The sequence below is a fragment of the Bradyrhizobium sp. CCBAU 11430 genome (assembly GCF_028128855.1).
Classification (GTDB): Bacteria; Pseudomonadota; Alphaproteobacteria; order Rhizobiales; family Xanthobacteraceae; genus Bradyrhizobium; species Bradyrhizobium ottawaense.
The window spans coordinates 55,277-112,431 of the sequence record NZ_LBJV01000069.1 but is presented as its reverse complement, the minus strand read 5'-3'; the positions used below and the strand labels follow the sequence as shown (position 1 = coordinate 112,431).

At 64.5% G+C, this 57,155-nt stretch carries 49 protein-coding genes, 1 tRNA gene, 2 pseudogenes and 1 riboswitch (1 of these 53 cut by a window edge); of the genes and pseudogenes, 19 read left to right on the top strand and 33 right to left on the bottom strand.

Annotation, left to right across the window (positions count from 1 at the left end; genetic code table 11):
- On the bottom strand, positions 1-1,126 hold the 5' portion of the coding sequence (gene leuS, locus XI04_RS28905) for a leucine--tRNA ligase (protein ID WP_271610588.1). 1,499 nt of this gene lie to the left of the window's left edge; only the first 1,126 of its 2,625 coding nucleotides appear in the window; the start codon lies at positions 1,124-1,126; its stop codon lies off the left edge, out of view.
- A gap of 191 nt (positions 1,127-1,317) precedes the next feature.
- Between leuS and XI04_RS28900 the strand changes: the two genes are divergently transcribed.
- Positions 1,318-2,364, top strand: coding sequence for a GGDEF domain-containing protein (locus tag XI04_RS28900; protein WP_179879877.1), 1,047 nt, complete (start codon positions 1,318-1,320; stop codon positions 2,362-2,364).
- Positions 2,365-2,407: 43 nt separating this feature from the next.
- Here XI04_RS28900 and XI04_RS28895 read toward each other — a convergent pair whose 3' ends face one another.
- Positions 2,408-4,105 (bottom strand): diguanylate cyclase domain-containing protein, encoded by a 1,698-nt coding sequence (locus tag XI04_RS28895; RefSeq protein ID WP_271610589.1) that lies wholly within the window; start codon positions 4,103-4,105, stop codon positions 2,408-2,410.
- A 108-nt stretch (positions 4,106-4,213) separates the two neighbouring features.
- Here XI04_RS28895 and XI04_RS28890 point away from each other — a divergent pair, with 108 nt between their 5' ends.
- Complete coding sequence (locus XI04_RS28890) at positions 4,214-4,903, top strand: YggS family pyridoxal phosphate-dependent enzyme (protein WP_028139366.1); 690 nt, start codon at positions 4,214-4,216, stop codon at positions 4,901-4,903.
- A 52-nt stretch (positions 4,904-4,955) separates the two neighbouring features.
- Here the strand turns inward: XI04_RS28890 and XI04_RS28885 are convergent, their stop codons facing one another.
- Both XI04_RS28885 and XI04_RS28880 read right to left on the bottom strand, forming a co-directional pair.
- Positions 4,956-5,741 carry a 2-keto-4-pentenoate hydratase gene (locus XI04_RS28885; RefSeq protein ID WP_097668239.1) on the bottom strand — a complete coding sequence of 262 codons (786 nt, stop codon included), beginning with the start codon at positions 5,739-5,741 and terminating at the stop codon, positions 4,956-4,958.
- A 6-nt stretch (positions 5,742-5,747) separates the two neighbouring features.
- A complete protein-coding gene (locus XI04_RS28880; protein ID WP_028139364.1) occupies positions 5,748-6,317 on the bottom strand; it encodes a L,D-transpeptidase family protein in 570 nt (189 codons plus the stop codon).
- Positions 6,318-6,520: 203 nt separating this feature from the next.
- Between XI04_RS28880 and XI04_RS28875 the strand changes: the two genes are divergently transcribed.
- The gene (locus XI04_RS28875) at positions 6,521-7,207 is read left to right on the top strand and encodes a response regulator transcription factor (RefSeq protein ID WP_007598630.1); all 687 of its coding nucleotides are present in this window, start codon (positions 6,521-6,523) and stop codon (positions 7,205-7,207) included.
- 58 nt (positions 7,208-7,265) lie between these two features.
- The gene (locus tag XI04_RS28870) at positions 7,266-7,709 is read left to right on the top strand and encodes a cyclic nucleotide-binding domain-containing protein (protein ID WP_018323556.1); all 444 of its coding nucleotides are present in this window, start codon (positions 7,266-7,268) and stop codon (positions 7,707-7,709) included.
- A gap of 52 nt (positions 7,710-7,761) precedes the next feature.
- On the opposite strand, the gene xth is transcribed toward XI04_RS28870, so the two are convergent.
- The 9 genes from xth to XI04_RS28825 all read right to left on the bottom strand — a co-directional run bounded on the left by xth (position 7,762) and on the right by XI04_RS28825 (position 18,141).
- On the bottom strand, positions 7,762-8,577 hold the full coding sequence (gene xth, locus XI04_RS28865) for an exodeoxyribonuclease III (protein WP_271610591.1): 816 nt from the start codon (positions 8,575-8,577) through the stop codon (positions 7,762-7,764).
- Positions 8,578-8,730: 153 nt separating this feature from the next.
- Positions 8,731-9,486 carry an outer membrane lipoprotein carrier protein LolA gene (locus XI04_RS28860; RefSeq protein WP_095424570.1) on the bottom strand — a complete coding sequence of 252 codons (756 nt, stop codon included), beginning with the start codon at positions 9,484-9,486 and terminating at the stop codon, positions 8,731-8,733.
- A 151-nt stretch (positions 9,487-9,637) separates the two neighbouring features.
- Positions 9,638-12,109: a DNA translocase FtsK gene (locus XI04_RS28855; RefSeq protein WP_271610592.1), complete on the bottom strand. Its 2,472-nt coding sequence runs from the start codon at positions 12,107-12,109 to the stop codon at positions 9,638-9,640.
- Between the two features lie 9 nt (positions 12,110-12,118).
- The gene (locus tag XI04_RS28850) at positions 12,119-13,333 is read right to left on the bottom strand and encodes an aminotransferase class I/II-fold pyridoxal phosphate-dependent enzyme (protein ID WP_271610593.1); all 1,215 of its coding nucleotides are present in this window, start codon (positions 13,331-13,333) and stop codon (positions 12,119-12,121) included.
- Positions 13,334-13,608: 275 nt separating this feature from the next.
- On the bottom strand, positions 13,609-14,013 hold the full coding sequence (locus tag XI04_RS28845; RefSeq protein WP_271610594.1) for a GFA family protein: 405 nt from the start codon (positions 14,011-14,013) through the stop codon (positions 13,609-13,611).
- 218 nt (positions 14,014-14,231) lie between these two features.
- On the bottom strand, positions 14,232-15,680 hold the full coding sequence (locus XI04_RS28840; protein WP_104461929.1) for an ammonium transporter: 1,449 nt from the start codon (positions 15,678-15,680) through the stop codon (positions 14,232-14,234).
- 38 nt (positions 15,681-15,718) lie between these two features.
- Positions 15,719-16,057, bottom strand: coding sequence for a P-II family nitrogen regulator (locus tag XI04_RS28835; RefSeq protein WP_008142813.1), 339 nt, complete (start codon positions 16,055-16,057; stop codon positions 15,719-15,721).
- A 310-nt stretch (positions 16,058-16,367) separates the two neighbouring features.
- Positions 16,368-17,669 (bottom strand): ammonium transporter, encoded by a 1,302-nt coding sequence (locus XI04_RS28830; RefSeq protein WP_028139357.1) that lies wholly within the window; start codon positions 17,667-17,669, stop codon positions 16,368-16,370.
- A 133-nt stretch (positions 17,670-17,802) separates the two neighbouring features.
- On the bottom strand, positions 17,803-18,141 hold the full coding sequence (locus tag XI04_RS28825; RefSeq protein WP_018323564.1) for a P-II family nitrogen regulator: 339 nt from the start codon (positions 18,139-18,141) through the stop codon (positions 17,803-17,805).
- 238 nt (positions 18,142-18,379) lie between these two features.
- On the opposite strand from XI04_RS28825, the gene XI04_RS28820 reads away from it, so the two are divergent.
- Entirely contained in the window at positions 18,380-19,273 is an 894-nt protein-coding gene (locus XI04_RS28820; protein ID WP_028139356.1) for a DUF4339 domain-containing protein, read from the top strand.
- 32 nt (positions 19,274-19,305) lie between these two features.
- On the top strand, positions 19,306-20,154 hold the full coding sequence (locus XI04_RS28815; RefSeq protein WP_271610595.1) for a DUF4339 domain-containing protein: 849 nt from the start codon (positions 19,306-19,308) through the stop codon (positions 20,152-20,154).
- On the opposite strand, the gene tesB is transcribed toward XI04_RS28815, so the two are convergent.
- Positions 20,151-21,014: an acyl-CoA thioesterase II gene (tesB, locus tag XI04_RS28810; protein WP_018323567.1), complete on the bottom strand. Its 864-nt coding sequence runs from the start codon at positions 21,012-21,014 to the stop codon at positions 20,151-20,153. The two genes, XI04_RS28815 and tesB, sit on opposite strands and share 4 nt — an antisense overlap.
- A gap of 129 nt (positions 21,015-21,143) precedes the next feature.
- Here tesB and XI04_RS28805 point away from each other — a divergent pair, with 129 nt between their 5' ends.
- Positions 21,144-22,364 (top strand): ubiquinone biosynthesis hydroxylase, encoded by a 1,221-nt coding sequence (locus XI04_RS28805; protein ID WP_271610596.1) that lies wholly within the window; start codon positions 21,144-21,146, stop codon positions 22,362-22,364.
- Between the two features lie 206 nt (positions 22,365-22,570).
- On the opposite strand, the gene XI04_RS28800 is transcribed toward XI04_RS28805, so the two are convergent.
- A complete protein-coding gene (locus tag XI04_RS28800) occupies positions 22,571-22,768 on the bottom strand; it encodes a Trm112 family protein (protein WP_028139353.1) in 198 nt (65 codons plus the stop codon).
- Positions 22,769-22,892: 124 nt separating this feature from the next.
- On the bottom strand, positions 22,893-23,423 hold the full coding sequence (locus XI04_RS28795) for a TetR/AcrR family transcriptional regulator (RefSeq protein WP_028139352.1): 531 nt from the start codon (positions 23,421-23,423) through the stop codon (positions 22,893-22,895).
- Positions 23,424-23,516: 93 nt separating this feature from the next.
- Here XI04_RS28795 and XI04_RS28790 point away from each other — a divergent pair, with 93 nt between their 5' ends.
- The 4 genes from XI04_RS28790 (at position 23,517) to XI04_RS28775 (ending at position 27,861) form a co-directional block, all read left to right on the top strand.
- On the top strand, positions 23,517-23,867 hold the full coding sequence (locus XI04_RS28790; protein WP_152102134.1) for a hypothetical protein: 351 nt from the start codon (positions 23,517-23,519) through the stop codon (positions 23,865-23,867).
- Between the two features lie 361 nt (positions 23,868-24,228).
- Positions 24,229-24,507, top strand: coding sequence for a PepSY domain-containing protein (locus XI04_RS28785; RefSeq protein ID WP_018323571.1), 279 nt, complete (start codon positions 24,229-24,231; stop codon positions 24,505-24,507).
- A gap of 63 nt (positions 24,508-24,570) precedes the next feature.
- Positions 24,571-25,149, top strand: coding sequence for a cytochrome b/b6 domain-containing protein (locus XI04_RS28780; protein WP_095424569.1), 579 nt, complete (start codon positions 24,571-24,573; stop codon positions 25,147-25,149).
- 195 nt (positions 25,150-25,344) lie between these two features.
- Entirely contained in the window at positions 25,345-27,861 is a 2,517-nt protein-coding gene (locus tag XI04_RS28775) for an EAL domain-containing protein (protein WP_271623869.1), read from the top strand.
- Between the two features lie 12 nt (positions 27,862-27,873).
- Here the strand turns inward: XI04_RS28775 and XI04_RS28770 are convergent, their stop codons facing one another.
- Both XI04_RS28770 and trxA read right to left on the bottom strand, forming a co-directional pair.
- On the bottom strand, positions 27,874-28,551 hold the full coding sequence (locus XI04_RS28770; RefSeq protein ID WP_018323574.1) for an LON peptidase substrate-binding domain-containing protein: 678 nt from the start codon (positions 28,549-28,551) through the stop codon (positions 27,874-27,876).
- Positions 28,552-28,586: 35 nt separating this feature from the next.
- A complete protein-coding gene (gene trxA / locus XI04_RS28765; RefSeq protein ID WP_028139348.1) occupies positions 28,587-29,510 on the bottom strand; it encodes a thioredoxin in 924 nt (307 codons plus the stop codon).
- 273 nt (positions 29,511-29,783) lie between these two features.
- Between trxA and XI04_RS28760 the strand changes: the two genes are divergently transcribed.
- The 4 genes from XI04_RS28760 to XI04_RS28745 all read left to right on the top strand — a co-directional run bounded on the left by XI04_RS28760 (position 29,784) and on the right by XI04_RS28745 (position 33,380).
- Positions 29,784-29,858, top strand: a tRNA-Gly gene (locus XI04_RS28760).
- Between the two features lie 76 nt (positions 29,859-29,934).
- Positions 29,935-30,921, top strand: coding sequence for an NAD-dependent epimerase/dehydratase family protein (locus XI04_RS28755; protein ID WP_179879870.1), 987 nt, complete (start codon positions 29,935-29,937; stop codon positions 30,919-30,921).
- A 382-nt stretch (positions 30,922-31,303) separates the two neighbouring features.
- Positions 31,304-32,578 carry a PQQ-dependent sugar dehydrogenase gene (locus tag XI04_RS28750; RefSeq protein WP_028139346.1) on the top strand — a complete coding sequence of 425 codons (1,275 nt, stop codon included), beginning with the start codon at positions 31,304-31,306 and terminating at the stop codon, positions 32,576-32,578.
- A 208-nt stretch (positions 32,579-32,786) separates the two neighbouring features.
- Positions 32,787-33,380 carry a c-type cytochrome gene (locus XI04_RS28745; protein ID WP_038973000.1) on the top strand — a complete coding sequence of 198 codons (594 nt, stop codon included), beginning with the start codon at positions 32,787-32,789 and terminating at the stop codon, positions 33,378-33,380.
- A 202-nt stretch (positions 33,381-33,582) separates the two neighbouring features.
- Here the strand turns inward: XI04_RS28745 and panE are convergent, their stop codons facing one another.
- From panE to XI04_RS28725, 4 genes are all read right to left on the bottom strand, one after another.
- Positions 33,583-34,506, bottom strand: coding sequence for a 2-dehydropantoate 2-reductase (panE, locus tag XI04_RS28740; protein ID WP_038973012.1), 924 nt, complete (start codon positions 34,504-34,506; stop codon positions 33,583-33,585).
- Between the two features lie 122 nt (positions 34,507-34,628).
- Positions 34,629-35,237 carry a 2-hydroxychromene-2-carboxylate isomerase gene (locus tag XI04_RS28735; RefSeq protein WP_028139343.1) on the bottom strand — a complete coding sequence of 203 codons (609 nt, stop codon included), beginning with the start codon at positions 35,235-35,237 and terminating at the stop codon, positions 34,629-34,631.
- Positions 35,238-35,339: 102 nt separating this feature from the next.
- Entirely contained in the window at positions 35,340-36,689 is a 1,350-nt protein-coding gene (locus XI04_RS28730; protein WP_173015740.1) for an MATE family efflux transporter, read from the bottom strand.
- An 86-nt stretch (positions 36,690-36,775) separates the two neighbouring features.
- Entirely contained in the window at positions 36,776-37,372 is a 597-nt protein-coding gene (locus tag XI04_RS28725; RefSeq protein ID WP_271610598.1) for a DUF2239 family protein, read from the bottom strand.
- Positions 37,373-37,536: 164 nt separating this feature from the next.
- Here XI04_RS28725 and XI04_RS28720 point away from each other — a divergent pair, with 164 nt between their 5' ends.
- Positions 37,537-38,202: a glutathione S-transferase family protein gene (locus tag XI04_RS28720; RefSeq protein ID WP_028139340.1), complete on the top strand. Its 666-nt coding sequence runs from the start codon at positions 37,537-37,539 to the stop codon at positions 38,200-38,202.
- Positions 38,203-38,301: 99 nt separating this feature from the next.
- On the opposite strand, the pseudogene XI04_RS28715 reads toward XI04_RS28720, so the two are convergent.
- Together XI04_RS28715 and ggt are read right to left on the bottom strand one after the other, a co-directional pair.
- Positions 38,302-38,538 (bottom strand): annotated as a pseudogene (locus tag XI04_RS28715) (MFS transporter); the annotation flags it as partial.
- The gene (ggt, locus tag XI04_RS28710) at positions 38,538-40,289 is read right to left on the bottom strand and encodes a gamma-glutamyltransferase (RefSeq protein ID WP_271610599.1); all 1,752 of its coding nucleotides are present in this window, start codon (positions 40,287-40,289) and stop codon (positions 38,538-38,540) included. The gene ggt and the pseudogene XI04_RS28715, both read right to left, overlap by 1 nt.
- A 100-nt stretch (positions 40,290-40,389) precedes the next feature.
- Here ggt and XI04_RS28705 point away from each other — a divergent pair, with 100 nt between their 5' ends.
- Positions 40,390-41,775 (top strand): MFS transporter, encoded by a 1,386-nt coding sequence (locus XI04_RS28705; protein WP_028139338.1) that lies wholly within the window; start codon positions 40,390-40,392, stop codon positions 41,773-41,775.
- A gap of 187 nt (positions 41,776-41,962) precedes the next feature.
- On the opposite strand, the gene purH is transcribed toward XI04_RS28705, so the two are convergent.
- From purH to XI04_RS28690, 3 genes are all read right to left on the bottom strand, one after another.
- A complete protein-coding gene (purH, locus tag XI04_RS28700; RefSeq protein WP_271610600.1) occupies positions 41,963-43,555 on the bottom strand; it encodes a bifunctional phosphoribosylaminoimidazolecarboxamide formyltransferase/IMP cyclohydrolase in 1,593 nt (530 codons plus the stop codon).
- A 25-nt stretch (positions 43,556-43,580) separates the two neighbouring features.
- Positions 43,581-43,662, bottom strand: a riboswitch (ZMP/ZTP riboswitch).
- 58 nt (positions 43,663-43,720) lie between these two features.
- Complete coding sequence (locus XI04_RS28695; RefSeq protein ID WP_028139336.1) at positions 43,721-45,439, bottom strand: heparinase II/III family protein; 1,719 nt, start codon at positions 45,437-45,439, stop codon at positions 43,721-43,723.
- Between the two features lie 157 nt (positions 45,440-45,596).
- Positions 45,597-46,943, bottom strand: a complete 1,347-nt coding sequence (locus XI04_RS28690; protein WP_028139335.1) for an RsmB/NOP family class I SAM-dependent RNA methyltransferase — start codon at positions 46,941-46,943, stop codon at positions 45,597-45,599.
- Positions 46,944-47,132: 189 nt separating this feature from the next.
- Here XI04_RS28690 and XI04_RS28685 point away from each other — a divergent pair, with 189 nt between their 5' ends.
- Positions 47,133-47,342 carry a DUF1674 domain-containing protein gene (locus XI04_RS28685; protein WP_028139334.1) on the top strand — a complete coding sequence of 70 codons (210 nt, stop codon included), beginning with the start codon at positions 47,133-47,135 and terminating at the stop codon, positions 47,340-47,342.
- 36 nt (positions 47,343-47,378) lie between these two features.
- Here XI04_RS28685 and cysC read toward each other — a convergent pair.
- The 4 genes and pseudogenes from cysC to XI04_RS28665 form a co-directional block, all read right to left on the bottom strand.
- Positions 47,379-49,273, bottom strand: a pseudogene (gene cysC, locus XI04_RS28680) (adenylyl-sulfate kinase).
- Positions 49,273-50,232, bottom strand: a complete 960-nt coding sequence (cysD, locus tag XI04_RS28675) for a sulfate adenylyltransferase subunit CysD (RefSeq protein WP_038972993.1) — start codon at positions 50,230-50,232, stop codon at positions 49,273-49,275. Before cysD ends, cysC begins: the two are co-directional and overlap by 1 nt.
- A 5-nt stretch (positions 50,233-50,237) precedes the next feature.
- Entirely contained in the window at positions 50,238-51,257 is a 1,020-nt protein-coding gene (locus XI04_RS28670; protein ID WP_028139331.1) for a sulfotransferase family protein, read from the bottom strand.
- A 156-nt stretch (positions 51,258-51,413) separates the two neighbouring features.
- Positions 51,414-53,132: a methyl-accepting chemotaxis protein gene (locus XI04_RS28665; RefSeq protein ID WP_028139330.1), complete on the bottom strand. Its 1,719-nt coding sequence runs from the start codon at positions 53,130-53,132 to the stop codon at positions 51,414-51,416.
- Positions 53,133-53,312: 180 nt separating this feature from the next.
- On the opposite strand from XI04_RS28665, the gene XI04_RS28660 reads away from it, so the two are divergent.
- Positions 53,313-53,903 carry a thermonuclease family protein gene (locus tag XI04_RS28660; RefSeq protein ID WP_028139329.1) on the top strand — a complete coding sequence of 197 codons (591 nt, stop codon included), beginning with the start codon at positions 53,313-53,315 and terminating at the stop codon, positions 53,901-53,903.
- Positions 53,904-53,959: 56 nt separating this feature from the next.
- Here the strand turns inward: XI04_RS28660 and XI04_RS28655 are convergent, their stop codons facing one another.
- A complete protein-coding gene (locus tag XI04_RS28655; RefSeq protein WP_028139328.1) occupies positions 53,960-54,475 on the bottom strand; it encodes a L,D-transpeptidase in 516 nt (171 codons plus the stop codon).
- Between the two features lie 434 nt (positions 54,476-54,909).
- Complete coding sequence (gene acs / locus XI04_RS28650) at positions 54,910-56,856, bottom strand: acetate--CoA ligase (protein WP_028139327.1); 1,947 nt, start codon at positions 56,854-56,856, stop codon at positions 54,910-54,912.
- Positions 56,857-57,155: the final 299 nt, after the last annotated feature.

The window sequence follows — 57,155 nt, the reverse complement described above, 5'->3', positions numbered from 1 at the left end:
ACTTCGGATCCTGGCCCTCGGGGCACACCACCGGCGTGTTGCCGAGATTGTACTTGTTGACGAAGTCGAGGTCGCGCTGGTCATGCGCCGGGCAGCCGAAGATCGCGCCGGTGCCGTATTCCATCAGCACGAAATTGGCGACATAGACCGGCAGCTTCCAATTCGGATCGAACGGGTGCACCGCGCGGATGCCGGTGTCAAAGCCCTGCTTCTCCGCGGTGTCGATGATCGATTGCGCGGTGCCGATCTTCTTGATGTCGGCAATGAACTCCGCAAGCTCGGGGTTCTTCGCGGCGGCCGCCTGCGCCAGCGGATGATCTGCCGAGATCGCCATGAACTTTGCGCCGAACAGCGTGTCCGGGCGCGTCGTGAAGATCTTCAGCTCGCTCTCGCCGGCGGGCGTCGTCGCCTGATCCAGCGCGAAGCGAACCAGCAGCCCTTCCGAGCGGCCGATCCAGTTGCGCTGCATCAGCCGGACCTTGTCGGGCCAGCGATCGAGCCCATCGAGCGCGGACAGCAGCTCTTGCGAGTACTTCGTGATCTTGAAGACCCACTGGCTCATTTCCCGTTGTTCGACAACGGCGCCGGAACGCCAGCCGCGGCCGTCGATCACCTGCTCGTTGGCGAGCACGGTCATGTCGACCGGATCCCAGTTGAGCTTGCGCTTCTCACGCTCGGCGAGGCCGGCGCCGAGCATGTCCAGGAACATCTTCTGCTGATGCTTGTAGTAGCTGGGGTCGCAGGTCGCGAATTCGCGTGACCAGTCCAGCGACAGCCCGATCGAGCGGAGCTGCTTTTTCATCGCGGCGATGTTGTCGTAGGTCCAGGCTTTCGGCGCGACCTTGCGCTCAATCGCGGCATTCTCGGCCGGCAGGCCGAAAGCGTCCCAGCCCATCGGATGCAGCACGTTGAACCCCTTGGCGCGCATGAAGCGGGCCAGCACGTCGCCGAGCGTATAATTCCGAACATGGCCGATATGGATGCGCCCGGACGGGTAGGGGAACATCTCGAGCACATAGTATTTCGGCCGCGAATCGTCGTTCTTGGAGACGAAGATCGCCTGTTCGTCCCAGAGGCGTTGCCAGCGCGGTTCGGCGTCGCGGGCGTTATAGCGTTCGGAGGTCATGGAATCGTTGGGGTTTTCGTGGGTTCGGCCGTCTCAAGACGGCGGACTAGGCCATAGAAGTCCTTAGGGGGTCAATGGGTTGCCGCAGTTTGGAACTTTGCCGGGGCCTCCGCATAACTACGAAGGTCGGCGTTGGGGTGTGATTAAGGGGTCAATGCCAATTTGCGGCCCGACGAGACCGCATGAGTGCGATGGATTCCAGCTTCGACGAGCCCGATTACGACTATGCCGCGTCCATTGCCGGACGGGCGATGCGGAGCATGGCCGAACAGCGGATTGCGCCGACCCCGGCCAATTTTGCCGTCTGGTTCCTGTATTTCGGGGACGGCCATGAGGATCTGCGCAACGCGATCGATCTTCTGATCGACCACAATCGTCCTTTCGACGCCCGAACCAATCAGGACCTGTTCAAGACCTATGTCGCGCCCCAGGTGAGTGCCGCCGTGGTCGACACGTCCGAGCGGCTGCAGGCGCTCATGGGGGCCGCGAAGGAGTTTCTGGCGACCGCGATCGCCGACAATCATTCGCAGATGCAGGTCATCAGCGAGGTGGCGGACCAGGGCAAGGCCGGCGTCGATCCGAAGGCGCTGGTTGCCCAGCTCATGAACGAGCTGGCGCGGGCCGCCACACGGGCGACACGGCTGGAAGCCGGCTTTGCGGAAAAGACCCGCGAGCTCGACGTGATCCGCGATTCGCTATCGAGGTCCGAGGAGCGCGCCCGGACCGACACGCTGACCGGCCTCGCAAACCGGCGGGCGCTCGACGAATTCCTGCGCAAGGCGCAGGCGACTGCCGCGTGGGGCGAGCCGCTCAGCGTGCTGATGCTCGACATCGACCACTTCAAGACTTTCAACGACAATTTCGGCCACGGCGTCGGCGACCAGGTGCTGCGCCTGTTGGCGAAGGTGCTGCGCGAAAAGGTTCGCGAGCAGGACCTGCCGGCCCGCTATGGCGGCGAGGAGCTGATCGCGGTGCTGCCGGATGCCGATCTCGCCACCTGTGCCGAGATCGCCGACCGGATCAGGCACGCGCTCGCCGAGTGCACGATCACCCGCCGCTCCACCGGCGAGGTTCTGCCCAGCATCAGCGTGTCGATCGGCGTGGCGCAGTACCGGGCCGGCGAAGCGATCACCGATCTCGTCGAGCGCTGCGATCGCGCGCTCTATCTCGCCAAGAGCAGCGGCCGCAATCGCGTGGTGACGGAGACCGAGCTCGATCGCGCCGGAGTTGCGGGATAGCCTGTTGAGGGGTGGAGACGACGACGTTGGTCGTGGCTGACGATCAGCCCGCCATCATCATTTCGGTGGCGCCGGTCTCGATCGCCTGCACGCCGTGCTCGACGACATTGTTGCGGCCGCGGTGTTTTGCGGCGTAGAGCGCGGCGTCGGCGGCTTCGATCAGGTCGCCGGGACGCAAGGCCTCGTTCGGCTTCGTCGCGGCAACGCCGATCGAGACGGTAACGATCATGTGGGCTGAGGTGATGTGCGGCAGGCACAGCTTCAGCACGGCCGCGCGGGCCAGCTCGCCGATTTCCACGGCGCGGTTCACATCGGTGTTCGGCAGCAGCAGGCAGAATTCCTCGCCGCCATAGCGCGCCGCAAAGCCCATCGTGTCGGCGGCGATGCCGGACAGCGACTCGCCGAGCCTGGTCAGGCAGGAATCGCCTTCGAGATGGCCATAGGTGTCGTTGAACAGCTTGAAATGGTCGACGTCGATCATCAGCAGCGCGAGGTCGCTGCCATATTGCTGCGCGCGCATCCACTCGAAGTCGAGCCGGCTCTGGAAGCCGCGACGGTTGGCGAGCCCCGACAGCATGTCGATCGAGGCCATCACCGTCAGCCGGTCGTTGCTCGCTATCAGCTCGCGCTCGCGCTGGCTCAGCTGCGCCGCCATCGCGTTGAACGCGCGGGCGAGCGGCACGAACTCGGCCGGCAGGCGATTGCGCGCCGCGCGGGCCGACAGATCGCCTTCGCCGAGACGCTTGGCCATGTCGACGAGCATCTCGATCGGCTTGATGACGAGCTTTTCGGCGGCGATCAGCGCGCCGAGCAGGACGAACACGACGACGAAAGCGAGCTGGAGATAGGCGGTGCGGATGTCGCGGTTGACCGCCGCGGACACCTTGTCTTCGTCGATGCTGGCGATCAGGCGGGCGTTGGTGCCGGAGATCCGGATGTAGCTGACGGCGCGGCGCGAGCCGTCGGCGGCGAGGAAAGACAGTGAGCCTTCATCCTGGTCGGAACGCAGCGCCCTGTCGGCGATCGCCGACATCAGCGGCATGTTGTCGAGCGGACGGCCGACTGCGCTGTGCTGATCGGCCGGAGCGGCCAGCACGGTGCCTGCGCTGTCCACCAGCACGGCGGTGATGCCGGCGCGGCCGCCCAGATTGCTCATGACCTTCGACATCCAGTCGAGATTGACCGTGGCAAGGACGACGGCATCGGAGACGCCGCTGAAGGCGGACACCGGATAAACCGCCATCACCGTGGGCGTCACTATCGGCCGCGACAGGATGAAATCGCTCAGCACGAAGCGGCCGCTCGTTTGGGCCTGCTGAAAGTAGGGCCGGTCGCTCAGGTCGAGGCCGACATACATGTTGTTCGTCGCGCACTGGATGCGCCCGTCTACGCCCGCGATCAAAAGCGTGCGGATCCAGGGCAGGTTCGACGGCAGGCTCGCGCGCAGCACGTCGCAGCTCTTGCTGACGCCGCCGGCAGAGGCGCGAATAAAGGCCTCCGATTTCAGGATGGTCTCGACCGACGAGATCACCTCGCGCTGCGCATCGGCGCTGTGTCGCGCCACGGTGGTGAATTCAACCGTGGCCTGCGCGATCTGCCGGGTGCGGGTATCTTCGAGCGAACGGATGCGCTCGAGCATCAAGGGCGCCACCAGAATCACCGCGAGCAATGCAAGCCGCGCCCGGATTCCGAGAACCTGCTTGAGTTTCGCTCGTTTGCGGTTGAGACTGATTCTTGCCATCTTCGCTACCCACCCCGTTGGCCAAGGTAAAGCGAAGGGTTCAAAAACTCTTTCTTGAACTCGGTAAAATTGGACTTACCTCGGTCAGGATCACAGCCAAGCGACGTCATGACAGAAGCCAACGCCGCGCCGGTAACCGGCCATTCACCAAACGCGCTCGCCGCGGTCGAAGCCGAAATCGCCCGCGCCTGCAAGGATGCGCGACGCGATCGCGCCTCCGTGACGCTGATCGCGGTGTCCAAGACTTTCGCCGCAGATGCAATTACCCCGGTTATCGACGCCGGACAGCGCGTATTCGGCGAGAATCGGGTGCAGGAGGCCAAAGGCAAGTGGCCTGCGTTAACGTCTGTTTACTCGGGCATCGCGCTGCATCTGATCGGACCGCTGCAATCCAACAAGGCGAAAGAGGCGGTCGCGCTGTTCGACGCGATCCATTCGGTCGACCGTCCGAGCATTTGCCAGGCGTTAGCCAAGGAAATCGAATCCCAGAACAAGCACCCGCAACTCTTCGTCCAGATCAACACCGGCGAGGAGCCGCAGAAGGCCGGCATCGCGCCCGGCGAGGCCGACGCCTTCCTCGCCAGCTGCCGCGACACCTATGGGCTGACGATCTCCGGATTGATGTGCATCCCGCCGGTCGACGAGCCGCCGGCGGCGCATTTCGCGCTGACCGCCAAGATCGCCGCGCGCAACGGCTTGACGAATCTCTCGATGGGCATGAGCGCGGATTTCGCCAATGCCATCATGCTGGGTGCCACACATGTACGCGTGGGCAGCGCGATCTTCGGGCACAGGTAGTTGTTGTCGTCCCTGCGAACGCATGCGTTCGCAGGGACGACCATGAGGCTACTTACACAAACCCCACTGACACCTTCCCCAGCACGCCAAAGTCCGCCGCGAAATGATCGCCGGCCTCGATCGGCAGCGGCGGATGGCACGTGCCTGTGGTCACCACCTCCCCCGCCCGCAAGGTCAGTCCAAGCCCGCGCAGCTCATTGGCGAGCCAGGCGAGCGCGGCGCGGGGGTCGCCGAGCACGTTCTTACCGTGGCCGACACAGCGCTCGCCGCGCAGCGTGATCTGGGGCCGCTCCTCGACGAGATCCATCGCACGCCAGTTCGCAGTCGTCGCCGCGCCCAGCACGAACAGATGCGCGCAGGCATTGTCGGCGATCAGCTGCGCCTCGCCCGCTCCAGCGAAATCGGCAAAGCGCGAATCGGGAATCTCGATCGCAGGATGGAAGGTGTCGACCGCGGCGAGCACCTCATCGACGCTGTAGGGCGTTGCACGCGGCGCCAGATCGCGTCCCATGCGGAAGGCGAATTCAGGTTCGCCGACGCGCATCTCGTTGCCCTTCATCGACGCAGTCCCGCCATCGGCAATCACGGTGTCGCTCATGATGCGACCGGCGAGCGGTCCCGTGACATTGATGTGCTTCTGTCCTGATACGCTCGTGGCCGCGATCTTCCAGCCGAACAATGTCCCGCGCGACAATGTTTCGAGCCCGGCCTGGATGGCGTAGCCCTCCGTGCGGCTCTGTGGCCGCAACCGCGGCTCCAGCGCGTCAAGCTTGGTGCCGTCGCGCCAATGTTGAACGAGCACGCGCGAGGCGGCTGCGATCTGATCCCTGTCGAGCATACGTCCTCACCCGATGATGATTCTTGTTCTTGGTCCCAATCGCCGCAGCAATTGCAGCATCGCAGATTTCGTCATGGAGACGCAGCCCGCGGTCGGGCCGAAATTGTCGCGGGCCAGGTGCAAAAATACCGCGCTGCCGCGGCCGGCGACCCGCGGTCGCGTGTTGTGGTCGATTTCGATGATGAAGTCATAGAGATGGTCGGCACGCTTGAGCCGGTCACCGCCCTGCCCCTCGTCGAGCCGGATTCCCTGGTTGTAATGGCGATCCCTGGGATCCTCGCACCAGGCGTCCTCTCCGGTGATGATCCGGGCCGGCAGGAAGCTCTGCGGACGGCTGTGCCGGTCGCCCCGCCACCACAAGCGCTTGGGACGGAAGCTGCCCCTGGGGGTGCCGCCGTCGCCCTCGCGCTTGTTGGCCAGGATGCCGCCCCGCCCCAGCGCAACCGGTATGGTCAGCGATCCCGCCGTCAGCCAGCCTCGGCGCGGATTCCCGGCCGCAGGCTTAACGCGGATCGCAGAGAGCGGTCCGGCGCTTCGATTCTTGGTGTAACCAACTGAAGCTGCTTTATTTTTCATGTGAACGTGCAATGTCGAATTCATTACAGGACATTCATCAAACCGGCCTGCTATTCTGAGTTAGAGTGCTTCCGGCTTGTGAATCGGTAACAGCCCACTACTTCAACACGAACAACAATAATAACGGCGACCCCTAAACTTCCCCTCACGGCTGGGTGCAGCATGGATGCGCGCCGAGCCGGACCCCAAAAGGATGACCCCCTATGGCCAATGCCCGCAAGATCCTGATCGTGGATGACGATACCGATCTGCGCGACACGTTGGTGGAGCAATTATCGCTACACGAAGAATTCGAAGCCTCCGCCGTCGATACCGGCGCCAAGGGCGCGAGCGCCGCCAAGGCCAATGCCCCCGATCTCGTGCTGATGGATGTCGGCCTGCCCGACACCGACGGCCGCGAGGTGGTCCGCTCCTTGCGCAAGGGCGGCTTCAAGGCCCCGATCATCATGCTGACCGGGCACGACACCGATTCCGATACGATTTTGGGGCTCGAATCCGGCGCCAACGACTATGTGGCAAAGCCCTTTCGTTTCGCCGTCCTGCTGGCCCGCATCCGCGCCCAGCTGCGCCAGCACGAGGCCAGCGAGGACGCGGTGTTCTCGGTCGGCCCCTACTCCTTCCGGCCCGGCTCCAAGATGCTCACCGCCGCCAATGCGCGCAAGGTGCGGCTGACGGAGAAGGAGACCGCCATCCTCCGCTTCCTCTACCGCGCCGGCCAGATGCCGGTTTCGCGCGAGACCCTGCTCCAGGAGGTCTGGGGTTATAATTCCGGCGTCACCACCCACACGCTGGAAACCCACATCTACCGCCTCCGCCAGAAGATCGAGAAGGACGCCGCCAACCCGGAAATCCTGGTCACGGAAGCCGGTGGCTACAAGCTGGTGCCGTGATACGCTCGAAGGGCGTGCGAATCGTTTTAGATCGCATGCCTTTGAGCCTCGGATCTGAATGTCAATTGACGACGACGTAGCGCTTCTCGAGCGTGTCCCGACATTGCGCCTGTTGGGAGACGCCTCGTTGCGCATGCTGGCGATCGGCTCCGAGCAGCGTAACTTCGTCCGCGGCGATACCCTGTTCAATCTCGGCGACGACGCCGATGCCGGCTTCGTGGTCCAGCGCGGCGCCTTCCGGGTCGATGACGGCGCCGGCGCCGAGATGATCGCAGGTCCCGGCGCGTTGATCGGCGAGCTCGCGCTGGTGGTGCCGATGAAGCGGCCGTCGAGCGCGATCGCGCTGGAGCACTCCTCCGTCATCCGCGTCGCACGCAGCCTGTTTCAACGCGTGCTCGAAAGCGACCCCGCCGCCGCGGTTCGCCTGCGCGACGAGTTCGCGGTGCGCTCAAGTCAGATTGCCAGCGATATCCTGATGGCGGGTGCGAAGCTGACGTCGTGAGCTTGCTGTCATTCCGGGGCGCGCGACTTCGTCGCGCCCCGAATGACGGACGCTACACCTCCAGCGTCACCGTGACAGGCACATGGTCCGACGGCCGCTCCCAGCTCCGCGCATCGCGCAAAATCCTGAAATCGCTGACCGCATCCTTCAACGCGCGCGAGACCCAGATGTGGTCGAGCCGGCGGCCGCGATCGCCGACGGTCCAGTCGGCGGAGCGGTAGCTCCACCACGTATAGACTTTTTCCGACATCGGAATCCGCTCGCGCGCGACGTCGACCCATTCGCCGGCGGCCAGCGCGGCCTGCAGCTTTTCGGTTTCGATCGGCGTGTGCGAGACCACCTTCAGAAGCTGCTTGTGCGACCACACGTCGTTCTCGTGCGGGGCGACGTTGAGATCGCCGACCAGGATGTGGCGATCCTCGCCGCGCGGATGCAGCGGCTCGCACGCCTTCATCTCGTCGAGGAAGCGAAGCTTGTGGTCGAACTTCTCGTTCAGCGCGGGATCGGGAATGTCGCCGCCGGCGGGGACATAGAAATTATGCACCACCAGCGGCTTTGCGATACTGGCCTTCTCGCCGAACGATACGGAGATGTGACGCGAATCCAGCTTGTCGCAGAAGGTGCGGATATCAGTCGATTCGAACGGAATCTTCGAGACGACGGCGACGCCGTGATAGCCCTTCTGCCCATTCAGCGCGACGTGCTCGTAGCCGAGCCGCTTGAAGCGCTTCAGCGGAAAGGCATCGTCGATGCACTTGGTCTCCTGCAGGCACAGCACGTCCGGCCGCGCGCTCTTGAGGAATTTCGCGACCAGATCGATGCGCAGCCGCACCGAATTGATGTTCCAGGTTGTCAGGGAAAAACGCATGGGAAATGCGTCTTAGCACGGATTAGTGCTGGGAAAATGCTTGTCCACAGCGAGCTCTCGTAGGGTGGGTTAGCCGAAGGCGTAACCCACCACGGTCTTTCACCGCGGTAGCTGAAGTGGTGGGTTACGCTGCGCTAACCCACCCTACGAGACCTATCCCGGTGCCGGGCCGTAATTGGTGAAATCGATCTTGAACATGCCGGGATCGAGCTTCTTGCTCGAGTCCAGATTGTAGACCGCGATCGTGGTGTCGTAGCCCTGCGGATCGGTGACGGTCCACTGCTTCAACTGGCCGTCCTTGGCGCCGAACATCAGCAGGAGGCGGCTGGTGCCGACCAGCGCCTGCTTCTCCTCGATGGTGACGCTGACGAAGACGTCGTCGGCTGAGACGCCAACGACATTGGTGTCCTTCATCAGGTCGATGCGATCCGACAGCAGGAAACGCAGCGGCGTCTGCGACAGCGGATAGACGTCCTGGGTCGCGAGCTTGCGGTCGCGCACCACCAGCGAGGATCCGTCTGCGACGATGTCGATCGGGCTCGGTGCGTCATATTCGAAGCGCACCTTGCCAGGTTTCTGGATGTAGAAATCGCCTTGCGTCTTGCTGCCGTCGGGACCGACCTGGACGAAATTCCCGACCAGCGTCGACAGCGACGACAGATAGGCGCTGACCTTGGCCGCCTGCGCCTTCTGGTTGGCATCGAAGGTCTGGAAGATGCTGCTCGGCACGTTGCGGCGCGGATCCGGGATCACCGGATTCGGCGGCGTCTGAGTCGCTCCGGTGACTGCGGGCCCGCCGGCGGACGCTCCGCCGTCGCGGCCCTTCGGCGCGGGTTTCGGCACCGGGACGTTCTGCGCGAACGAGGACGCCGTCACCATCGCAGCGGTGACGAGAAGCACGCCGGCCACGCGCGCGCCTCGCGCAGCGATGGTGGCAGCGAATCGAATGTCCGGATGTCTGATCAACGCGTCGTCCTAATGTGGCTGGGCGTCTTTTAGCGTGATTTCGGGCAAAAGCAGATAACGATTTCGCGTGAAATGATGTCTGGAGGCGGCTGCCTCACATATGGCTGTCTTCTTCCTCGACCAGAATCTCGCGCTTGCCGGCGTGGTTGGCGGGTCCGACGATGCCTTCCAGTTCCATGCGCTCCATCAAGGATGCGGCGCGGTTATAGCCGATCTGCAGGCGGCGCTGGATGTAGCTGGTCGAGGCCTTGCGGTCGCGTTTGACGATCGCAACGGCCTGCTGGAAGAGGTCGCCGCCGCCATCGCCACCCATGCCGGTGGCGTCGAACACCGCGCCGTCCTCGTCCTCGGTGGGCTCTTCGGCCGTGACGGCCTCGAGATATTCCGGCTGGCCCTGCGTCTTGAGGTGACGCACCACCTTCTCGACTTCCTCGTCGGAGGCGAAGGGTCCGTGCACGCGGCTGATGCGGCCGCCGCCCGCCATGTAGAGCATGTCGCCCTGGCCGAGCAGCTGCTCGGCGCCCATCTCGCCCAGAATGGTGCGGCTGTCGATCTTGGACGTCACCTGGAAAGCGATGCGGGTCGGGAAGTTCGCCTTGATGGTGCCGGTGATGACGTCGACCGACGGACGCTGCGTCGCGAGGATCACGTGCAGGCCGGCGGCGCGCGCCATCTGCGCGAGGCGCTGCACCGCGCCTTCGATGTCCTTGCCGGCGACCATCATCAGGTCGGCCATTTCGTCGACGATGATGACGATGTAGGGCAACGGATCGAGCGAGAGCTTCTCTTCCTCGTAGATCGCCTTGCCGGTCTCCTTGTCGAAGCCGGTATGCACGGTGCGCGTCGGCTCTTCGCCCTTGGCTTTTAGTTCGAGCAGGCGCGTGTTGTAGCCGTCGATGTTGCGCACACCGAGCTTGGCCATGTTCTTGTAGCGCTCTTCCATCTCGCGCACGGCCCATTTCAGCGCGACCACCGCCTTCTTCGGGTCGGTCACGACGGGCGTGAGCAGATGGGGAATGCCGTCATAGACGGAGAGTTCGAGCATCTTCGGATCGACCATGATCAGGCGGCACTGGTCCGGGCGCAGCCGGTAGACCAGGCTGAGGATCATGGTGTTGATGGCGACCGATTTGCCGGAGCCGGTGGTGCCGGCGATCAGCATGTGCGGCGTGCGCGCGAGGTCGATGATGACAGGGTCGCCGCCGATGGTCTTGCCGAGGCAGAGCGGCAGCTTCGCCACCGTTTCGGTGGCTTCCTTGGCGATCAGCAGCTCGCGCAAATAGACCTTTTCGCGATGCGCGTTCGGCAGCTCGATGCCGATGGCGTTGCGGCCGGGCACCACGGCGACGCGGGCCGACAGCGCACTCATCGACCGCGCGATGTCGTCGGCGAGCCCGATCACGCGCGACGATTTGATGCCGGGCGCCGGCTCCAGCTCGTACAGCGTGACCACGGGGCCCGGATTGGCTTTGACGATTTCGCCGCGCACGCCAAAGTCCTGGAGCACGCCTTCGAGTGAACGGGAATTGGCTTCCAGCTCGGCCTTGCTGAGCGGCTGGCGATCGCCGGCCTTTGGCGCGGCCAGCACGGAGACGGACGGAAGCTCGAACTTGTCGGAGGATTTCTTGGCAGCAGCCTTCGGGGCAGCCTTCTTGCGCGGGGCGCGCGCGGCGGGCTCCTCCTCTTCCTCCTCGTCTTCTTCCTCTTCCTCGTGCTGATCCTCGTCGTCCTCGGACTGCGGCGAGATCGAGGGCGCGGCGCGGCCGCCGCCCAGATTCGGCTCTTGGCGGCTGAACGCCACGGCCTTGGTCTTCGGGCCGCTCGAGACCAGCGAGCGGTAAGCGGCACCACTGAGCCAGATCAGCCGCGCCTTCGTGCTCATCAGCGCATGGAACAGCCAGCCCAGCGACACCGAGCGCCGATCGTTCTCCTCGTCCTCGTCGAGCGGCTTGTCGTCGTCCTCGATCTCCGAGAGTTCGTCGTCGTGCTCGCGGGCGCCAAGACCGCATGCGATCAGGAAGGTCGCGGCCATCGCGGCGAACAGGATCGTGCCCAGCACCACGCGATAGATCGTGCCGGCCGGCCCGAAAATCACTGCGGGCGCGCGCACGAGCGCATCGCCGACCACGCCGCCGAGGCCGGTCGGCAGCGGCCATGCGCCGCCATGCGGCCAGCAGCTGACGAAGCCTGCCGCGATCACCGTGCAGAGAATCCAGGAGCCGAGCCGCAGCGCCTCGCGGTCGAACGGGCGGTGGGTCATCATGCGCCAGCCCCAGACCGCGACGGTCAGGACCAGCATGATGGCGCCGAGCCCGAGGATCTGCATCGCAAGGTCGGCGCCGATCGCGCCGGCATAACCGAGAATGTTGCGGATCGGCCTCGAGGTCGCGTGGCTCAGGCTGGGGTCCTGCACCGACCAGGTCATCAGCGCTGCCGAGGCAACGCCCGACAACGCGATCAGGCCGAAGCCGGTGAGCTCGCGCACGCGCCGAGCCAGCCCCTCGCGGATCGAGGGCGGCAGATGGCCGACCAGTGGAATGACACGTTCGATTGTCGACATGCTCATGGGCCCCACCTAACCCAGAGTCTCGACCAGCCGGTGCAACGCCTGCGCCGTGGTCTCGCCATCCTGCACCAGCGCCAGGCGAATGTAGCCTGCGCCGGGATTGAAGCCGTCGGGCTGCTGCCGCGCCAAAAAGCTGCCGGGCACCACGCGCACGCCTGCTTCCTTGAACAATTTCAGACACACCGACACGTCGTCACCGATCTCGGACGTGTTGAGCCAGACGCAAAAGCCGGCGTCGGGCCGTCGGTAGCCGTAGCGGTTACCGATGATCTGATCGGCGAGATCGAACTTGATCCGGTAGAGCCTGCGGTTCTCCTCGACATGCGCCTCGTCGCCATAGGCAAAGGTCGCGACGTGCTGGAGCGGCACCGGCACCTGCGGCGCGGCGATGTTGCGCAGCTCCAGGAACATGCCGATGAACTTCTTGTCGCCGGCGGCGAAGCCGACGCGCAGGCCCGGAAGATTTGAGCGCTTCGACAACGACTGGAACGCAGCCACGCGGGTGAAATCGGGGCCGGCGCATTCGAGCGCACTGCCCGGTGCTTCGCGGGTGTAGATCTCCGAATAGCACTCGTCGCTGAGGATCATGAAGCCATAGCGATCGGCGAGGCTCTTCAGCCGCGTGAAGTAGTCACGCGAGGCGACCGAGCCCTGCGGATTGGCGGGCGAGGCCAGATAGAACGCCACCGTGCGTGCCAGCGTCGCCTCGTCGATGGCGTCGAGGTCAGGCAGGAAGCCGTTCTCGACGGTGGTCGGCAGATAGACCGGCTCGCAAGCTGCGGCACCCGCGCCGGCGCCATAGACCGGATAGAACGGATTCGGCATCAGGATCGCCGGTTTGCCGGGGCGCGGGCCGACATAGCGGACGGCCGCGATCGCGGCGAGGAACAGCCCTTCGCGGCTGCCATTGAGGACGAGAATCTCGCCCTTGGGGTCGAGCGGCCGCGGCAGCTTGAAGCGCGACGATAGCCAGCTGCTCGCGGCTTGGCGGAACGGCTCGGTGCCCTGGTTCATCGGGTAGCGGCCGAAATCGGCGATATGCTTGGCCAGCACCGGGCCGACGAAGTCAGGCACCGGATGCTGGGGCTCGCCGACCGCGAGCGAAATCAAGGGCTTGCCGGGTTGATGCGGCGCCAGCAGCTCGTTCAGCCGGACGAAGGGCGAGCGTCCGGTATCGGAGCTTCCACTGGCCTGTGGCGCACGGGATGAAGCGGTCATGACCATTCTGGGCGCCAGCACTCTCGGAACAGCCGGTCGCGCGAAGGCCCCGGCGGGAAGCGGTTCAGTTCACCATAGATAGGGCGAGGTTAAGACGCGATTAACCATCGGCCGCCGCCTCCGTCCAGAGCAGGAATAATGAGGCCGGATAACAACGGGATGCGTGGCACTCCGGGAGCCATGGTCGGGCTTGTCCCGGCCATCCACGGTTTCTTTCGCGTCCAAGAACGTGGATGCCCGGGAGAAGCCCGGGCATGACGAGCGCCCGCGAAATCAAGCGGCTAGTGCCCCGGCAGCCTCTCGAACGTTGCCATCCCCGCCGGGATCGCATGAAACTCCTGCATGTCGCAGGTGTAGATCGCCATCTGCGGCTGGAATTGCTTTGGCTCGTCCAGCGTGCCGACCTTCAGGATCGCGGCTGGCAGCCCGGGAGCCCTGGTCACCAGATGCGTGCCGCATTCGGCGCAGAATTCGCGCGTGACGGCGCGTTCGAGATCCTTGCGCGTGAACTGCTTGGGCTGCCCCAGGATGTAGCTGAAGCCGGCCACCGGCATCGCGATGAAGGTGTTGGGCGCGCCGCCCGAGATGTACTGGCACTCGCGGCAATGGCACTGGGCCTGCATCATCGGATCACCTTCGGCCACGTAGCGCACTTCGCCGCAATAGCATCCGCCTTCCAAACGCATGACGACCTCCCCGATTATTGTTTCTTGTGGTCGATATTTCTGCGCCGCCGGTGCGGAATGGCAATCCTTTTCTTCGCTGCGAAATCAAAGCACCCCGCCCAAAAAGAAAGGGGCTCCAACTTGCGCTGGAGCCCCTCAACGGTCAGGGCATTGCCGGGTATGTGCCCGAACCGTAGTTCTGAGCGCGATCTCCGGGGAGACCGCGCCCGGGAGGAGACTTACATGTTGTAGGCGCGCTCGGTGTGCTCGGTGATGTCGAGGCCTTCACGCTCGCTCTCGACGTTGGTCCGCAGGCCAACGATCACGTCGACGACCTTGTAGAGGATCGCCGAACCGATGCCCGACCACACCAGCGTGGTGCCGACGCCCCAGATCTGGGACATCATCTGCGCCGCGAAGTCGTAGTCGCCGACCTTCGGCGGGATCGCGGTGTAGTCCATGACGCCAGCGCCACCGAGGGCGGGGTTGACGAGAATGCCGGTGCCGATGGCGCCGACGATGCCGCCGACGCAGTGCACGCCGAACACGTCGAGGCTGTCATCGTAGCCGAGCGCGTTCTTCACGACGGTGCAGAAGAACAGGCAGACTACGCCGACGATGAGGCCGAGGACGATCGCGCCCATGACGCCGGAGTAGCCGGCCGCAGGGGTGACCGCCACGAGGCCCGCGACCGCGCCGGAGATGACGCCGAGCACCGACGGGTGACCCTTGATGATCCACTCCGCGAACATCCACGACAGCGCGGCGGCTGCGGTGGCGACGAAGGAGTTGGTCATGGCGAGCGCAGCGCCGCCGTTGGCTTCCAGGTTGGAGCCGGCGTTGAAGCCGAACCAGCCGACCCAGAGCAGCGAGGCGCCGATCATCGACATGGTCAGCGAGTGCGGGGCCATCAGCTCCTTGCCGTAGCCGACGCGCTTGCCGATCAGGAGAGCGCCGATGAGGCCTGCGATGCCGGCGTTGATGTGCACCACGGTGCCGCCCGCGAAGTCGATCGCGCCCTTCTTGAAGATCCAGCCGGCGTCGGCGTTGAGCTCGTCGAGCTTGGCCTGCGCCGCGGTCTTCGCGGCCGCATCAGTGGCAGCAGCGAGCGCCTTGGCCGCATCCTGGATCAGGTCCGGACCCTGCCAGTACCAGACCATGTGCGCGATCGGGAAATAGATCAGCGTGACCCAGAGCGGGATGAACAGGGCGATCGCCGAGAACTTCATGCGCTCGGCGAAGGCGCCGACGATGAGAGCGGGCGTGATCGCCGCGAAGGTCATCTGGAAGCACACATAGATGAGCTCCGAGATGTTGGCGTCGACCGAGAAGGTCGCGGCCTTCGTATCGGTGGTGACGCCCATCATGAAGGCCTTGGAGAAGCCGCCGATGAAGTCGGAACCGCCGGTGAAGGTGAGGCTGTAGCCGTACACGGCCCAGATCACGGTGACGACGCAGACGGTGTAGAACACCTGCATCAGGACGGAGAGCATGTTCTTGGAGCGGACGAGACCGCCGTAGAACAGCGCGAGGCCGGGGATGGTCATCAACAGCACCAGCACTGTCGATGTCAGCATCCAGGCGTTGTCTCCCTTGTTGACCGTTGGCTCGGCGTAGGCTGCGGTCGCAGCGAACAGGCCGACTGCGAGAGCCGCCAATCCCGCGCCATAGGGACGCTTGAACGTCATATTATTCACTCCTGATTGGATAAAGGTTGAGCGCGAAATCAAAGGGCCGCGGCATCGGCCTCGCCGGTGCGGATGCGCACCGCGTGGTCGAGGTTGATGACGAAGATCTTGCCGTCGCCGATCTGTCCGGTTTTCGCGGCGGACGTGATGGCGTCGATGGTCTTGTCGACCTGGTCGGAGGCGACAGCGACCTCGATCTTGATCTTGGGCAGGAAGCTCACGGCATATTCGGCGCCGCGATAGATTTCCGTATGGCCCTTCTGGCGGCCATATCCCTTGACTTCCGTCACCGTGAGACCGTGAACGCCGATGGCGGTCAGGGCGTCACGGACTTCTTCCAGCTTGAATGGCTTGATAATCGCCATAACAATTTTCATGGGTCCTATCCCCGCTTGGGCCCGGTCCGGACGTGGCCGGGCGTTCTCGACTGGTTCGCCACGAGGGAGAAAGTTCACTACGCGGGCACAGCCAGGACCCGTAGAATCAAATGCCGTGCCAGATCGGGCGCGGTGCCTAACGGACTATGAAAACGGGTGTTTTCGCGGTGGGCGGGTATTGCGGTGCAGTGCGCTATTCCGTCGCGCCCAAAACGTGGTCAGGCCTGCTCAAAATGCGAGCATGACAGGCTGCCGACACAATATTGCTCATGCGTCGGGCAGCTCAGAGGTAATTACGTAGCGCCGCCGCCTATTGCAGGGCTTCGCCGTGCTGCGAAATATCGAGCCCCTCGAGCTCGTGCTCACGGGATACGCGCAAGGGCACGAACAGGCCGACCAGCTTGAGCAGGATGAAGCTCACGCCAGCCGACCAGACGAAGGTGACGGCGACGCCATAGAACTGGATCAGGAGCTGCTGCGGGTGGCCCTCCAGCAGGCCGGCGGTGCCGCCGATGGCGCTGGTTGCGAACACGCCGGCGAGCAGGGTCCCGGTCAGGCCGCCGATGCCGTGGACGCCGAACACGTCGAGCGAATCGTCATAGTTGAAGCGGTGCTTCAGCCAGGTGCAGGCCCAATAGCAGACCGCACCCGCAATGATGCCGATGACGATGCCGTGCCAGGGCGCCACGAATCCGGAGGCCGGCGTGATGGTGCCGAGCCCGGCCACCGCGCCGGAGATCATACCGAGCACGGAGGGCTTGCGCCGTGTCGACCATTCGATCGCGCCCCAGGTCAGCGCACCGGCGCAGGCGGCAAGATGGGTGGCGATGATCGCCATCACCGCGCGTGAATTGGCCGCGCCCGCCGAGCCGCCGTTGAAGCCGAACCAGCCGACCCACAACAGCCCGGTGCCCATCACCGCGAGCGAAAGATCGAACGGCGAGAGATTTTCGGAGCCGTAGCCGTGACGGCGCCCCATCACCTTGGCGGCGACGAGGCCGGCGGTGCCGGCCGACAGATGCACCACGAGGCCGCCGGCGAAATCCAAGACGCCCATGCTGTTGAGGAAGCCGCCGCCCCACACCCAGTGCGCCAGCGGAATGTAAACGAAGATGAACCAGGCGACGGAGAACAGGAGATAGGCGGAGAACCGCATCCGGTCTGCGACCGAGCCCGCGACCAGCGCCACCGTGATGATGGCAAACGTCATCTGGTACAGCATGAACAGTGCTTCCGGAATGGACTTCGCCGCCGGGTTGACGCTGTCCATGGTCATGCCGGCGAGAAACCAGCGGTCGAGCGTGCCGATCCACGGGCCGTCGCCGACGAAGCACAGCGAATAGCCGAACGCGACCCAGAGAATGGAGATGATCGTCACCGCGGCGAGGCTTTGCGCCATGGTGGCGAGCACGTTCTTCTTGCGCACCATGCCGGAATAGAACAGCGCGAGCCCCGGGATCGTCATCATCAGCACCAGCGCGGTGGCGACGATCATCCAGGCGGTGTCAGCGGTGTTGATCTCAGAGGCCGCCGCTTGCGCCGGCGCGGCCATGACCAGCGCAAGTCCGATCGGCGCAGCCATGGCAGCTGCGCGGCGCAAATATCCCGCCATGTCGTTCCCCCAGCATAGAAATACGTCGCACGCTGTGGCGTCGTTGCCCGGCGCGATCGAAGAAGGTGTATCAGGGCGTTTTCGAGCGAAGCGGATACCGGTTCGCGCCAGGAAAACGCGTCAAAACAAAAATCTAGAGCGCGTCGCTGTCGGTTTCGCCGGTACGGATGCGCAGCGCGTGGTCGATCGGCGTGACGAAGATCTTGCCGTCGCCGATCTGCCCGGTGCGCGCGGTCGAGGTGATCACGGCGACCGCCTTGTCGGCGACGTCGGAGGCGACCGCGATCTCGATGCGCAGCTTCGGGAGGAAGTTCACGACATATTCGGCGCCGCGATAGATCTCGGTGTGGCCCTTCTGCCGGCCATAACCCTTCACCTCGGTCACGGTCATGCCGTGGACGCCGATCGCCGTCAGGGCCTGGCGGACCTCATCGAGCTTGAAGGGTTTGATGATCGCGACGACGAGTTTCATGGTCAGGCCTATTCCCCGGGATGCGCCGCGCCGTATGTCCCCGGCGCAGCGTCAATCTGGCATCTTTCCGGGCAAATGGCATAAAAAAGTTGCAGACTGAAGCGGAAAAACGTCTGGCCATGTGAACGGCCGCCTCTGTACAGGGCAGCCGTTCATCCTTCACAATGCATTTTTGGCATGGATGCGGTGAACCCAAGCGTCCCGGCCGGTACAAACGTATGTTTGAGGGGGACGCTTCATGGCGAGTTGGTTCTACGCATCCGAGGGCAAGCAGCAGGGGCCCTTTCCGGAAGGGCAATTCCGCGATCTCGTCGCCCAGGGCGTCGTGCGCCCGGATACGCTGGTATGGTCCGAGGGCATGGCCGGCTGGCAGAAGGCTGTCGAAATTCCCAGCCTGATCGGCGGCGGCGGTGCGCCCCCGGTGATCCCGGCCGGCGGCCCGCCGATGATGGGCTCCGGTGGCTATGCCGGCGGCGGAGGCGGAGGGTCGCTGTCGGTCGATTTCAGCATTCTCGAGTTCACCTGGCGCACGCTCGTGCTCGTGATCGGCTCGTGCTTCGTGATCCCGGTGCCGTGGCTGTTCGTCTGGTACACGAAATGGATCGTGCCCTGCATCAAGGTTCCCGGACGGCCCAATCTCAGCTTCACCGGCAACGCGATGACGCTGGTGCCCTGGTTCTTCGGCTTCATCGTTTTGGCGATCGCGCTCGGCTTCGTCGGCAGCCAGCTGCTCTCCAATCTGCTGTTCATCGTCCAGATCGTGCTCTACTGGCTGCTGATCAAATGGATGATCGCAAACCTTGCTTCCAACGGGCAGCCGCTCGCTCTCAGCTTTACCGGTTCGGTCTGGGCCTATATCGGCTGGAACCTGCTGTTTGCGATCTCCATCATCACCATCATCGGCTGGGCCTGGGTTGCCGCGGCCCAGATGCGCTGGTTCTGCCGCAGCATCGAAGGCACGCGGCGCGAGATCGTGTTCAAGGGCAGCGGTCTCGACATCCTCTGGCGCGGCATCGTGGCTGCGATCCTGTGCAGCCTGATCATCCCGATTCCGTGGGTGTATCGCTGGATCATGAACTGGTTCGCGTCGCAGACCGAGCTCGCTCCGCGGGGCGCGCAGTCGCGCATGTAACGGCTGCTGGCTTTCGGTAGCGAGCAGCCAGGATGTCCAATCGAATCTGGTTTCACGCATCTGAAGGCCAGCAGAAGGGTCCGTTTCCGGAGGCGCAGTTTCGCGATCTGATCGCGCGGGGAATCGTGCGATCGGATACGCTGGTCTGGGCCGAGGGGATGACCGGCTGGCAGAAGGCCGGCGCGGTCCCCGGTCTCGTGCCCGGCGCATCACCGGCGGTGGCTTCGAGCGGCGACGCGCGAGGCCGGCTGTCGGTGGACCTGCCGCTGTGGCCGTTCCTGGGATGGTGCATCCTGCTGGTGGTCGGCAACGCCGTCGTGGTGCCGGCTCCCTGGATCGCCACCGGCTACTACCGCTGGCTCTTCCCGCGCGTCCACGTTCCGCAGCGGCCGAACATCGGCTTCACCGGACAGGTCGGCGATATCTGGTACGTCTTCGTCGCGCTTGCGCTGGCGGGCTATGTGGGTCTCGTCCACGACCTCTTTCAGCTTGCGACGATTCCGCTCCAGGCCTTCCTGTCCTGGATGGTCATGCGCTGGGTGATTGCCAATCTCAGCTCGAACGGTCAGCCGATTCCGATGACGTTCGACGGGAGCCCCTGGGCCTTCATCGGCTGGCAGCTCCTGATGTTCCTCGCCATGTTCACGATCATCGGCTGGGCCTGGGTCATGGCCGCATGGATGCGCTGGATTTGCCGAAACATCGCGGGAACGCGGCGCGAGATGATATTCGTCGGCACGGGCCTTCAGCTATTGTGGCGAACCCTCGCATTCGGCTTCGGCTGCCTTCTGATCATTCCGATTCCGTGGCTGCTGGGCTGGTACTTCACGTGGACCATGGCGCAGTTCGAGCTCGTCGAGCGCGCGAGGGCAACGGCTTAGGATTTGCGTTCGCGCACGGAGCCTTCCTGCGCGACGGAGGCGACCAGCGTACCGTCCGGCTTGAAGATCGAGCCGCGGGTCAGGCCGCGGCCGCCGCGCGCGCTCGGCGAATCCTGTGCGTAGAGCAGCCACTCGTCGGCGCGGAACGGGCGATGAAACCACATCGCATGGTCGAGGCTGGCGGGCATCATGCGCTTGTCGAACAGCGTGCGGCCATAGCGTGCCATGATCGCGTCCAGCAGCGAGAAGTCCGAGGCGTAGGCGAGCGCGCACATGTGTAGCGCTGGATCGTCGGGCAGCTTCGCGGCGGTCTTGATCCAGACGTGAATGCGGCCGTCGTCGATCTTCTGGCCGAAATAGCGACCGAGCTCGACCGGGCGCAACTCGATCGGACGATCGGATTCATAGTAGCGGCGGATGAACTCCGGCATCTCCTTGAACATCGGCTGCTTCGCCACCTCCTCCGCCGTGAGCTTCTCCGGCGGCGGCACGTCGGGCATCTTGTCCTGATGGTCGAACGCACTCTCCTCTTCGGCGTGGAACGACACCATGATCGAGAAGATCGCGTTGCCGTGCTGGATCGCGGTGACGCGGCGGGTCGAATAGCTCTTGCCGTCGCGCAGGCGTTCGACCTGGTAGATGATCGGGATCTGCGGATCGCCCGGCAGGACGAAATAGCAGTGCAGCGAATGCGGCAGCCGGCCCTCGACCGTGCGGCAGGCCGCGACCATCGCCTGCCCGATCACCTGGCCGCCGAACACCCGCTGCCAGCTGGTCTTCGGGCTGTTGCCGCGGAACAGATTCACCTCGAGCTGCTCGAGATCGAGGATCGAAATGAGGTCGATCAGGCTTTTGGACATGGAGTGAGCTTTCTCGCCGTCGTTCCGGGGCGGATGGTCCACAATGGGCCGTTCCGCCCTTGTTTCACCGCACTGTTTCGCCCACCTCAAGTCTGCTAGCAAGACCAGGATTTGATCGGGAATTTGGGTATGTCGGTACAGGGTAGCATTGTCATTGGTGGCGGCGCGTTTGCAGGGCTTGCGCTGGCCCTGGCGCTGCGACAGGGGCTCGGGCCCGAGATTCCCGTCATCGTCGGCGATCCCGCGCTCGCCACCCGGCCAAGCCGCGACCCCCGCGCCACCGCCATTGTGGCCGCCTGCCGCCGCCTGTTCGAGGCGATCGGCGCCTGGGACGACGTCAGGAGCGAAGCGCAGCCGATCCTCGACATGGTCGTCACCGATTCCAAGCTGGAGGATGCCACCCGTCCGGTCTTCCTCAATTTTGCCGGCGATGTCGCGCCGGGCGAGCCCTTCGCGCATATGGTCGAGAACCGCCGCCTGATCGATGCGCTGGTGGTGCGTGCCGAGGCCGAGGGCATCGATCTGCGCGCCACCACGGTCGCATCCTACGATGCGCGCACCGAGGGCATCGACGTGACGCTCGGGGACGGCAGCGTCATCGCGGCCAGCCTGCTGGTTGCCGCCGATGGCGCAAGGTCAAAGCTGCGCGAGCGCGCCGGCATCGCCACCCATGGCTGGGAGTATGACCAATCCGGCATCGTCGTCACGGTCGGCCATGAGCGCGATCACGAGGGCCGCGCCGAAGAGCATTTTTTGCCGGCGGGCCCGTTCGCGATCCTGCCGCTGTCGGGAAAACGCTCGTCGCTGGTATGGACCGAGCGGCGAGCTGAGGCCGCGCGGATCATTGCTCTCAGCGACGAAGAGTTTCACGCCGAGCTCGAGCAGCGTTTTGGCCTGCATCTCGGCGAAGTGAAGGCGCTCGACAAGCCGCGCGCCTTTCCGCTGTCCTATTTCGTCGCGCGCTCCTTCATCGCCACCCGCCTCGCGCTGGTCGGCGATGCCGCCCATGTCATCCACCCCATTGCGGGCCAGGGCCTCAACATGGGCCTGAAGGATGTCGCGGCGCTGGCCGAGGTCGTGGTCGATGCCGCGCGGCTCGGCATGGATCTCGGCGCCGCCGACGTGCTCGAGCGCTACCAACGCTGGCGCCGTTTCGACACCATGGCGATGGGCGTTGCCACCAACTCGCTGAACTTCCTGTTCTCCAACCAGTCGACGCTGCTGCGCACCGTCCGCGACATCGGCCTCGGCCTCGTCGATCGCGCCCCGCCGCTGAAGAACCTCTTCATCCGCCAGGCCGCGGGATTGACGGGCGAGGTGCCGCGGCTGCTGAAGGGCGAGGCGTTGTAAGGGGCGCTGGCGCTAATCTCCGCTGTCGTCCCGGACAAGCGAAGCGCAGATCCGGGACCCATAACCACAGGGAGTGGTTTGGCGAAGACTCGGAGTTGTCACTTCGCTCCGCAACCGCTCTCTGTGGTTATGGGTCCCCGCGTTCGCGAGGACGACACCGAGTGTGTCGCGCGGTCATCGCGCAACAACGGGCTACCCGACCATCATCAATCGATCTTGCGCGCCTCTTCCGGCAGCATGATCGGGATGCCGTCACGGATCGGATAAGCCAGCTTGGCGCTGCGCGAGATCAGCTCCTGCTTTGCAGAATCGAACTCCAGCGGGCCCTTGGTCAGCGGGCAGACGAGAATTTCCAGCAGTTTGGGATCGACGCTGGCTTCAGGACGTTCGGTGGACGCGTTCATTGGAGTCTCCGGCAATCGGTAGCCTCTAGCACAGAAATCCGCGCCCGCCCATCGCGGCTGCCAAAGCGTTTTCCGGCGCAGTAGGTTACCGGTTGCGCAAAGAAAATGCGTCAAGATAAGAAATCTACGCGGAGACCATCGTCAAGACCTCGTCGAGCAGGGACTGCAGCCGTGCTGCCGGCACCGGCGCGCCTGACAGGGCGAAGCCGAGGAATGTCCAATACAGGATCTGCGCCCGGGCCTGCGCGGTTGCCGGGGTGAGCCCGCGTTTTTCCAGCAGCCCCTCGATATAGTCGAGCCGGCGGCGGTCGATCGCGCGCACGGCCCCTTGCGCGGCCGCATCGAAGGCCGCCCAATTGCGCACCGCGCGTTCGAGCTCGAGCCGCGCACCGAACGACCTCCGTAGCAGCGCCTTGAGCGGGTCGTCGCCGGCGGCTTCGACGTCTGCGATGATCTGCTCGGCCGCGATCTCGCGCCAGCGCTTCAGCACGGTGGCCTGGAACGCGCCGAGATCGGCGAAATGCCAATAGAAGCTGCCGCGCGACACGCCCATGGATTTTGCCAGCGGATCGGCCTTGAGCGCGGTGAAGCCGCTTTTGGCGAGCGCCTTGAGACCTTCCTTGATCCAGTCGTCGGCGGAGAGCTGTTCGGTCATGTCGGGTTCCCGGAGGCCAACCATACACTAGTGTATTGACAGGCCGCAGGCCAGCGCCTACGTCTCCATACATAACTGTATGGAGAGATGATGATGCGTGATCTCCTGCTGGAATGCGCCGGCCTCGCCACCATCGCCGTAGCCCTCATTCATGGCGTCCTCGGCGAGACCAAGGTCTTCGCCCGTGCCCGCATCGAGCCGGAACGGCTCCGCACCCTGATCCGCCTGGTCTGGCAGACCTCGACCGTGGCGTGGATCGGCGGCGGCGTGTTGCTGCTCGCGACTCCCTGGATGGCGTCCGAGTCGGCGCGGCACTGGATCGTCATCACGCTCGCCTGCGTGCTCGGCTTCGCCGCCTTCGCCAATGCCTGGGCCACGCGAGGCCGGCATTTCGGCTGGATGGCGCTCAGCGCCGTCGTGGCGATGACGGTCGCCGGCTACTGAGCGTCGACGAGCGACGCATGGATGCGTCCCGGCGGAGGCGAAAGCGGCATGGGCTTTGCCGTCAGCCAGGGCGTGCGCGGACGTCTGCGCTGGGCGGACTGGCTGCAGCGCCACTCACCGGGAATGCGAAGTGCGGCCTAGCGCAATTGGCGAAGTCGGCCGTTCATCCCGGCCGTGAGGCGTAAGGCCGCAGCGCCACTGCGAATGCGGGCTGCCTGCGGACAGCACTGATCTTTTGCCGGTCGTTAGAAGAACTCTAAATCCAATTGGCCCCGTACCGGATTGACTTCACCATCACCTTTGCTTCCTTCAGTCCGGCTTCGCGGCTCGCGTAGCGCGCACGACAGAGGAGGAGACGTTCGTGAAGGTCATTCGTGTTGTTGCCATTGCACTGACGGTTGGAATGGGCATGGGGTCGGCCGCCATGGCCGACGGTTTCAAGGATTGCACCAAGCTCGACAAGGCGTCGTGGAAGCCGGCCAGCGAGGCCGAAGCCAAGGCCAAGGCACTCGGCTACGAGGTGCGGCGCTCCAAGATCGAAGGCTCCTGCTATGAGGTCTACGGCGTCAAGGAAGGCAAGCTTTACGAGCTGTTCTACAGCCCCGAAGATCTCAGCCTGAAGCACACGATCGCCAAGTAGACCGCGCGAATTGATCCGCGCAAAACAAGGCTTGAGGATGGTCTTCGCTTGATCGAAGAAGCGATGCCAAAAGCGCGCGGGGGGGCCGACCGGCCCCCCGCGGATCGAACCGCTTCGCGGACGGTCGCGGTCTGGGACCTCCCGCTGCGCCTCTGGCACTGGGCACTCGCGGCTAGCGTTCTGGCCGCGTGGTTCACGCCCACCGTCTATGACCGAACTCACCGCATCGTCGGCTATGCGGTGCTCGGACTTCTCGTCTTTCGCCTGGTCTGGGGCTTCCTGGGAAGCCGCTATTCGCGCTTCCGGATGGTCGGCGTAAGGCTTCGGGCGGCGCCAAGCTATCTCTGGAATCTGCGCCGCGGCATCACCGGCCGCTACATCGGGCTCAATCCCGCCGGCACCTTGATGCTGGTGGCGCTGCTGGCTGCGCTCGCCGTCTCGACGATCACGGGAGCGATGTCGGTCACCACCACCTTCTTCGGCGTCTGGTGGGTCGAAGACACCCACCATTATTCATCGGATGCGGTCATCGTCCTGGTCGTGGTCCACGTCGTGGGCGTGGTGCTGATGGGGCTACTCCAGCGCGAGAGCCTGGTCCGCGCGATGATCACCGGACGCAAGCGCATCCGCGGCCATTCCTAAAAATATCGTTGCCGATCGATGCACGCGTCCTGCAGCCGGCACGGTCGCGGCATGGCCTCAGGCCGTTCGTCAGATCGAGTTGTACGAGTACCGTTAACATGCCGGTAAGCATGCAATCAGGCACGGCACAAAATTAACGTGAATGGCGGTTAGCCGATCCACCATCGATAACTATCGACGATGGAGCGCTGCTGGATGTTCCGCGTTTTCTCCTGCCTTGCGGTCGAGCACGATTGGCGGCTCGTTGTACTCGCTGGTCTGGTCTGCTTCGCTGCAAGTATTGTCGCGGTCAGCATCTTTCATCGTGCGATCGCGACGCGCGCAAGAACGCGGTGGATCTGGATCACGATTGCCGGCGCGGCCATCGGATACGGCATCTGGGCAACGCATTTCGTCGCGATGCTCGCCTACGAGCCGGGCGTTCCAACGGGCTACGGCATCGTGCCGACCGCGTTTTCTCTCGCTGCGGCAATGCTCCTGACCTCGGTCGGTTTCGGCGTTGCAGTCGGCACCTCCGGCCGGTGGCGCGCGATGGCAGGGGGCGTCATCATCGGCGGCGGCATTGCCAGCATGCACTATCTCGGGATGTGGGCACTTGAGGTGCCGGGTCGAGTCGTCTGGTCGGTGGACCTCGTGTTCGTCTCGATCATTTTAGGCATGTGTCTCGGCTGCGCCGCGCTGGCTGTCGCGCTCATGTACCAGGGCTACCGGGGCACCCTTGCGGCGGCAATCCTGCTGACACTCGCGATCGTATCGCATCATTTCACGGCCATGGGGGCGGTGCAGATCACGCCAGATCCAACGCGAGCGACGACGGATAGCCTTTCGCTTTCTCCGGCCCTCCTCGCGCTTGCTATCGCCGGTGTGGCGCTATCCGTGCTGGGAATGAGCCTGGTCGGCGTGCTGGCCGATCGTCGCCTGGCGACCCGGACCGCCAGGTTCGAGGAGATCATCAACCAGCTCTCGGTTGCCCGGCAGCAGCTCGAAGGCTCGCAGAACGAACTGCAGGACCAGAAGCTCAGGCTTGATACGGCCATCAACAACATGGTCGAGGCTCTCTGCATGTTCGATGCGGAGAGGCGACTTGTGGTCTGCAACGAGCGATATGCCCTGCTCTATCGGCTGCCACCAGAGCTGCTGCGAACGGGGACCCCGCACGCCGACATCATCAGGCATCGCGTCGTGACCGGCATTCTCAAGAGCGACACCAGCGAGGGCGCAGCCGAGCAGTTCCTGTCGAAATTGGCCGCGTTGCCGTTCGATGCAGTCTCGAGCAGAATCGACGAGTTCACGGATGGTCGGTTGATCTGCGTGACGCGACAGCCGATGGCCGGCGGCGGGTGGGTGGCCACGCATCTTGATGTCACCGAACAACGCCGGTCCGAGGCCAGGATCGCTCATATGGCGCAACACGATGCGTTGACCGATCTGCCAAATCGCGTGCTGCTCAGGGAGCGGATGGAGCACGCCATTGCGGTTACGCGTAGCGGCGGCGTCGATCTGGCCGTGCTCATGCTCGATCTCGATCGCTTCAAGGAAGTCAACGACACGCTCGGACATCCGGCAGGCGATTCCCTGCTGCGCGCCGTTTCGGCGCGTCTGCGCGAGTGCACCACGGAAACCGCGCTGATCGCTCGACTAGGCGGCGACGAGTTCGCCGTGATCGACTACGTGACCAACCCGGCCGTCGAGGCCGCCACCCTCGCCGAGAACATCAGAAAGGCGCTCTGCGAACCCTTTGATCTCGGCGATCACCGGGTCACGGTGGGCACCAGCATCGGCATTGCCATCGCGCCGCGCGATGGCAGTGATTCCGACGGGCTCATGAAGAGCGCGGATCTCGCCCTCTACTCGGCCAAGAGTGGTGGACGTGGCGCATTCCGCTTCTTCGAGCCGGAACTCGACCAGCTCATGCATGCGCGACGCAACCTGGAGCGCGACATGCGGGATGCGCTTGCTGGCCGCGAATTCGAGCTGCACTACCAGCCATTCGTCAATACCGCGACCGGCGAGATCCGCGGCTTCGAAGCCTTGCTGCGCTGGCACCACCCGCGGCGTGGTCTGGTCTTGCCCGGCGAATTCATACCGCTCGCGGAGGAGGCCGGCTTGATCGTGCCGCTGGGAGAATGGATCTTGAGGACGGCCTGTGCGGAAGCCGCCAAATGGCCTGCCCATCTCAAGATCGCGATCAACCTGTCTCCCGCTCAATTCAGGAGCAAGGAGCTTGTTCCGGTCATTGTCGATGCACTGGCGAGCTCGGAAATTGCGCCACACCGGCTCGAGCTCGAGGTCACCGAGACGGTGATCATGCATGACAGCGAAGCCGTATTCGCAGCACTTGGTCAATTGCGCGAGCTCGGCGTGCGAATCGCCCTGGACGACTTCGGCACCGGCTATTCATCGCTGAGCTTTCTGCAGAGATTCCCGTTCGACAAAATCAAGGTCGACCGCAGCTTCGTCAGCGAACTGTCCAGCGCAAGGGCAGACGCGCACCATCTCGCGCGAGCAGTCGTTCGCTTCGCAGTCAGCCTCGGCAAGACGACGACCGCCGAAGGCGTCGAAGCGAAGGAGCAACTGGACGTCCTCCGTGAAGAGGGATGCGTCGAAACGCAAGGCTACTACTTCGGTCGGCCGATGCCCGCATCCGCCATTGCGAAAATGTTGCGGCGAGGTGCCAAGCGAGGTGACAAGGCAGCCGTCTGCGCTGCGTGAGCACCCGCATCCTCACTGCAGCGGAGGATCGCCGCTGGTGCGCTTCTTGGCGAGGTCCATCTCCGTCACCGCGATCAGAATCTCGGCGCGGGTCTTCAGGTCGGGCGCCTCCAGCATGGCCTGCTTCTCCGCGGGGCCATAGGGCGACATCATCGCCAGCGCGTTGACGAGCGCTTCGTTGGGCGCGCTTTCGACGCCTTCCCAGTCGACCTTGAGATTGTTGGCCTTCAGGAAGTCCGCCAGCACGGCCAGCAGCGCCTCGCGGTCGACCTCGTCCTCGCCCATGCGCGCGGTGAAGTCATCGACGAAGGCGAAGAAATCCACCTTGCACTGCCGGTACGCGGTGAGCACCTCGAGCTCCTCGACCACCTTGAAGCGCGAGACGCCGGTGAGCTCGAGGATGTAGCGGCCGTCGCCGGATTCGGCGAGCTGGGTGATGCGGCCGACGCAACCGACGCGGAACAGCGTCGGCTTGTCGGAATTCTTCGGGGAGTGCGCGACATCAGGCTGGATCATGCCGATCAGGCGATGTCCGTCGCGGAAGGAATCGTCGACCATCGACAGGTAGCGCGGCTCGAAGATGTTGAGCGGCATCTGGCCGCGGGGCAGCAGCAGCGCGCCCGGCAGCGGAAACACCGGAATGATCTCCGGGAGGTCGGCGGGTCCGCGATATTCGATGTTGATCGGCATCTGGTCCCGGTCCCCGCTGACTTGGTCAACCGCGCCTACGAAAACAGGATCGTCGACAAGCGCTTGCGTCCCTCGACGGTTGCATCATCCGTGCCGCCCCAGGCTTCGAAGAACTGCACCAGCTGCTTGCGGGCGCCGTCGTCGTTCCATTTGCGGTCGCGCTTGACGATCGCGAGCAGCTGTTCGGTAGCGGCCGCACGATTGCCTTGCGCGTTCAGTGCGGTCGCGAGGTCGAATCGGGCCTGATGATCGAGCGGGTTTGCGGCGACTTTCTGTTCCAGCTCGGCGACCGGTCCGAGCGATTGCGCCTGCTCGGCGAGATCGATCGCGGTCTGTACGGCCTTCACCGCGGGGTCGTTGCGCTTGGATTCCGGCACCATGGCGAGCGTCTGCTTGGCCTGCTCCATTGCGCCGGAGACGGCATAGCATTTTGCGAGGCCCGCGAGCGCCGCGATGTTGGTGGCATCATGCTGAAGCACCTCGGCGTATATCTGCGCCGCCGCCGCCGCATCGCCCTCGGCGAGCACGGCTTCAGCCTCCTGCAGGATCTCGGCGATATTGGGCTCGCCCGGCGCGGTCATGCCCTTGGTCAGCTTTTCGATGAAGGCGTTGAGCTGGCTCTCGGGCACCGCGCCCATGAAGCCGTCGGCGGGCTGGCCGTTGACGAAGGCGATCACGGCCGGGATCGACTGGATGCCCATCTGGCCCGGGATCGCCGGGTGCTGGTCGATGTTCATCTTGACCAGCTTGACCTTGCCCTTGGCCGCCTTGACCGCCTTTTCGAGCAGAGGGGTGAGTTGCTTGCAGGGGCCGCACCACTCCGCCCAGAAATCGATCAGCACCGGCTGGCGCTTCGATTCCTCGATGACGTCCTTCACGAAGGTCTGGGTGGTGGTGTCCTTGATCAGATCGGCCGCAGCCGGGCCCGCCGCTCCGTTACCCTGGTCGATGATCGTCACGGGATCCCCTCGTCTATGTCCGGAATGGCGGGTCTTTAGCACGCCGCCACACCTTATGCTCGCTGTCGGCTCCTAAATTGGGCCGCGACGGCCGAATTTCAATCCATTGCGGCCGATTCGCCGGTTCCGGGGCACTTTCGGGCCATTTCGCCGCATTCAGGCTCCATATGGGGCCTCAAGAACCGAATCTATGCTGCCGGTAGCTGTTGCATTCCCCTCCCGCTTTTGGCATAGGACAGCCGTTGCCGGCGCGTCACGCGACCGACACAGGATGCGGGTGTAGCTCAGTGGTAGAGCACGACCTTGCCAAGGTCGGGGTCGAGGGTTCGAGCCCCTTCGCCCGCTCCAATTTTTCCCAAAGCATCCAGCCGATCCGGACGGAAACGTGGTTCGCCGCGCCGCTGGCGGCCGTCCCGGGTTCGCAATGACAATTCTGGTCACCGGCAGCGCAGGCCACCTCGGGGAAGCCATCCTCCGGACCCTCCGGGCTCGCGGTTCCCCGGTGCGCGGGATCGATCTGAAGCCATCGCCCTTCACCGACGCGGTCGGCTCGATTGTCGATCCCGGCTTCGTGCGCCGCCAGATGGACGGCGTCACCGCCGTCATCCACACCGCGACGCTGCACAAGCCGCATGTGGGGACCCACAGCAAACGAGACTTTGTCGACACCAACGTCACCGGCACGCTCAACCTGCTCGAGGCGGCGGCGAGCGCGGGCGTGCGCAGCTTTGTCTTCACCAGCACCACCAGCGCGTTCGGCTCGCAGCTTCGCTCCGGGGCCGGGCAGGCCGCCGTGTGGGTCACCGAGGATCTGCTGCCGGTGCCCAAAAACATCTACGGCACCACAAAACTGATGGCGGAGACCCTGTGCGAGCTGTTCTATCGCGAGCGCGCTCTGCCGGTCGTCGTCTTGCGGACCTCGCGCTTCTTTCCGGAAGATGATGACGATCCGGCGATGCGCTCGGCCTACACGCTGGAGAACGCGCAGGCCAACGAGCTGCTCTATCGCCGGCTGGACATCGCGGACGCCGTGAGCGCGCATCTGCTCGCCGCCGAACGCGCCCCGAAGATCGGTTTCGCCCGCTACATCGTCTCCGCCACCAGCCCGTTCGAGCCGCGCCATCTCGCCGCGCTTGCGCGCGATGCGGCCGGTGTCGTGCGCGAGCTCTATCCGGATTGCGCGCAGCTGTATGCGGCGCGAGGCTGGAACCTCCTCCCCGAGATCGACCGCGTCTATGTCAACGAGCGCGCGCGGCGTGAGCTCGGCTGGCGGCCGGAATTCGACTTCGCGCATGTGCTGAGCTGCCTTCGCGAGGGTCGCGATTTTCGCAGTGCGCTGGCGCGCGAGGTCGGCGCGAAAGGCTATCATGACGCGGTGTTCGACGACGGGCCTTACCCTGTCGCCCCCTGAGCGCCGCGTTCGTCATTTTGCTCGATGCATCAAATGCCTGTCCGGCGTCACCGCGCGCAACCCGGCCCGAGCCGTTCTACTGTGCATGGGGTTGTTTTCGCAGTTTTTGTTTTGGCCCGTCTCTCGTGCTGTCTGAAGGCGAGCCGCCTGCCGGTCTGATTCCGCGTTGCAGCGAGAACGCTGTCGTCGCGGTGTTCGCGCTCATTGACACTCCGTCTCAATATTTAATGAGCGCAACCGCAACCCATGCGATGCCCTTCTCAGCACTCGCAGATGTGCTAGCCTTTTTATGTCTGCCTCTCGGCAGACCCCAAACTTCGCCTCTCGACTAGCAAAACAAAATAAATCGCAGCCCTGGCGGCTGCCTTAGGGGAGTGACGCGATGACATCGATGTTCCATCGATCCGTGTTGGCACTTGCGGCCGTGGCCCTTCTTGCGGGGACCAGCGCCGGCAGCGCGCAACAGCAGGACAAGAGCAAACCGCTGAAGAAATACGAATCCGGCACCAAGGAGTTCTGGACCCATCCGCCAGATGACTGGTTCCTCGGCGACGAGACCGAGGCGCAGAAGGGTCTCGCGCCGCCGTCGGGTCCGCCGACCGGCGCCTCCGATGCCGAGCTCGCCAACATCATCAAGAAGGTCAAGCTGCCGCCAGGATTCAAGATGGAGGTCTATGCCTCCGGCGTGCTGGCCGCGCGGCAGATGGCCTGGGGTGACAAGGGCACGCTGTTCGTCGGCTCGTTCGGCCTCGGCAACGTCTATGCCATCAAGGACAACAACGGAAAGAAGGAGGTCAAGACCGTCCTCAAGGGCCTCAACATGCCCACCGGTCTCGCCTTCAGGGACGGCGCGCTCTACGTCATCGCTGTCGACAAGCTGATCCGCTACGACAATGCGGAGGCCAATCTCGACAAGCTCGGCGACGGCAAGGTCGTCTATGACGACATGCCGTCCTATGCCGCGCATGGCTGGAAGTACATCGCAGTCGACAAGGAGGGCTGGTTCTACATTCCGTTCGGACCGCCCTTCAACATCGGTGTCCCGCCGACCAGCGTCTCGCAGATCCGCCGCGTCGATCCCAAGACCGGCAATGCCGAGATCTACGCGCTCGGTGTCCGCAACTCGGTCGGCGGCGACGTCGATCCGCGCACCGGCAAGTACTGGTTCACCGAGAATGCCCGCGACTGGATCAGCGATGATCTGCCCTCGGACAAGCTGAACATGATCAACCGGATCGGCGAGCATTTCGGCTATCCCTATTGCCACCAGGGCAATCTGCCGGACGACAAGTTCGCCATGGGCCACAAATGCTCCGAGTTCACGCCGCCGGTGTTGAACCTCGGTGCGCACGTCGCTCCGCTCGGCATGAAGTTCTATACCGGCGACCAGTTCCCCGCCGAGTACAAGAACAACATCCTGATCGCCGAGCACGGCTCCTGGAATCGCCACAAGTACCAAGGCGGCCGCATCATGCGCGTGATCGTCGGGCCTGACGGCAAGAACCCCAAGCAGGAGGTGTTCGCCTCCGGCTGGATCGAGGGCGACCAGGGTTATCTCGGGCGTCCTGACGACATCATCCTCGCCAAGGACGGATCGATCCTCGTCGCCGACGACTGGGCCGGCGCGATCTACCGCATCAGCTACAGCAAGAAGTAGCACGACAAGAGAAAGAGGCTGCGGTGGCCGGAGGGTGCCGCAGCCTCTTTGCTGAAAACGTGGATGTTGTCGTTCCGGATTGCGCGCCAGCGCAAGTCCGGAACCCATAACCATAAATCGGGGTTATGGATTCTCGGATGCGCAATTGCGCATCTTAGCTCGTGCTTCGCACGCCCTGGAATGAGCTAATTAGATCGGAATTCCAACGATGCGCCGCCAGTTTTCTTCCTACGCCATCGGCGCGCTCTCGCTTGCGGCGCTCGCATCCGTCCCGGCTCAGGCTGCGGACAATGCTGCGATCAAGGAGAAGGCTGCCGTCTGCTCCGGCTGTCACGGCGAGAACGGCGTTTCGCAGACGGAGAATATCCCCTCGCTGGCCGGCCAGCCTGATCAGTTCATCCAGTGGCAGCTCGTGTTCTTCCGCGCGGGCTCGCGCAAGAACGACCAGATGCAGCCGATCGTCGAGGAGATCACCAATGAGGACATCCGCAATCTCGGCGCTTATTTCTCGCAACTGACGCCGCCGAAGGGACCGGAGGACAGCGACCCAGACCTGTCGAAGAAAGGCGCGCAAGTTGCCGCAGGCCGCCGCTGCGCCTCATGCCATACGGACAGCTTCGCCGGCACCAAGGGAGTGGCGCGACTGGCTGGCCAGCGCGAGGAATATCTGGTCAAGGCGTTGCGCGACTACAAAGCGGGCCAGCGCGTCGGCGGCGGCGTCGCCGCGATGGCCGATGTCGCCTATCACATGAGCGACGAGGAAATCACGGCGGTCTCGCACTATCTCACGCATTTGAAATAGTGCGGGGCTAGTTGCGGCAATCTCCGCTGTCGTCCCGGACAAGCGCGCCTCAAGCGCGCGCAGATCCGGGACCCATAACCACAGGAAGATGTGGTTACGAGGGCTCGGAGTGACGACGTCGCGCACAATGTAGTCTTGTGGCTATGGGTTCCGGATCTGCGCTTACGCTTGTCCGGGACGACACCGAGTGTGTGGCTGGGTGTTACCCCGCCCGCTGCCTCTCATACGCCTTCAAATGCGTGTAGGCGATGCGCAGCTTGGGCACCGGCACCTTGGCGGCATCGGCGCGTGCGATGAGATCGCCGATGACGTGATCGGCTTCGACCGGCAGGCCCGCCTTGATGTCGCGGAACATCGAGGCCGTCATCGGCGAGCCTTCGGCGGTGAGGTTGCCCTTCACTCGCTCGAAGAACGGCCCGCCCGGCGTATAGCCCGACGCGGTGGCGATCGCGCTGGTCTCATCGAGCATGCCGAGCAGGAAGTCGCGGCCGCCGGGCGCGGCGAGGATGTTGCCGACGGAGGTGCGCATCAGGCTGGTGGAGGCCGCAAGCGAGGACAGGAACACCCACTTCTCCCACATGTCCTGCATGATGTTCTGGCTGGCGGCGGCACCGGTGATACCGCTCTTGAAGGCCTCGTCGATCGCCTTGACGCGATCTGACAGCTTTCCGTCGCGCTCGCCGTAGTTCAGCGACTGCATCGGTTGGAGCTGCACCACCTCGCGTTTCTCGTTCAGGGTCGCCGCGATGGCGCAGAGGCCGCCGAGCACGCGCTCCTTGCCGAATTTTGCATCGAGGATATCGAGATGCTTCATGCCGTTCAGCATCGGGATGATTGCCGTATCAGGTCCGACCGCCGGCGCAAACGATTTGATGGCGTCGTCGAGATCGAACGCCTTGCAGCTCAAGAGCACGACGTCGAACTTGTCCTTGAGCACGTCGGCTTGCACGGTCGGCGGATTCTTCAAGGTCACATCGCCATTCGGGCTCTTGATGACGAGGCCGGCGCTTGCGAGCTCGCCGGCGCGGCGCGGCCGGACCAGGAAGGTGACGTCGCGGCCGGCTTGCAACAGCCTGCCACCAAAATAGCCGCCGATGGCGCCGGCGCCGACCACGAGGATACGCATGGGATGCTCCATTGTTGCTCTTGATTATTACTCTTGGCGGCTACTTATAATCGCCATTTCGAGCGAAGCGAAGCAATCCAGAATGTTGCCGCGATCACATTCTGTCGCCGGAGAATGAGCGGCTAAGTCCCGAGCACCATCTCCTCGACCTCGCGCAGCTGCTCCTTGCCGAAGAACATCTCGTTGCCGACGAAGAAGGTCGGCGAGCCGAACGCGCCGCGGGCAACGGCGTCCTCGGTGTTCTTGATCAGCCTGCCCTTCACCTCGGGTTCCTGGCTGCGGGCGAACAGCTTCTGGGCGTCGAGTCCGGATGAGGCCAGCGCCTTCACCGCGATCTCGGGATCGTCCATCTTCTTCGGCTCACGCCACATGTGGTGAAAGGCCGCCTCGACGTATTTTTCGAATACACCCTCGAGCTGTGCGGCAATCGCCGTGCGCATCAGGTTCAGCGTGTTGATGGGGAAATGCGGATTCCAGACATAGGGCTGGACATGGAAGCGCTTGATGAAGCGCTCGGTCTCGACCTGATGGAATTCACGCTTGTTCTTGATGCCCGCGAGCGTCTCGGCCGGCGACTTGTTGTTGGTCGACTTGAAGATGCCACCGAGCAGGATCGGCATATATTCGAACTTGACGCCGATGCGCTGCTCGATCGCGGGGATCGCGAGGTGGCTGAGATAGGCATTCGGGCTGCCGAAATCGAACAGGAATTGCGGGGTTGTGCGGGTCAAAATCGTCTCCGTGACCTAACTTTTTTGATCTGGCTTACCCACATTGTGACGCAGCGTGCCCTGCGGGTCCACCGTTTAATGATGAGCATAATACTCTGGAAATCAGACCAGCCGTCGGATCGCCCGCTTGCGCCAGACCATGAGGTAATAGCCCATCTGCAAGACGAACATGGCGCAGAACACGATGGGATAGGCGGCCCACACGCCCGCAAGGCCCATCGTGTGGCTCAGGATCACCGCGGCAGGCAGCTCGATCGCGAGGATCGCGAAGATCGAGAGCAGCATTGGCATCAACGCGACGCCGGCCGCCCGCATGGCACCTGAGAACACTGTGGCGAGGCCAAACGGCACCGAGCTCCACAGGGCGATATCGAGCAGGCCTTTTGCCAGATCGAGCACGGCGGCATCGGTGATGAAGATGCCGAGGATTGCGCGCGGCGCGAGATAGATCAGCGCCACGAGCCCACCGGTCAAAACGAGGTTGAAAGCGAGCCCGGTCCGCACGATGCCGTCGAGCCGGGCCCTGTCGCCGCTGCCGACGGCCTGCGCGCCCAGGATCGAGACCGCGATCGAAATCGACATCGCCGTGAACTGCGTGTAGCCCATCACCTGGTTGACGGCGCCATAGGCCGCAGTGGCCTCCGATCCAAAGCGGTTGACGAGGCCGAGCAGAACCAGCTCTGCGATCGCCATCACCACCATGCCGATAGCGCTCGGCAATCCGATGCCGAGGATTTTTCCTAGCATGGCGCCGTTGAGCCGCAGGTGACCCAGCAGCGCCGCGTCCGGCGCGAGCGCGTGCTTCTTTCGTAGCAGATAGAGTGCCAGCGCGATCAACGTGAGTGCGTTCGAGATCGCGGCCGCCCACGCCGGGCTGGTGATGCCGGCCGCCGGCAGTCCGAATGACCCACGGATCAACATCGGCGTCAGGATCAGCCCGATCGCGGTCGACAACGCCAGCGCCAGCAGCGGCGTCAGCGCATCGCCGACGCCGCGGATCATCGCCGTCATCAACAGGAAGATGAAGCCGAGCGGCATCGTCAGCAGCATGATGCGCGCATAGGCGCTGGCCTGGTCGAGAATGTCCGCGGGCGTGGCGAGAGCCATCATCAGCTGACGGCTGAAGAGCCCGCCGATCAGCGCCACTGAGATTGAAAGCAGAAGGCCGATCGCGAGCGTCGTGCCTACGACGCTCTTGATCCGGCCGTGCTCGCCCGCGCCAAAGGCCTGGCCGATCAGCACGGTCGCGCCGGTGCTCAGCCCCATCACGAAGGCGAACAGGAAGAACATCACCGGGAAGAAGACTGAGACCGCGGCGAGCGCATCGACGCCGATCATCTGGCCGAGATAGACGTTGCTGACGGTGCCGAACAGCGATTGCAGCGCGTTGCTCAGCATCAAGGGTGCGAGGAAGCGGAGGAATGTTGTCCAGAGCGGCTTGGGGACAGACATGGATTGGCCTTTCATCAGGGCGTGCGAAGCCGTTGCCGCGCAATGCGCGGCTCGGCCGTCGATGGGAAGGTGAGAGCGCGCGCGCCTTAAGCGCGGTCGCTGTAGGCGAGCTTGACGATGTGGTCGCGGATATCGGTCGGCCAGTCCGCGATCAGTCCGGTGAAGCGTCGCCGGTCGTCGGCAAACAGCGCGCGCGAGGCTTCCTCGAACTGCGGCAGGTTGCCCGCCATGGTCGACATGAAGTGGTAGGCCGCGTCGCGCGCCTGCCGCTCGCGGTCCTTGTCGCCGCTCGCGCGCCTGGCCTCATCGACGAGCTTGCGCAGCGCGACCGAGGCGCCGCCCGCTTGCGCGTTGAGCCACTCCCAGTGTCGCGGCAACAGCGTCACCTCGCGCGCGACCACGCCGAGCTTCGGCCGCCCGCGCCCGCGCGGCTCGCTCGGTGGAGTGCTCTCCTCGACCGGCGGCGGCACAAGCTTCGCCAACCGCGCCAGGACCTCGCGATCCCCGCCGCGCAGATCGAAGTCGATCGATCGGCCGGTGCCGTCCTCGAAGATGAGGATGGGCTCGTCCGGCCGTTGCGCTACCCGCTTGATGACCAGCGCGATCTCGCCTGCCGGCCCGGACACCAGGCGACGCTGCCCCTGGAAGGCGGTGAAAATCTTCTGCATTGGAATCATTGTCATTTTGACGACGTTGGGTCATTTAATACCCGGGTAAATTGTCGGCGTCAATATACCCGGGTGAAAATATCCGTCCTGATGGCTCGACATTGTGATCCCAGGCTGGCACGAACGGCGCCGCGACTGCGCACGCCTAGCCACTACGCCTTGCCCCGGGGACCTCGCCGATGCTGACCGTTCACCACCTCAACAATTCCCGTTCGCAGCGCGTGCTGTGGCTGCTCGAAGAGTTGGGCGTGCCCTACGAGATCGTGCGCTATCAGCGCCAGCCGGACATGCGCGCGCCGAAGGAGCTGCGCGCCATTCATCCGCTTGGCAAGTCGCCCGTCATCACCGACAACGGCAACACTATCGCCGAGTCGGGCGCGATCATCGAATATCTCATCGCTACCTACGGCAACGGCCGGCTGATCCCGCCGCCGAACACGCCGGAAAGGCTGCGCTTCACCTATTGGCTGCATTACGCCGAAGGGTCCGCGATGCAGCCGCTGCTGTTGAAGCTGCTGTTCACGCTGATGCCGAAGCGCGCACCCGCGCTGCTGCGTCCGCTGGTGCGCAAGGTCTCGAACCAGGCGCTGACCACCCTGGTCAATCCGCAGCTCAAGCAGCACATGGATTACTGGGAAGGCGAGCTTGCAAAGAGCGAGTGGTTCGCCGGCAACGAGTTCACCGCAGCCGACATCCAGATGAGCTTTCCGCTGGAAGCGGCGCAAGCGCGCGGCGGGCTCGAGCAGGGCCATCCCAAGGCGATGGCGTTCCTCGAGCGCATCCACGCGCGGCCTGCCTATGCGCGCGCATTGGAAAAGGGCGGGCCGTATCAGGTGGGACGGTAGTTCTTTTTTATCGTCATCCCGGGGGCGCCCGAAGCGCGAACCCGGAATGACGAGATCCCGGGTTCGGCTCTGCGAGCCGCCCCGGGATGACAGTGACTGCTAGTGCGCGTGCAACACGCGTCCGCGCGTCTCCGGCAGCGCGAAGGCGGCGATGAAGAACAGCGCGTAAGCGACCACCGCGAAGATCGCGGTCGCATTCGCAAGCGAGGTCGACGCCGACAGCGCGCCGACGAGGAACGGAAACAGCGCGCCGATCCCGCGGCCGAAATTGTAGCAAAAGCCTTGGCCGGAGCCGCGCAGCCGCGTTGGATAGAGCTCGGTCAGGAACGCGCCGATTACTGCCCCGCAGCTTCTGCGCCGCGCGTGCGCGGATCGGGTGCGCCGAGCGGCCCGTTGGGTGTCACGACAATCGAATTGGCCGACGTCTGCCCCATCGGCTCGACGATGACATGGCCCATCGCCTTCAGCTTACCCAGAACATCGCTCGGAAAGCCGCCCTCGACACGGACTTCGTCCGGCAACCATTGGTGATGCAGCCGAGGCGCTGCGACGGCGGCCGCAACATCCATCTTGTAATCGAGGACGTTGACGATGACCTGCAGCACGCTCGATATGATGCGGCTGCCGCCGGGCGAGCCCGTCACCAGCACCGGCTTGCTGTCCTTCAGCACGATGGTCGGCGACATCGAGGACAGCGGCCGCTTGCCGGGGCCCGGCAGATTGGCCTCGAAGCCGACGAGACCGTAGGCATTGGAGGCGCCGATTGCGGCGGTGAAATCGTCGAGCTCGTTGTTGAGCAGCACGCCGGTGCCGTCGGCAACGAGGCCGACGCCGTAGCTGAAGTTCAGTGTATAGGTGTTGCTGACGGCGTTGCCGCTGGAATCGACGACGGAAAAATGCGTGGTGTTGCTGCCCTCGCGCGGCGAGGGAGCCGCGGAAACGAGCTCCTTCGACGGCGTGGCGCGTTCGGCGGAGATGCCGGCGCGCAGCTTGGCGGCGTAGTCCTTCGCGACGAGCGTCTCGATCGGCGCGTTGACGAAGGCGGGATCGCCGAGATAGCGCGCGCGATCTGCGTAGGCGCGCTTCATCGCCTCGATCAGAAGATGCAGCGATGCCGGCGATCCCTGCTTCAGATCGGCGAGCTGAAAGCCCTCGAGGATGTTGAGCGTCTCCACCAGCACGACACCGCCCGACGAAGGCAGCGGCATCGACACGATGTCATAGCCGCGATAGGTGCCGCGCACCGGCGCGCGGATCACGGCTTGATAGGCCTTCAAATCGGCGGGCGTCATGATGCCGCCGGCGTCCGTCACGGCTTTGGCGAGCTTTTCCGCGACCGGTCCTTCATAGAAGCCGCGTGGCCCCTGTGCGGCGACGGACGAGAGCGTTTCAGCGAGATCGCCCTGCACCAACCTGTCGCCTTCGCCCAGCGGCGTGCCATCGGGCCGCGAGAAGATTTTCGCCGAGGAGGGCCAGCGTGCCAGCCGCCGGTGCCAGGTAGGCAGCGTGTCGGCCATATCGTCGCCGACGGCGAAGCCGTCGCGGGCCAGCGCGATCGCGGGCGCAAGCAATTGCGCCAGGGTGAATTGCCCCGAGCCGTATTTCTGCAATGCCAAAGCGAGGCCCGCGACCGTGCCGGGCACGCCGACACCGAGCGCGGAATCCCGTGACTTCGCCGTATCGGGCTTGCCGTCGGCGCCGAGGAAGATTTGCGGCGTGGTGGCCGCCGGCGCCGTCTCGCGGTAATCGATCGTGATGTCTTCGTTGCGGTCCGCGGAATGGATCACCATGAAGCCGCCGCCGCCGATATTGCCGGCACGCGGATAGGTCACGGCCATCGCAAAGCCGGTCGCGACCGCGGCATCGACCGCATTGCCGCCGCTCCGCAGGATATCGGCACCGATCTGCGCAGATATCCTCTCCTGCGCGACGACCATGCCGTGCTCGGCGGCGACGGCGCGCACCGTGTCAGGCGCGGCTGGGACATAGGCCCGTCGCGCATCCTGGGCGGCCGCCGGTGACAGTCCAAACGCCAGGGCCGCTATGAAGGCGAAAAATGTCCGCCTTGTCGAATTTGACGACATCATCAAGCTTCCGCCGTGGCTTCGAACCAGTTCACATGCCTCGCTGCAATGCTATACGGTTTGCCCCAAGAGAGGCAAAACTGTTCGTGATGAGGACTGCGTGATGACGACGATCGCCCCGGATGTACGCATGGCCGGCGTGGCGCGGACCTATCCGCCGCGCGCCGCCGTCGTCAGCTGGATTTTCTTCGACTGGGCCGCGCAGCCTTATTTCACGCTGATCACGACCTTCGTGTTCGCGCCCTATTTCGCCACCAGCATTGCGCCGAACCCCGCCACCGGCCAATCGATGTGGGGATTTGCGATGGCGGCCGCGGGCCTTGCGATCGCGTTGATGTCGCCGGTGCTGGGCGCCATCGCGGACGCCTCGGGCCGCCGTAAGCCGTGGATCGCCGGGTTCGGTGCGCTGCTGGTGGTTGCATCCTGCACGCTATGGATCGGCAAGCCCGGCGATCCCTCCATCATTCCGCCACTGCTCATCGCAGTCGCGCTCGCCAGCGTCGGCGCGGAATTCGCTACCCTCTTCAACAATGCGATGATGCCGACGCTGGTGCCGCCGGAGCGCATCGGACGGCTCTCCGGCACCGGCTGGGCCACCGGCTATGTCGGTGGAATCGTCAGCCTGATCATCGTGCTCGGTTTCCTCGCGGCCAACCCGCAGACCGGCCGCACATTACTCGGCTTCACGCCGCTGTTCGGGCTCGATCCGGTCAGCCATCAGGGCGATCGCATCGTGGGGCCGCTGACCGGGCTGTGGTTCATCGTCTTCGTGACACCGCTGTTCCTGTTCACGCCGGATTATCCGGCGAAGCGCCCGGTGCGCGAGGCTTTGCGTGAGGGGCTGTTGGAGCTGAGGCAATCGATCAGAAGCCTGCCGCAGCAGAGATCGCTGGCGGCATTTCTGCTCGCCAATATGATCTATACGGATGGTCTGGTGTCGCTGTTCGCCTTTGGCGGCATCTATGCCGCGGGCACCTTCGGCTGGCACACCATCCAGATCGGCACCTTCGGCATCATGCTCGCGATTGCCGGCGCATTTGGCGCATGGTTCGGCGGCAAGCTGGATGATCGTCTCGGGCCGAAGCGCGTCATCGCCGGCAGCTTGCTCGTGCTGCTGTTGTCCGTGGCGGCAATTCTCCTGGTCGACAAGGACAGCGTGTTGTTCATCAAGGTCGCGCCGCCGCAAGCAGACGCTCCCTTGTTCTCGAGCGCGGCCGAGCGCGCCTATCTCGTGCTGGGCTGCCTCATTGGCGCGGCCGGCGGTCCACTCCAGGCGGCCTCACGCACGCTGCTGATCCACCTCGCACCGAAGGACCGCATCGCGCAGTATTTCGGCCTGTTCGCGCTGACCGGGAAGGTGACGTCCTTCATCGGACCGCTGCTGATCGGCACGATCACCGCGGTGACCGCAAGCCAGAAGGCCGGCATGGCGGTGCTGGTGGTGTTCTTCGTCGCGGGGCTGGGGCTGTTGATGCGGGTGCGGGATTAGTCGCATCACGCGATTCATCCTTCGTCATTGCGAGGAGCGAAGCGACGAGGCAATCCAGACTATCTCCGCGGAAACAGACTGGATTGCTTCCGCCTTCGCCAAGGCTTCGGCGGACAAGTCGCTGCGCTCGCAATGACGAAGTCGGTGGGTTCGTCGTTCGCTCTTGCAGCTCGCCTTGCCGATCGACTCAGTGCCGGAAATGCCGCGTGCCCGTGAACACCATGGCGATGCCGTGCTCGTCGGCGGCCTTGATCACCTCGTCGTCGCGCATCGAGCCGCCGGGCTGCACCACCGCGGTGGCGCCGGCCTCGATGCAGGCGAGCATGCCGTCGGCGAAGGGGAAGAACGCATCCGACGCCACCACCGAGCCCTTGGTGAGCGGCTCGGCGAGCTTCAGCTCGTTCGCCGCATCCTGGGCCTTGCGCGCGGCGATGCGGGCCGAATCGACCCGGCTCATCTGACCCGCGCCGATGCCGACGGTGGCGAGATCCTTGGCGTAGATGATCGTGTTCGACTTGACGTGTTTTGCGACCCGGAACGCAAACTTGAGGTCGCGCATTTCAGCGTCGGTCGGCGCGCGCTTGGTCACGATCTTGAAGGTCATGTCGTCGACCACGGCGTTGTCGCGGCTCTGCACCAGCAGGCCGCCGGCGACCGTCTTGGCGGTGAGGCCAGGCGCGCGCGGATCGGGCAGGCTGCCGGCGAGCAGCAGCCGCAGGTTCTTCTTGCCGCCGATGATGGCGATCGCTTCCTCGGTGGCGTCGGGCGCGATGATCACCTCGGTGAAGATTTTTGTGATCTCGCGGGCCGTATCCGCGTCCAGCGGACGATTCATCGCGATGATGCCGCCGAAGGCCGAGGTGGAATCGCAGGCCAGCGCCTTGCGATAGGCGTCGACGAGGTTTGATCCCTCCGCGACGCCGCAGGGGTTGGCGTGCTTGACGATGACGCAAGCCGCGGTGCGCTTGGCGTCAAACTCGCCGATGCATTCATAGGCCGCATCAGTGTCGTTGATGTTGTTGTAGGAGAGCTCCTTGCCCTGGAGCTGCCGGGCCGTGGAGACGCCCGGGCGCTTGTCGGGCGTCACGTAGAACGCCGCGGTCTGGTGCGGGTTCTCGCCGTAGCGCAGCGACTGGATCAACTTGCCGCCGAAGGCGCGGAAGTCGGGCGCGTCGATCTCGAGCTGGCGATTGAACCAGTTCGCGATCGCGGCATCGTAAGCGCCGGTGCGCGCATAGGCCTTCGCGGCAAGCCGCCGGCGCAGTTTCAGCGTGGTCGCGCCCTTGTTGGCGGCGAGCTCGTCGAGCACGGCCTTGTAGTCATCTGCCTCGACGACAACGGCGACGTCGTCATGGTTCTTCGCGGCGGCGCGGATCATCGCGGGGCCGCCGATGTCGATGTTCTCGATGCAATCCTCGAAGCCGGCGCCTTTGTCGACGGTCGCCTCGAACGGATAGAGATTGACGACCAAAAGATCGATCGGTGCGATGCCGTGCGCCTTCATCGCGTCCACATGTTCCTTGTTGTCGCGGATCGCGAGCAGGCCGCCATGTACCTTCGGATGCAGCGTCTTGACGCGGCCGTCCATCATCTCGGGGAAGCCGGTGAGGTCGGAAACATCCTTCACCTTGAGGCCGGCCGCGGCGATTGCTTTCGCAGTGCCGCCGGTCGAGACCAGCTCGACATCATGCGCGGCGAGCGCCTTTGCGAATTCGATCAGGCCGGTTTTGTCGGAAACGGAAAGCAGGGCGCGGGTGACGCGGCGGGGATGGTCAGTCATGAGCAAGATCCTCTGTCTTAAGGAGTGTCTATGCCCAGGCGCGCGGCAGATATGTGTCGCGCTTCCCGATGGTGCTCCATCCAAGGTCGCCAGTCGCGCGAGCGAGGGCTCGATAGCAGTTTTCGGCGTGCTTCACAACGATCAGATAGGGCTGAATCCGCGCGTTTACAGCGGAAGTTCCGGTTCGCGCCGAGCGTTGCGGCGGGCATTGGTGACGGTCGGCGATGCCGTCGAGCGGACAAAGCTCCAGCGGATCGAGGGCGCCTGCCGCGCGTCCTGCCGGATCACGATCTGGGCGGTGCGGCGCGGCCCGTCATTGCCGGCCAGGAACACGCTGTCCTCGAGGTCGACCTTGTCGTCGAGCGCCTCGAAGGTCCAGACGTCGCGGTTCGGCAGCACCAGCATGACGCCGCGCGCATCAGACAGCCGGCTCGCCTTCACTGCCGGATGCAGATGGAAGCGCAGCGCAAAGTCAGCGTCGGCACCCTTGAAGCGTCCGCCCTGCGGCGGCGACAGCGTGTCCTCGCCGTCGATGCGCGCGCCGTCATTGGCGATCATCAGCACGCGGCGGTGGATCGCGCCGAATTTAGAAAGATAGCCGTCATGCGAGGTCGTGAGCAGCGTGCCGTTCTGCACGATCTCGCGATAGCTCTCGACCTCGACGGGGCCGCTGGTAACCGGCGAGCCGTGCAAGAGCCGCTTCATCGCCGACATCTCGACGAACTGGCACGACGAAGTATCGTGATAGGTCAGCGTCGAATGCGCCGCGGTGCCGCGGGCGAATGGCCGCCAATTGTCGCGGCCCGTGGTCGGCATGCCGCAATTGGTGACGATGCGGCTGATGCCGGAAGACAGTTCGAACGACAGGCAGCCGGCATGGGCATCGTGGCTGACGCCGGCTGGCGGCGGCGGGCCGGTGTCGATGATCACAGTGGTCTGGCCGGCATCGAGGCGCTGAAAGCCGGTATGCGGCATGTTCGCCATCGGCGCGCCGTGGGTGTCGTCATAAGCGAGCAGCGTGGCGAGCAGGTCGGACGATGTCGCGCTCATGCCGTTGAACAGCGCGAAGTTACCGTCGCCGTGGCGGAAGAAGCGCAGCATCGGCATCATGCGGTCGATCGCGTTGAGCAGCGCCGGCGGTGGCGCGATGTTGCGCGCAGCAAACGTCTGCCGCAGCGGCAGCAGGTCGATCAGGAGTTCGATCAGCGCGCCCGGATTGCGCGAGATGTGTCCGCCGTCGGGCAGGATCTGCCGCTGCAATTCGTCCGACAGCTTCTTCGATGCGCTGCGGATTTGGCCCGCCTGGTTGGCGAGGCACAAGGCCGCATAGCACAGCGCGATCAGCACCTGGAGCTTCGGCACCCCGTCGGGAATGTTGACCATGGTGTAGCGCAGGAAGCGGATCTCGCGCGCGAGGGCGCGCAGGTAACGGCGGTAGAACTTGTTGTCGGTCTCGCCCAGCACCAGCGGCGCCTGCGACAGCAGCGAGATCACGCGCCGGGCCAGCACGTCGGCGCGGCGCGCGACCGGGCGGCGCTTGTTGGCGGGGTTGGCGATCCAGTCCTCGATCAGCGCGCGCGCATTCGCCCGTGTCAGCGCGGTGTCGGCGGCGCGCAAATGGCGCAGCCAGCCGAAGCCGAGCAGCGCGACTTCCCAATCCTCCGACGGCGGCTCGAGATCGAAGATCGAACGGCCGTGGCAATTGACGATCTTGCCGGCGAAGACGAAGCGGCCGGCATAGATTTCGGCGGCGCGAGTCGCATCCGCGGTGCGCAGATCGTGCGGCGCGATGATCAGCCGATCGGTGCGGCCGGGCCAGACCCGCGACAGCGCAACGGAACCGCCGCTCGCGCGCGCGAGCATGTTCCGCGCGAAGCGGTTCATGACCAGCGTCGAGATACGTCTGCGTTGAGCGACCGACACGCTTTGCCTTGAAGGGGGAGAGGATTCCGACGAATCCCTATTAATCCCAAAATCGGACGTCTGACACCACCTTGAACGTGTGCGAATCAGCGTCGCGGTCGCAAAATCCGGTGCAAAATCAGGATTTAACGAGCCGGGTCGCGAAAAACCCATCGAGACCGCCGAGCTTGGGATCGGCGTTCGGCAGATGGCTGGGCAGGGTGCGCAGATCGCCGTCCCCTGTGATGATTTCGTCGAGGCCCGCGACCTCCGCGGCCTCGATCGGGACGCGGCGAAGCGCAGGCTCGCTCGCCAGCAGCGTTGCCACGGCCTGCTCACCCTCTTCGGGTTCCAGCGAGCAGGTACAGTAGACCAGCGTGCCGCCCGGCTTGAGCAACGATACCGATTTTCGCAGCAGCCGCTGCTGGAGCACAGTCATGGCGGTGACGTCGGCTTCCTGCCGCAGCCACGCCACATCGGGATGACGGCGGATCGTGCCGGTCGAGGTGCAGGGCGCATCGATCAAAATACCGTCGAAGCCTTCGGCTGGGCCGGCCCATTCCACGGCGTCAGCGACGACGGTCTCGGCCTGGAGCGACAGCCGCGCCAGGTTTTCACGCAGCCGCATCACCCGGGCCGGCGAGCGGTCGATCGCCGTGACCTGCGCGCCGGCATGCGCCAGTTGTGCGGTCTTGCCGCCGGGGGCGGCGCAGAGATCGGCAATGGACTTGCCCTTGACGTCGCCGAACAGCCGGGCCGGCAGCGCGGCTGCGGCGTCCTGCACCCACCATTGTCCCTCGGCGAAGCCGGGCAGCATGGTCACCGAGCCGTGCAGCAGCATCCGCACCGTTCCGGTCGGAAGCGTCTCGCCGTGCAGGCGGTTCGCCCATTGCGCGGCATCGGACTTCACCGTGAGATCGAGCGAAGGCTCGTGGCCGAGTGCCAGTGCCATCTCCCTTGCGGTTGCTTCGCCATAATGCGCGCTCCAGCGCGCGAGCAGCCATGGGGGCAGATCCAGCGATTGCGCGGCGACCTCCTCGACCAGCGCCGCGCCCTCGCGCGCGCAGCGGCGCAGCACGGCATTGACGAGGCCGGCATAGCGCGCGGCGCGCCGGTCGGATTGCACCAGGCGAACGGAGAGGTCGACGGCCGCGTGATCCGGCACGTCCATCCAGAGGATCTGCGCCGCGCCGATCAGGAGTGCGCTCTGCGCGCGCGGCGCATCGGAGGGGATGCCCTTGTCGAGCAGGCGGGACAGCACATGGCCGAGCGTGCCGAGCCGGCGCAGCACCGTGGCGACCAGTCGCCGCATCAGCGCGCGGTCGCGGTCGGCAAGCGTCTTCAGTCCGGGATGGGCGCCGCTGCCGTCGAGTTGGTCATCGAGCGTACGGTGCTTGTGCAGCACGCCGTCGACGATGTCGGCGGCAATCCGTCGCGCCGCGAGACCGGGCACTTCGGACGGAGGGGCGAAACGTTGAGATGGCATGCGGAAGCAAGGTTCTGAGCAAGCGGCAGTTCCGCCGCAATGGGCGCATGCCTTGAGAACCCAATCTCTGGCACGCGAATATGCCAAATGTAAGAATCGCTTCGGGCTTTTTCAGCCCTTCCGGGCCGATTTCAGGAATGCGTTATTGGACATCGCGTTGCGGCTCGTCCTGCGCTAGAAAGCCTGGCGATGAGTGATCAGCCTCCCGTTCCCGCCCGCAAGCAGCTTACGCCGGCAGCCCAGCGCGCGCTGGCCGAAGCCGAGGCGCGCCGACAGTCCGCAGCCGCGCAGGCCCAAGAGGCCGGCAAGGCGGCGCCGAAGGAGTTGCAGGGGCCGAAGGGACCCGAGCCGACCCGCTACGGCGACTGGGAGCGCAAGGGCATCGCCTCCGACTTCTGAGCGATCGCCGGTCCTGGAAGGCGTCCACTCCCGCCACTACAGATAGTGATTGTCCCTGAGATAACCGATGATGCGCTCGCAGGCCGCGTCGCTCGACATTTCTGACGTGTCGATGGTGATCTCCGGCGCCTGCGGCATCTCGTAGGGCTGATCGATGCCGGTGAACGATGGCAGCTCTCTCGCCCGTGCTTTGCGATAGAGCCCCTTGGGATCGCGATGCTCGCATTCGGCCAGCGGGGTCGCGACATGGATCTCGATGAACTCGCCTGCCTCGACCCGCTGGCGCGCCAGCTCGCGCTCGTTGCGGAACGGTGAGATCAGCGCGACCAGCGCGATCATGCCGGCATCGACGAACAGCGCCGCGATCTCGGCAGTGCGCCGGACGTTCTCCGCCCTGTCCGCGTTGGAGAAGCCGAGGTCGCGGTTGATGCCGTGGCGGAGATTGTCGCCGTCGAGCAGCGCGGCGTGGCGCCCGAATTCGGCAAGCCTGCGATCGACGAGATCGGCGATGGTCGATTTGCCGGCACCGCTCAGCCCCGTGAACCAGAGCACGCAGGGCCGCTGCTGCTTCAGCTGCGCCCGCACGGGTTTGTCGACGGCAAGCCGCTGCCAATGAATGTTGGTGGCGCGGCGGAGCGAGAGATCGATCATTCCCGCGGCGGCGGTGCGATGGCTGATGGGATCGACGAGAATGAAGCTGCCCATGTCGCGGTCGTCGCGATAGGCCTCGAACACCAATGGACGGTCGAGGCTGAGATGGGCGTAGCCGATCTGGTTGGCGTCGAGTGTGGCAGCGCTTTCATGCGCCATGGTGTCGATGGCGATGCGGTGCTTGAGCGTCGTGATCACCGCGCCGGTCGAGGCCGCGCCGCATTTGAGCAAATAGCGACGGCCCGCGACCATGGCCTCGTCGTCGAACCAGACGAGATGGGCGGCCAGCTGATCCGAGACCTGTGGCGCGGGCCCCGCCGTCAGCACGTCGCCGCGACTGACGTCGATCTCGTCGGTCAACGTGAGCGTCACCGATTCGCCCGCCGCAGCGCGGTCGCGCTCGCCGCCGGGGATGAGAATGCGCGCGATGCGCGTCTGGCGGCCCGAGGGCTGCACGGCGATGGTCTCGCCGATCGCGACCGTTCCGCTGGCGATACGCCCGCAGAAGCCCGAAACTCCGCATGCGGCCGGTTGACCCATTGCACCGGCAACCGGAACGGCCGCTGCGAGACATCGCCGGAAACGTCGACCGATTCCAGATAGGCGGTGACGGTCGGCCCGGCGTACCAGGGCATCCGCGCGCTGGCGGCGACGATGTTGTCGCCGTCGGGCGCGACGACAGGGATGCACTGGACCTGCGAGATTCCGAGCTGTCCGGCCATGGTCAGATATTCGGCAGTGATGGCCGCAAAGCGATCCCCGTCGAATCCGATCAGATCCATCTTGTTCACGGCGAGCACGACGTGACGGATACCAAGCAGCGACAGGATGTGGCTGTGGCGCCGCGTCTGCGTGATTACGCCCTTGCGGGCATCGACCAGCACCACGGCGAGATCGGCGTTGGAGGCGCCGGTCGCCATGTTGCGGGTATACTGCGCGTGCCCCGGCGTGTCGGCGACGATGAAGCGGCGCAGCTTGGTGGCGAAGAAGCGGTAGGCGACGTCGATCGTGATGCCCTGCTCGCGCTCGGCCTGCAAGCCGTCGACCAGCAGCGCGAAATCGAAATCGCCGCCGGTGGTGCCGACCGTCCGGCTCTCGGACGCCAGCGCGTCGAGCTGGTCGTCGAGCAGCGTCTTGGAATCGTAGAGCAGCCGGCCAACCAGCGTGCTCTTGCCGTCGTCGACGCTGCCGCAAGTGACGAAACGCAGCGTCGGACGATCGTCCTGTTCGAGCCGCGGCGCATCGGAGGCAGCGATCGTGGGTGCCTCGTGATAGGACATCAGAAGTAGCCTTCCGCTTTCTTGCGCTCCATCGATGCGGGACTGTCCCGGTCGATCATGCGTCCCTGCCGCTCGGAGGTGCGCGAGGCCATCATCTCGCGCACGATCTCGGGGAGCGTTGCCGCGGTCGAGACCGTGGCGCCGCTGAGCGGATAGCAGCCCAGGGTGCGAAACCTGACGGAGCGCCATCGCGGCTCTTCGCCTGCATGCAGCGGCATCCGTTCATCGTCCACCATGATCAGCGCGCCGTCGCGCTCAACCACCGGGCGCGAAGCCGCCAGATAGAGCGGAACGATCGGGATGTCCTCGAGCAGGATGTAGTCCCAGACGTCGAGCTCGGTCCAGTTCGACAGCGGAAACACCCGCATGCTCTCGCCGGGTGCGAGCATCGTGTTGTACAGGCTCCACAGCTCGGGCCGCTGGTTCTTCGGATCCCAGCGATGCGCCGCGCTCCGGTGCGAGAACACGCGCTCCTTGGCGCGCGATTTCTCCTCGTCGCGCCGCGCGCCTCCGATCGCGGCGTCGAAGCCGTGGAGGTCCAGCGCCTGCCGCAACGCCTGGGTCTTCATGACGTCGGTGTAACGGGCCGAGCCGTGGGTGAAGGGGTCAATGCCCTGGCTCAAGCCGTCATTGTTGGTATGGACGATCAGGTCGATGCCGAGTTCGCGCGCGCGACGGTCGCGAAACGCGATCATCTCGCGGAACTTCCATGTCGTGTCGACGTGCAGCAGCGGAAATGGCGGCTTGCCGGGATGAAAGGCCTTCATCGCCAGGTGCAGCAGCACCGAGGAGTCTTTGCCAATGGAATACAGCATCACCGGCCTGCGGAATTCGGCCGCCGTCTCCCGCAGGATGTGAATGCTTTCCGCCTCCAGGCGCCGAAGATGGCCGGCGGCGTGAAGCTGCTCGCCGCCGGTTCTTTCAAGGAGGGGTTCGGCGCTCGTGGGATTGTCCAGCATGCGGATCACGCGGCCTCAGCGAACCAGTCGCCGAACAGATGCGCCGAAATTGCCGCATTCAGGCCGAGATCGCGGACGCACGCCGCGACCGAAGCTCGATAGGCGTCATTGACCCCGCAGCGCTCCAGGATCTCCAGCTGAGCTTCGCTCACCGAGCCCGTCGCGCGGCGCTGGTAGCGATAGGCGCTATCGGAGGTGTGCAGATTGGGCACCTTGTAGATCGTCGCTTCGCTCGGGAAGATGACGCGCGCGTTGTTTGCCTGCACGCTTCCCGGTTCCCGCCATGACGTCACGGCATTCTCGGTAAAGCTGCTCGAAAGGCCGAGGCGGTCGAACAAGACGCGCACCGACGACAGGGCCTCCTTGCTCACCTCGTAGACGTAGTGCGTGACGGGAACGCCTTGTTGCTGGGCGTAACCTGCGACGCGGGCCGCGCTGAGTGCGGCGACGACATAGTGCCGCAGCAATGTATCTTCGGGCCCGCGCGAAATCAGCTTCTCGAGCCATGACGCCAGCGAACTCGCCGGCTCGCGATCGAGCATGATGAGATGCAGACGGTGCCGCGGATAGCCTGCTTCGACCAGGAGCTGCAGCGGATTGAACAAGCTCTCGGCGAGCACGTAGGGCCCGATCGTTTCCTTGCTGAAGATGTGCGGCTCGTCGCTCGCCGAGGGGATGACCCAGGGCGTCAGCGGACGGCCGACGAGCGCGTCGCGCAGGATCGCCTTCAGCGGTTGATAATATGAAGGCATGCCGGTCATGCCGAACAGATTGCTGAGGGCGGTCGAGCCGACTCTGGCCTTGCCGCATGCAAAATAGAGCATCGGAAAGTCCTGCGCCGGACGATGCAGGAAATCCTCGGCGAGGCAGTCCGTCACTTCACGCATCAACGTCGCGAGCGTGACGGCTCTGCTCTGGAATTCGCCCACTGGGGACAGCAGCATGGTGTCGAGGGAACTGTGCTGCTGCCGAACGAGGTCGGCCATTCGTTCGAGCGAATCGGCTGAAATTGCGTCGATGTTCATGTCGGAGGACCCGCTGTAGGGAGTTCCACGAGCGATTGCTCGTTGGATCTTTTCCAACCTACAGTTGTCATGGGTGCCGGACAATTCCGGGGAATCCCGGAGGCGCTATCCATACGCGACGAGCATTGAAGATGTGCTCGTCGCCGCTATGCAGTTTCATACCGCGCGCACGGTGTTGAGGAACTTCTCGACTTCCGTCTTCAAGAGGCTGCTTTCACTCGACAGCGAGCGCGCCGATGCCAACACCTGCCCCGACGCCGCGCCGGTCGCGCTCGCGCCATGACTGACCTGGGCGATCTTGTCTGCGACTTCGACGGTTCCCTTGGCGGCTTCGCTGACGTTGCGCGCAATCTCGGCCGTCGCTGCACCCTGTTCTTCGATCGTCGCTGCAATGGTGGACGAAATGTCTGAAATGCGGGCGATGGTCGCGCCGATTTCCTTGATCGCTCCGACGGAGTCCTCGGTTGCCGATTGCATGCCGGCGATCTGCGCGCTGATTTCCTCGGTCGCTCGCGCGGTTTGCGCCGCGAGCGCCTTCACCTCGCTCGCCACGACCGCAAAGCCGCGGCCGGATTCGCCGGCGCGCGCCGCCTCGATCGTTGCGTTCAGCGCCAGGAGGTTGGTCTGTTCGGCAATCGCGGTGATCAATTTGACGACGTCGCCAATTCGGCCCGCCGCCTTGAGCAGTTCATTGATCCGGACATCGGTGCGCTCGGCCTGCCTGACCGCTTCGCTGGCGATGCGGCTGCAATCGTGGACCTGGCGTCCGATCTCGACGACCGAGGTGCTCATTTCCTCGGCGGCGGACGCGACCGCTCCGACATTGGTGGACGCCTCCTCCGAGGCCGCCGCGACCATTCCGGAGAGTTCCTGGGTCTCTTCCGCGGTTCCCGACAGCGTACCGGCGGCTGCCTCGAGCTGCTGGCTGGCCGCTGACACAGAGTCGATGATGCCGCCGACCGCGGCTTCGAACACGCCGGCGAGCTGGGTCATCTCTTCCTTGCGCTGAGCGGCCGCAGCGGCTTCCTGATTCTTCTGCTCAACCTCCATCTGCTCGATACGGATCAGGTTTTCCTTGAAGGTCTGAGCCGCGCGAGCGTTGTCGCCGACTTCATCGCCGCGGCGCGTGTAGGGAATCTCGATCGCCTTGTTGCCGGCGGCGAGCTGGAGAAGCACGTCGCCGATGCGCCGGATCGGCCGGGCGATGTTCGACACGGAAAAGACGGCGGACCCGATCAACGTCAGAACGACGAAGACGCCGACGATCAATGCGAAGGTGGCGACGCGGTCCAGTTCGGCCAGCATCTCGCCCTTGCGGCGCGCGGCGAATTCGTTGGCAACGCCGACCAGATCGTCGATCCGTTTGCTGACTTCCAGGGCTGCCGGACGCATACGCTCTGCGAGAATGGTGGCCTTCGTCGACTCTGCGGCAGTCCTGGCGCCGCCCGAGGGGGCGCCAATGACGGTCTTTTGCGCCCCCGCCAGTTCAATGCCGCTGGTCAGATACGCATCGACGAATTTCTTGGTCTCACGATAGGCGTCCTGGGTGACCTTGCGGGTCGCCCGGTCGGTGGCCGTATCGATTTCCGCGCCGGCTTCGCCTGCTCGCGCGCGGAGATTCTCGAGGAGCTTGTCAACCTCTCCGGCTGACGAGGCGGAGCTGATCTCGAGAGCTGCGAGCTGCGCCCGCGCCATCGCCGTCTGCGCCGCTTGCGCATTGCCTTTGTTGAGGTAGTTGATCGTGACCAGGCGATTGGATTCGGCAATCGACCGGTTGCCGAGCATCTGGTTGGTCAGCATGCCGCAGACCAGCACAACGCTCACGCCGGTGACGATGCCGAGCTTTGTTCCAATGCGAAACCTGAATGACCCCACCGCTCTCTCCTCGCGTTGCTGTATAGCAGGTATTCGCAACCAATGATTGAGATTTGGGTAATATTCGCGGATCTCCGGTAGAACTACGGCCGACATATTCGACGATGGAATTTTCCTGCATGGTTCCGCTATGTGCGCGCTCGTGCTTTGAGTTCCCCCGTCTCTGTCCTAGCGTGATTGATGCCTTTCCGGGATCGACCTAATTCCTATCGGCCGCAGTTCGGCGGCTCGCCGTTCGGTCGGCGCTTCTCCGGATTATTGCCGTGGATGTTCGTGGTGGGCATCGCGCTGGCCGTCGTACTCACCTTTCGCCATGGAATGGGCTGGCTTGTTCCTGATGCCGATGGCGACCGCACGCGGAATGCCGAGATCGTTCTCGAGCAGGCGGGCCATCCCGATGTTCGCGAGCCGGTGGACGTCATTCGCACCATCGACGGCGACACCTTTCTCGCGCGTGTTCGTCAGCGCGGCGGCCGCGATCTCGTCGTGCGGGTTCGGTTGCGCGGCATCGACGCGCCCGAGATGAAAGCGTCTTGCCGGGAGGAGCAGGACAAGGCCGAAGCCGCGGCCCGCGCGTTGCGCGATCTGCTCGGTCAGGGCGACGTGACGATCACCAATCTCGGCCCCGACAAATACGGCCGCGTTCTCGCCGACGTCGCGACCCGGCGGACTGCGAACGTTGCGGCGGCATTGCTCGCCGGCGGTTTTGCGCGAAGCTACACTGGCGGCCATCGCGACGGCTGGTGCACGCGCGGCTGGCGCTTCTGGTAACAAAAAAGCCGCGTTCGGGGACGCGGCCTTTTCCTGTCTTGCCTTGATCCCGGCGATCAGCGCGTCACGACCACCGTGGTGCCGACCGAGACGCGGCCATAGAGATCGGTGATGTCGTCGTTGAGCATGCGGATGCAGCCATAGGAGACGAAGCCGCCGATCGAGCCCGGCACGTTGGTGCCGTGGATGGCGTATTCACCGCCGGCCAGCGTCATCGCCGCAACGCCCATCGGGTTGCGCGGCGAGCCGCCCGGAATCATGTCGGGAATGCTCGGCTTGTCACGCTTGACCTCGGCCGGCGGTGCCCAGGCCGGGTTGCGATATTTCCCGTCAATGCGGGTAGTGCCGGCCCATTGCTTGCCGGACTTGCCGACGCCGACCGGATAGCGCACGGCGTGGCCGTTATCGAGGATGAGATAGAGCCGCCGCTCGCTGGTTTTGACCACGATGGTGCCCGGCGAATAGTCGGCCAGATGCGCCCCCACCATTTCCGGCCGCGCCTGCGCCGCCGTCGACATCAAGACCCCTGCCCCGATGGTGGCGGCCAGCGCCGCCGCAATCCTAATCGACATCGATTTTCCCCTAAGCCCGAACGGATCGTCCAAAATTACGCGGAACCGGCAATTGCCAGCTTGCCACGTCCTTGTCAGGGGACATTCTTAACCGCGCCCTTTAACCGGTTGGTTTCCAAGCACGGCTGCCAAGGGCCAGCCAGCAGGGGGAACAAAGGAAATGTTCGAAATAAAGTAAATGACCTGAAAACAACACTCGGCGGGAAAGATGTAGCCGCACCGGCACGCGCGCTGACGAGTGCGTGAGGATGTGAACGGCTGTTGTTTACCGGAGGGTCGACGACAAACGCGGTCTCGTGTCCCGGACAAGGCGCAGCGCGTCGCGCCGCGACGCAGAGCCGGGACCCAGTTCTTTGCGCTGGGATGGATGGGCCCCGGCTCAGCAGCGCACCGCGACGTGCGCGCTGCGCTGCGTCCGGGGCAGGAGAGCAAGCTTACGCCGACTTCTTGTTCTGCCGGTTCCTGACGAGATCGTCGACCACGGCGGGATCGGCCAGCGTCGAGGTGTCGCCCAGGCTGCCCGGCTCATCCTCGGCGATCTTGCGCAGGATGCGGCGCATGATCTTGCCGGAGCGGGTCTTGGGCAGGCCCGGCGCAAACTGGATCTGGTCCGGGGATGCGATCGGGCCGATCTCCTTGCGCACCCAGGTGACGAGTTCCTTGCGCAGGTCGTCGGTCGGCTCGATGCCGGCCATCAGGGTGACATAGGCGTAGATGCCCTGGCCCTTGATGTCGTGCGGGAAGCCGACCACGGCAGCCTCGGAGACTTTCTCATGCGCCACCAGCGCGCTCTCGACTTCCGCGGTGCCCATGCGATGGCCGGAGACGTTGATAACGTCGTCGACGCGGCCGGTGATCCAGTAATAGCCGTCGGCATCGCGGCGGCAGCCGTCGCCGGTGAAGTACTTGCCCTTATAGGTCGAGAAATAGGTCTGCTCGAAGCGGGCATGGTCGCCGTAGACCGTGCGCATCTGGCCGGGCCAGGACCGCGTCAGGCAGAGATTGCCCGAGGTCTCGCCGTCCAGAACCTTGCCGTCGGCGTCGACGATCTCAGGCACCACGCCGAAGAACGGCTGCGTCGCCGAGCCCGGCTTGAGCTTGGTCGCGCCCGGCAGCGGCGTGATCAGGATGCCGCCGGTCTCGGTCTGCCACCAGGTGTCGACGATCGGGCAGCGGTCGTCGCCGACGACGCGGTGATACCACTCCCACGCTTCCGGATTGATGGGCTCGCCGACCGAGCCGAGCAGGCGGAGCGAGGCGCGCGATGTCTTCTTCACGGGCTCGTCGCCCGACTGCATCAGCGCGCGGATCGCGGTCGGTGCGGTGTAGAAGATGTTGACCTTGTGCTTGTCGATGACGTTCCAGAACCTGGAATTATCCGGGTAATTCGGCACGCCTTCGAACATCAGCGTCGTCGCGCCATTGGCGAGCGGCCCATAGAGAATGTAGCTGTGGCCGGTGACCCAGCCGACGTCAGCGGTGCACCAGTAGATGTCGCCGTCGTGATAATCGAAGACGTATTGATGCGTCATCGAGGCGAACACGAGATAGCCGGCGGAGGTGTGCAGCACGCCCTTGGGCTGGCCGGTCGAGCCTGAGGTGTAGAGGATGAACAGCGGGTCCTCGGCGTGCATGTGCTCGACCGGGCATTCCGTCGTCACCATCGCCGCCGCCTCGTGATACCAGAGGTCGCGCGTCGGGTTCATGTCGATCTTGCCGCCGGTGCGCTTGACCACCACGACCCAGTCGACGTCGTCGGCCTTGGCGAGCGCGGCGTCGACGTTGGCCTTCAGCGGCACCTTCTTGCCGCCGCGCAGGCCTTCGTCCGCGGTGATGATGATCTTGGATTTGCAGTCATTGATGCGCTGGGCGAGGCTGTCCGGCGAGAACCCCGCGAACACCACGGAGTGGATCGCGCCGATGCGCGCGCAGGCGAGCATCGCATAGGCCGCTTCCGGAATCATCGGCAGGTAGATGGTGACGCGGTCGCCCTTCTTGACGTTGCGGGTGCGCAGGATGTTGGCCATCCGGCAGACCTCGTCGTGCAGCTCCTGGTAGGTGATATGCTTGGACTGCGAGGGATCGTCGCCTTCCCAGATGATCGCGGTCTGGTTGCCGCGCTTGGCGAGATGGCGGTCGATGCAGTTGTAGGCGACGTTGAGGATGCCGTCCTCGAACCATTTGATCGAGATGTTGCCGGGCGCGAACGAGACGTTCTCGATTTTCGTCGGCGCGTGCATCCAGTCGATGCGCTTGGCCTGCTCCGCCCAGAAACCATTCGGGTCCGAGATCGAGCGAGCGTACATCTCCTTGTACTTGGCCTGGTCGACCCAGGCGCGCTTCGCCCACTCCGCCGGGACGTCGTAGATCTTCTCGGACATGCTTCCCTCCACATACGGCAGGCCGAACGCTAGCGACCGGCGAGCCGACTTGATCATTGACTGATTATGCGTCGGGCTAACCGGGCCCGACAAGGAGCACAAGCTGGACCTTCGGCGGGCGGCCGGCCATGCGGAGGATCAAGGCCACCTGCTGTGACTGTCGCAGATCTGAAACAAGCCGGCGGGCGGCTTTCGGGGCCTTGCCCAGCTCCGCGGAACAGGCCGGCGCAGGGGCCCCATGCATTAATGGAGGTATTTAGAAACCACCCTCACCGATTCGGGACTCGCAATAGTGTTCG

Bases quoted from the DNA above. Each gene is read 5' to 3' on its own strand.
- XI04_RS28875 (WP_007598630.1), top strand. From the start codon at position 6,521: ATGGCCAATGCCCGCAAGATCCTGATCGTGGATGACGATACCGATCTG.
- XI04_RS28725 (WP_271610598.1), bottom strand. From the start codon at position 37,372: ATGACAATGATTCCAATGCAGAAGATTTTCACCGCCTTCCAGGGGCAG.
- XI04_RS28845 (WP_271610594.1), bottom strand. From the start codon at position 14,013: ATGCGTTTGGAAGGCGGATGCTATTGCGGCGAAGTGCGCTACGTGGCC.
- XI04_RS28815 (WP_271610595.1), top strand. From the start codon at position 19,306: ATGTCCAATCGAATCTGGTTTCACGCATCTGAAGGCCAGCAGAAGGGT.
- purH (WP_271610600.1), bottom strand. From the start codon at position 43,555: ATGACTGACCATCCCCGCCGCGTCACCCGCGCCCTGCTTTCCGTTTCC.
- xth (WP_271610591.1), bottom strand. From the start codon at position 8,577: ATGCGTTTTTCCCTGACAACCTGGAACATCAATTCGGTGCGGCTGCGC.
- XI04_RS28830 (WP_028139357.1), bottom strand. From the start codon at position 17,669: ATGGCGGGATATTTGCGCCGCGCAGCTGCCATGGCTGCGCCGATCGGA.
- XI04_RS28805 (WP_271610596.1), top strand. From the start codon at position 21,144: ATGTCGGTACAGGGTAGCATTGTCATTGGTGGCGGCGCGTTTGCAGGG.
- XI04_RS28655 (WP_028139328.1), bottom strand. From the start codon at position 54,475: ATGTCGATTAGGATTGCGGCGGCGCTGGCCGCCACCATCGGGGCAGGG.
- XI04_RS28775 (WP_271623869.1), top strand. From the start codon at position 25,345: ATGTTCCGCGTTTTCTCCTGCCTTGCGGTCGAGCACGATTGGCGGCTC.
- tesB (WP_018323567.1), bottom strand. From the start codon at position 21,014: ATGTCCAAAAGCCTGATCGACCTCATTTCGATCCTCGATCTCGAGCAG.
- XI04_RS28895 (WP_271610589.1), bottom strand. From the start codon at position 4,105: ATGGCAAGAATCAGTCTCAACCGCAAACGAGCGAAACTCAAGCAGGTT.
- XI04_RS28720 (WP_028139340.1), top strand. From the start codon at position 37,537: ATGCTGACCGTTCACCACCTCAACAATTCCCGTTCGCAGCGCGTGCTG.
- XI04_RS28780 (WP_095424569.1), top strand. From the start codon at position 24,571: ATGCCAAAAGCGCGCGGGGGGGCCGACCGGCCCCCCGCGGATCGAACC.
- XI04_RS28660 (WP_028139329.1), top strand. From the start codon at position 53,313: ATGCCTTTCCGGGATCGACCTAATTCCTATCGGCCGCAGTTCGGCGGC.
- XI04_RS28795 (WP_028139352.1), bottom strand. From the start codon at position 23,423: ATGACCGAACAGCTCTCCGCCGACGACTGGATCAAGGAAGGTCTCAAG.
- XI04_RS28790 (WP_152102134.1), top strand. From the start codon at position 23,517: ATGCGTGATCTCCTGCTGGAATGCGCCGGCCTCGCCACCATCGCCGTA.
- XI04_RS28800 (WP_028139353.1), bottom strand. From the start codon at position 22,768: ATGAACGCGTCCACCGAACGTCCTGAAGCCAGCGTCGATCCCAAACTG.
- XI04_RS28890 (WP_028139366.1), top strand. From the start codon at position 4,214: ATGACAGAAGCCAACGCCGCGCCGGTAACCGGCCATTCACCAAACGCG.
- XI04_RS28745 (WP_038973000.1), top strand. From the start codon at position 32,787: ATGCGCCGCCAGTTTTCTTCCTACGCCATCGGCGCGCTCTCGCTTGCG.
- XI04_RS28835 (WP_008142813.1), bottom strand. From the start codon at position 16,057: ATGAAAATTGTTATGGCGATTATCAAGCCATTCAAGCTGGAAGAAGTC.
- XI04_RS28840 (WP_104461929.1), bottom strand. From the start codon at position 15,680: ATGACGTTCAAGCGTCCCTATGGCGCGGGATTGGCGGCTCTCGCAGTC.
- XI04_RS28900 (WP_179879877.1), top strand. From the start codon at position 1,318: ATGGATTCCAGCTTCGACGAGCCCGATTACGACTATGCCGCGTCCATT.
- XI04_RS28670 (WP_028139331.1), bottom strand. From the start codon at position 51,257: ATGAACATCGACGCAATTTCAGCCGATTCGCTCGAACGAATGGCCGAC.
- XI04_RS28685 (WP_028139334.1), top strand. From the start codon at position 47,133: ATGAGTGATCAGCCTCCCGTTCCCGCCCGCAAGCAGCTTACGCCGGCA.
- panE (WP_038973012.1), bottom strand. From the start codon at position 34,506: ATGCGTATCCTCGTGGTCGGCGCCGGCGCCATCGGCGGCTATTTTGGT.
- XI04_RS28755 (WP_179879870.1), top strand. From the start codon at position 29,935: ATGACAATTCTGGTCACCGGCAGCGCAGGCCACCTCGGGGAAGCCATC.
- XI04_RS28885 (WP_097668239.1), bottom strand. From the start codon at position 5,741: ATGCTCGACAGGGATCAGATCGCAGCCGCCTCGCGCGTGCTCGTTCAA.
- XI04_RS28730 (WP_173015740.1), bottom strand. From the start codon at position 36,689: ATGTCTGTCCCCAAGCCGCTCTGGACAACATTCCTCCGCTTCCTCGCA.
- XI04_RS28770 (WP_018323574.1), bottom strand. From the start codon at position 28,551: ATGCCGATCAACATCGAATATCGCGGACCCGCCGACCTCCCGGAGATC.
- ggt (WP_271610599.1), bottom strand. From the start codon at position 40,289: ATGATGTCGTCAAATTCGACAAGGCGGACATTTTTCGCCTTCATAGCG.
- acs (WP_028139327.1), bottom strand. From the start codon at position 56,856: ATGTCCGAGAAGATCTACGACGTCCCGGCGGAGTGGGCGAAGCGCGCC.
- XI04_RS28880 (WP_028139364.1), bottom strand. From the start codon at position 6,317: ATGAAAAATAAAGCAGCTTCAGTTGGTTACACCAAGAATCGAAGCGCC.
- XI04_RS28850 (WP_271610593.1), bottom strand. From the start codon at position 13,333: ATGGTCATGACCGCTTCATCCCGTGCGCCACAGGCCAGTGGAAGCTCC.
- XI04_RS28825 (WP_018323564.1), bottom strand. From the start codon at position 18,141: ATGAAACTCGTCGTCGCGATCATCAAACCCTTCAAGCTCGATGAGGTC.
- XI04_RS28855 (WP_271610592.1), bottom strand. From the start codon at position 12,109: ATGAGCATGTCGACAATCGAACGTGTCATTCCACTGGTCGGCCATCTG.
- XI04_RS28705 (WP_028139338.1), top strand. From the start codon at position 40,390: ATGACGACGATCGCCCCGGATGTACGCATGGCCGGCGTGGCGCGGACC.
- XI04_RS28695 (WP_028139336.1), bottom strand. From the start codon at position 45,439: ATGAACCGCTTCGCGCGGAACATGCTCGCGCGCGCGAGCGGCGGTTCC.
- XI04_RS28690 (WP_028139335.1), bottom strand. From the start codon at position 46,943: ATGCCATCTCAACGTTTCGCCCCTCCGTCCGAAGTGCCCGGTCTCGCG.
- XI04_RS28870 (WP_018323556.1), top strand. From the start codon at position 7,266: ATGTCAATTGACGACGACGTAGCGCTTCTCGAGCGTGTCCCGACATTG.
- XI04_RS28750 (WP_028139346.1), top strand. From the start codon at position 31,304: ATGACATCGATGTTCCATCGATCCGTGTTGGCACTTGCGGCCGTGGCC.
- cysD (WP_038972993.1), bottom strand. From the start codon at position 50,232: ATGCTGGACAATCCCACGAGCGCCGAACCCCTCCTTGAAAGAACCGGC.
- XI04_RS28820 (WP_028139356.1), top strand. From the start codon at position 18,380: ATGGCGAGTTGGTTCTACGCATCCGAGGGCAAGCAGCAGGGGCCCTTT.